The sequence below is a fragment of the Streptomyces sp. NPDC004610 genome (genome assembly GCF_040609715.1).
Taxonomy (GTDB): Bacteria; Actinomycetota; Actinomycetes; order Streptomycetales; family Streptomycetaceae; genus Streptomyces.
This window is the reverse complement of the sequence record NZ_JBEXLA010000001.1, coordinates 1-57,671: the sequence shown is the minus strand read 5'-3', so window position 1 is coordinate 57,671 and position 57,671 is coordinate 1. Positions and strand designations below refer to the sequence as shown.

The following is a 57,671-nucleotide window of genomic DNA, read 5'->3' as shown; positions in this document are numbered from 1 at the left end:
GTCGAGGAAGAACATCCCCGCCGTGGCGCCCGCCCCCACATAGGCCGCGATGCCCAGCAGCCGCTTCTTGCGCCCCGTACGGTCGGCGAGCGACCCCACCAGCGGCATCAGCAGCACCGCCACGATCACCGACAGGGACACCGAGTAGGCGAAGAACGAGCCCGCCCGCACCGGGATGCCCAGCGGATGGACGAACCCGTCGGCGTCCGCCGCCTCCTCCGCCACCGAGGTCAGATACGGCCCCAGGAAGACGGTGAGCACACTGGTCGAGTAGACCGAGCAGGCCCAGTCGTACATGTACCAGCCGCGCTGTTCGCGGCGGCGCTCGGCCTCGTCGGCCGGCTGGTCCCGCACGGCGCCGATCCCCACCCGTGCCCTCGCCTTCCCCGTGTTCCCCGGTGACCCGCTTTCGCGCGCGGACGGGGCCCTCAGGCCCAGACGCCCCGGTCCTCCAGGACCGCGCGCAGCGTGTCGATGTGATCGGTCATGATGCCATCGACTCCCAGGTCCAGGAGCCGGTGCATGGCGGCCGGGTCGTTGATCGTCCAGACATGGACCTGGAGCCCGCGCGCGTGGGCGGCCCGTACGAAGCGGCGGTCCACCACCGGGATGCCCGACCGGGCCTGCGGGACCTGCGCGGCGACCGCCGAGGAACGCACCGGGGCGGGCAGCCCCCAGGACCGCAGCCGCAGCCCGAGCACACCCCGGGTCCCGTACGAGGTGGCCAGCCGGGGGCCCGCGAGGCGCTGGGCGCGGATCACCCGGGCCTCGGAGAAGGAGCCGACGCAGATCCGGTCCCAGGCGCCCGTGCGCGCCGTCAGGTCCAGCAGCGGGCGCAGGGCGGATCCGGTCTTGACGTCGACGTTCCAGCGGGTGTCCGGGAAGGTCTCCAGCAGTTCCTCGAACAGCGGCACCGGCTCCCGGCCGCCCACCCGTGCCCGCCGTACGTCGTCCCAGGGCAGGTCGGCGATGCGCCCGGCGCCGTCGGTGACCCGGTCCAGCGTGTCGTCGTGGAAGGCGACCAGCCTGCCGTCGCGGGTGAGATGGACATCGGTCTCGATGTACCGGTAACCCGCCTCCACCGCGCGCCGGAACTGCGCCACGGTGTTCTCCAGCCCGTCCGCCGCCCCGCCGCGGTGGGCGAACGGGATCGGACCGGGGTGGTCGAGGTAGGGATGGCGGGTCGTGGTGGTCACGAACGCAGTATCGCGCGCGCGGGTGACCCCTCGGCAACGACCGTGCTGCCCGCCGGTGCCCCGGGGACGGCGAACATCCGCAGGAAGAGCTGCGCCAGCGGCCCGATCGACACCGCGTAGAGCAGGGTGCCGACGCCTATGGTGCCGCCGAGCGCGAAGCCGGTGACGACCACGGCGACCTCCACCGCCGTCCGCATCAGCCGGATCGAGCGCCCGGTGCGCCGGTGCAGCCCCGTCATCAGCCCGTCGCGCGGCCCCGGCCCGAACCGGGCGGCGATGTAGAGGCCGGTGGCGGCCCCGTTGAGCACGATCCCGGCCGCCATCAGCGGTACCCGCACCCAGAGCGCGTGCGCGGCCGGCAGCAGGGCGAGCGTGGCGTCCATGGCGAGTCCGACGACCAGGACGTTGGAGACCGTGCCGAGGCCGGGGCGCTGCCGCAGCGGGATCCAGAGCACCAGGACCAGCGCCCCGACGGCGATCGAGACGATCCCGATGGACGCGCCGGTCAGCTCCGCGAGGCCCTGGTGCAGCACGTTCCAGGGTTCGAGCCCGAGGCCCGCCTCGACCAGCAGCGCGGAACTGGCGCCGTAGAGGACGAGACCCGCGTAGAGCTGGACCAGGCGCCGGGGGAGGCGCCGGGGGAGCGGGTCCCGTCGTGGGGACGGTCCGGACGGCGGCTGGGGCGGTGTCGGGGACGGCCGTCCGGACGGCGGTATGGACAACGGGGCTCCTGAGGGGGTGGGTGGGGGTGGTGGATGTGGACTGCCGCATGACACTCTGTGGCGTGACCGGAAGGGTCATCCATGGCCAATTCAAGGAAGGTGGACTGGTCGTCATGGCGCAGTGGACCTCAGCGGTGGGACCGGCGCAGCTGGCCCGGCTGCTCCAGTCGCAGCAGGACCGCCCCGCGGGCCCCGGCAGCCGCCGCCCGCCCGCCTATCGCGCGCTCGCCGACGGCATCCGGCTGCTGGTGCTGGAGGGCCGCGTCCCGGTCGCCGCCCGGCTGCCCGCCGAACGCGAACTGGCCCTCGCCCTCTCGGTGAGCCGTACGACGGTGGCGGCGGCCTATGAGGCGCTGCGCACGGAGGGCTTCCTGGAGTCCCGCCGGGGCGCCGGGAGCTGGACGGCGGTCCCGGCGGGCAACCCCCTCCCGGCCCGCGGTCTGGAACCCCTCCCGCCGGAGGCGCTGGGCTCGATGATCGACCTGGGGTGCGCGGCACTGCCCGCCCCGGAACCCTGGCTGACCCGCGCCGTCCAAGGGGCACTGGAGGACCTCCCGCCCTACGCCCACACCCATGGTGACTACCCCGCCGGGCTGCCCGCGCTGCGCGCGATGATCGCCGAGCGGTACAGCGCCCGGGGCATCCCGACCATGCCCGAGCAGATCATGGTGACGACCGGCGCCATGGGCGCCATCGACGCCATCTGCCATCTCTTCGCCGGACGCGGGGAGCGGATCGCGGTCGAGTCGCCGTCCTACGCCAACATCCTCCAGCTGATGCGGGAGGCGGGCGCGCGGCTGGTGCCGGTGGCGATGGCCGAGGGGCTCACCGGGTGGGACCTCGACCGCTGGCGGCAGGTGCTGCGGGAGGCGGCGCCGCGGCTGGCGTACGTCGTGGCCGACTTCCACAATCCGACGGGCGCGCTGGCGGACGACGACCAGCGGCGGCGGCTGGTGGAGGCGGCCCGGTCGGCCGGGACGGTGCTGGTGGCCGACGAGACGATGACCGAGCTGTGGCTCGACGAGGACGTGGTGATGCCGCGCCCGGTGTGCGGCTTCGACCCGGCGGGCTCGACCGTGATCACGGTGGGTTCGGCGAGCAAGGCGTTCTGGGCGGGGATGCGGATCGGATGGGTGCGGGCGGCGCCGGACATCGTCCGCAGCCTGGTCGCCGCGCGGGCCTACGCGGACCTGGGCACGCCGGTGGTGGAGCAGCTGGCGGTGAACTGGCTGTTCAGCACCGGGGGCTGGGAGCGGGCCGTCGAGGTGCGGCGGGCCCAGGCCCGGGAGAACCGGGACGCCCTGGTGTCGGCGGTACGGCGGGAGCTGCCCGGCTGGCACTTCGAGGTGCCCCAGGGCGGCCTGACCCTCTGGGTGCGCGCGGGCGGCCTCTCCGGGTCCCGTCTCGCGGAGGTGGGCGAACGGGTGGGCGTCCGCGTCCCGTCCGGCCCCCGCTTCGGTGTGGACGGCGCGTTCGAGGGGTATGTGCGGCTGCCGTTCACGGTGAGCGGCGCCGTGGCGGACGAGGCGGCGACGCGCCTGGCGGCTGCGGCGCGGCTGGTGGAGAGCGGGGGAGGGGGGACGGGGGAGGCGCCGCGGACGTTTGTGGCGTGAGGGGGAGTTTTTGTTGGCGAGGGGGGACGTTTCTTGGGGGCCTTGGGGGCCTTGGGAGGCGTGGGACTGCAAGGGCAGTTAGGGGCGCTGGGGGTACCCCCGCTGGGGGAGGAACCGCGCGCCCAGCCCCCATCCACCCGCACCCGACGAACAGCCCCCGGACCCCCGCCCCTACGTCGCCCTCTCCAACGCCCCCAACTCCACCCCCGACTCCACAGCCCCCACCGACGCCGCCGGCAGCAACGCCTCCACGGCGACCCGCCCCGCGTCCGACGTGGCCGCGTCATAGGGATCCGGCGTCGCGGGGACCTGCAACCGCAGCACCGGCCCCGTACCCAGCCGCGCGTACCCCCGCCCCGGCGGCACCTCGGACACCGGCGTCGTGTGCGGCGGAGCCCCGAGCACCGCCTCCAGCACCTGCGGTGTCGCGGGACCGAGCACCACCCGCGCGCGCGTGTGCTGCCGTACCGCGTCGCCGAGGGCGTCCACGCTGTCGAGGTGTTCGGCGACGACCACCGTGACGTTCGCCGCGCGGCCGTGCCGCAGGGGCACCTGGAGCGGGGCGAGCAGATCCCGGTCCCCGTCGGACGACGACACCGCGGCCAGATGACCGAGCGTCGCGGGCCGGTCCAGGAGGATCCACAGGGGGCGCCGGGTGTCGTCCGGCGGCGGGTGCCCCGCCTGTCGCGCCCGGTTGACGGCGATCAGCCGCCGTTCCGTCTCCTGCGCCGCCCATCGCAGCCCGGCCAGCGCCCCGTCGGGCGCGCACTCCACGGCGAGGACGCCGTCGCGCCCCGTCAGACACGCGTACTCGCCGGTGGAGCCGCCCTCGACGATGACCACGTCGCCGTGCTGGAGCGCCTGGAGGGCGATCGAGCGCAGCAGGGTGGAGGTGCCGCTGCCGGGCTGGCCGACGGCCAGCAGATGCGGCTCCGTCGAGCGGATGCCCGTACGCCAGACGACGGGCGGGACGTCGCGCCGCTCGTCCCCGTGGGTGAGGGGGAGCGTGCGCCGGACCTCGGCGGGGTCGGTGAAGCCGAGGACGGTTTCGCCCGGCGCGGTGACGAACCGCTGGGCGGTGATGTCGGTGGGCAGTGGGGCGAGGACGGTGACCGTGAGCCGGTTGCCCTCCTCGTCCCACCCGAAGTGGTACTCACGGCCCCGGCCCGACTTGGCCGTGAGGAGATGCTCGACGCGGGCGCGGTCGGCGGGTTCGCCGTCCGTGAAATAGGCCGGATAGTGGATCACCAGGCGGGTGATCCGGCCCGCGTCGTCGAAGGCGTGCTCGGTGAGCGCCTTCTCCCGGTCGCCGCCATGGGCGTACAGCGGCGCCGGGTCGTCGGCGGCCGAGAAGTACGGGACCAGGGCCTCGTAGAGGGACTGGAGGCGCTGGATCTGGTCGGCGTCCGGGCCTTCGGGCGCCGGTTCGTTCCGTTCCCGTCCCTGCCAGGCCGCCGCCGCCATCAGGGTGATGACGGCGAGCAGCGGGCCGTAGGGGACGAGCGCGACCGCCAGGACGACCGAGGCCACCATGAAGAGCAGTGGTCCGCGTCGGTCCTTGGGGGTGTCGGCCCATCTGCGCCGTCCGGCTGCCGCCAGCCGGCGCATTCCGCGGGTGAGGGTGATCAGCGGATGGAGGACGTCGGTGGCGCTGTCGGCGGCCGTCCGGGCCAGCTCCCGGCTGCGGGCGAGCTGTGCGCTGCCGTTGCTGAGAATCGTGGGGAGGGGGCGCCGCGCCACTGCTGTCTCCTGAAGGTGCGAACGGAAAGTCGTGGGTCGGGTGTGTCGGGTGGGGGACGGGGACGGGGGCGGGTCAGAACTTGATGCCGCCCAGCAGGCTCGCGAGGCTCTCGCCGCCCGCCTTGATGCTGGGGGCGATGGCCGTGCTGGCCAGATAGAAGCCGAACAGGGCCGCCACCAGCGCGTGGGACGCCTTCAGTCCGTCCTTGCGGAAGAAGATGAAGACGACGATGCCGAGCAGGACGACTCCTGAGATGGAGAAGATCATGAGGTCTCCTGGTGTGGAGGGGACAGTCACCATGAGTACTTCCAGGCTCACAGGATGTATCCATACGACAAAAGGTGCAACTGAGTGAAATTCACCCGTTTTCACTCGGCTGGCGGGGCTGGGGCAGCCCCGCTGAGCTGCGCTTTCGTCGCCGCCGGGCCATGAATGATCATTGCCGACCGCCCTGGCGGTCCGGTGCGCGCACAGCCAGTACGCTGGCGATTCACCCGTACGGCTGCACCGCTCGCCGCCGTACGCTTGGTCCGGAGTGCCCCGGCCGCCCACCCAGCGGCCACCCGGGGTGCCCCTTGCTTCCCGGTTCGTCCCCAGTTCGTCCCCAGTTCGTCCCCAGCTTGTCCCCACGCTCGCAGTGAGAGGCGGTCCCGCCGATGAGTGAAGCCCCCGACCCCGAGGTCGTGGAGCTGGCCACCAAGATCTTCGATCTGGCCCGGCAGGGCGGGACCGACGCGCTGGTGGCCTATGTGGACGCCGGTGTTCCGGTGAACCTCACCAATGACCGCGGCGACTCCCTGGTGATGCTCGCCGCCTACCACGGCCATGCCGGCACAGTCCGGGCCCTGCTCGACCGCGGCGGTGAGGCCGACCGGGTGAACGACCGGGGGCAGACCCCGCTCGCCGGAGCCGTCTTCAAGGGCGAGCAGGATGTGATCCGCGTCCTGCTGGAAGCCGGAGCCAACCCTTCCGCCGGTACTCCGTCGGCCGTCGACACGGCCCGGATGTTCGGCCGCGCCGAGCTGCTGGAACTGTTCGGCGCACCCTGATCCCACACCCCTGACCAGGCAGAACAGGCTTCCTGGTCGGGCAGCACCGAGAAAACGGGGGAGGCGGTACCTGGCCGCCGGAAATATCGGTCGCGGCAGCGCAAAGCGCCGGGTCATCATGACGTCGTGATTCACGGACGCGATGGCTGGGCAGGTGTTGCCGCACCGCGCGGGCCGTGATGCGGTCCGCACGGGCCACCAACGAGAGGCAGAGGAAGATGGCTTACAGCAAGCAGGAAACGGCGGGCGCCCCGACGTGTTGTCACGCGGCCAGGTAGAGCACGATCCCCGGTTGCGTCGACGCTTGATGTGAGGCTGTTTCCCATGTTCGATCCGGTCATAGCGCCCAGTGGAACGCTGCTCGGCCTGCTCCAGCGGGGCCGCGGCGACGGAACGCTGCACGCGCTCACCGCCCCGCGCCCCGAGGCGCTCGCGGCACTGAACCACTGCGTGCTCCACGACCCCCGCCACGACTGGCAGGTGGAGAACCGCTCCCTCTACTACGCCCGGCTCTATCTGGACCTGGGCGGCGACCTCGACTCGATCGAGGCCCATCTCTTCGACCCCGAGGACGTCCTCGACCCCGAGGAGTGCCGCACCGGGCTCGCCCTCGCCGTCCTCGGCCACCTCGCCTCCTACGGCCGCCGCGACGCGCTGCTGCTGCTGCGCCGCTACGCGGCCACCGGCGGCAACTGGGCCTGGGCCCTGGACGAGCTGGCGCTGCGCGACGACGACGCCGGGCTGCGCGCCCTCGCCGAACCCGTCCTCGCCCGCTTCCCGGCCGACCCCGAGGGCGACGCCGCGCTCGCCGCCGTCGTCCGCGACGCCTTCGAACCCCGGCCCTGGCGGTTGTGGGCCGAGGACAGCCGCGAGGCCGTCGCCACCCGGGTGCGGGCCGCCCAGGAGACCGGCTGCTTCGACCGCTGGCAACGCCAGATGCGCCCCTCCGGGCCCCGCCCCGGCTGGAGCGTGGCCGCCGTCCTCGAATGGGCCCAGCAGGGCGTGGAGCGGGGCGCCGCGCTCCATGTGCCCGCCGCCCGCTGCCTGACCGCCGTCGCCGGACCCGAGGACCGGCCCGAGATCGTCGCCGCCGCCCTGGACGGCGACGAGGGTGCCCGCTGCACCGCCCTGCGCTACCTCGCCGACGGCAACGATCCCGATGCCCTCGCGCTGATCGAGGGCGCCGTCGCCACCGGCCCGGCTCCGGTCGTGGAGGCCGCCGTCGACGCGTTCGAACGGATGCGCAGCGTCGCCGCCGTCGACCGCGCCCGTGGCTGGGCCCGGCGGCCCGATCCGCTCGGGGCCGCCGCCGGCCGGATGCTCGCCTGCCGGGGCGGCACCCGGGACCGCGACCTGGTGCTCGGCGCCCTGCGCGAGGCCGTGCGCGGCGAGGGCCCCGACGCCCCCACCCTGTGGACCCTGGTGGACGGCACCGGACGGCTGGGAATCGTCTGCGCGGCGCCGGTTCTGCGCCATGTCTACCGGGAGACCGCCTCGTCCCATCTACGGGGCCGCGCCGCCCGCGCCCTCGCCGCCACCGACCCCTCCTTCGCCGCCGGGTTCGCCGTCGAGTGCCTCTGGGACTGCGAGGAGACCACCCGCGAGGTCGCCGCCCGGCACGCCGAGACGGGCGACAACCGGGTCGTCGAGCGGCTGCGCCGGCTCGCCGCCGATCCCGCCGAGGAGGACGAGGTCCAGACCGCCGTACGCAGCCGGATCGGCCCCGACGGGCCTGCCTGAACGCCCTTGCCCCTGCCCTTGCCCCCGTCTCCGCTTCCGCCCCGTTGCACCTGGTGCACGGGGCTTGCGCGGACACCGCCCCATCTGCGGCTTGTGGGCGCTTTCGCGCCGACTCGCCCCCACCGGGTGAACGAGGGGTGACCCGCGGGCCAGGCGCCCATGACCGCCGTCTGGCCCGCTCGGGTGCGCGGCGCAACGCTCATGGGACGTTCCGCATCAGGAAAGATCCACGTTGACGCGGCCACGTCCAGCACGGCGACAACACCCCTATGCGTGTCGTCATCGTGACCGAATCCTTTCCCCCCGATGTGAACGGCGTGGCCCATTGCGCGCTTCAGACCGCCCGACACCTCGTCGACCGCGGTCACGCTCCCCTCGTCGTCGCACCGGCCACCGCCGCCGGAGCGGGACCCGACGCCCAGGCGCCGTGCCCCGTCGTCCGCATCCCGTCCCTTCCGCTCCCCGGCTACCCCCAGGTCCGCGTCGCCCTCCCCAGCCGACGCGTCACCGCCGCGATCACCGCGCACCGCGCGGACATCGTCCACCTGGCCAGCCCCTTCGTCCTCGGGGTGCGCGGCATGTCCGCCGCCGCCCGCCTCGGTCTGCCCGCCGTCGCCGTCTACCAGACGGACCTGGCCGGTTACGCCCGTACCTATGTGCACGCCGGTGAGGGCGCCGCCTGGCGCCGCATCCGCTCCGTGCACACCGCCGCCGACCGCACGCTGGCGCCGTCCAGCGCCGCCCGGCACGACCTGGAGTCGCACGGCGTGCCCCGCGTCCGGCTCTGGGCCCGCGGGGTCGACACCGTCCGCTTCCGCCCCGATCTGCGCGACGAGGCGCTGCGCCGCGAACTCGCCCCGGACGGCGAGCTGATCGTCGGCTATGTCGGCCGGCTCGCGCCCGAGAAGCGGGTCGAGCTGCTGTCCGGGGTGTGTGCCCTGCCGGGCGTGCGGGTGGTGGTCGTGGGCGACGGCCCGAGCCGTCCGCAGCTGGAACAGGCCCTCCCCGGCGCGGTGTTCCTCGGCCGCCGCACCGGCGACGACCTCGCCCGGATCTTCGCCTCGTTCGACGTCTTCGCCCACACCGGCCCCTTCGAGACCTTCTGCCAGACCGTGCAGGAGGCGATGGCCAGCGGGGTGCCCGTGGTCGCGCCCGCGGTCGGCGGCCCGCTCGACCTGGTCGACCACGGCCGCACCGGGTTCCTGGTGCCGCCGTGCGACGCGGACGCCGTCCGGGACGCGGTCCGGGCGCTCGCCGCGGACCCCGCCCTGCGGGTTGCCTTCGGCACGACCGCGCGGGCCACGGTGGAGGGCCGCACCTGGTCGGCCATCGGCGACCAGCTCATCGCCCACTACGAGGAAGTCCTCGCGACCCGGAGGGCGGTGTTGGCGGCGTGAGCGGGGGGTGGGGGGTCAGGGGGGAGAGGGGGCAGAGGGGGGAGAGGGGGCAGAGGGGGGAGAGGGGGCTTGGTGAGGTGACGGGGGCCGGTGGGGTGGGTGGGGCTGGTGGGGTGGATGGGCTCAGCGGGGTGGGTTGGTTCAGCAGGGTGGGTTGGCTCAGTGGGGTCGGTGGGCTCAGTGGGGTGGGGGTGCCTGGGGGTGGAGGGGGGTCTGCTGAGGGGTCGGGTGGGGGTTTTGTGGTGTCGGGTGGGGGTGGAGCGGTGTCGGGTGGGGGGTGTGCGGTGCCGGGTGGGGGTAGTGCGGTGCCGGGTGGGAGTGGAGAGGCGCCGAGTGGAGGTGGAGCGGTGCCGAGTGAGGGGTGTGCGGTGCCTCGCGGGGGTGCCGGGGAGATGGAGGGGTGTGGGGGCGGCGGTGTCTTGGGGGTTTCCGGGGTTGTTGGAGGGGCCGGGGTGGTGGTTTCCGAGGGTTCTGGGGGTTCTGGGGGTTCTGGGGGGCTTGAGGGGATTGGGGGTGCCGGGATGGTCGGGATGGTCAGGGAGGTGCGGGTGGCCGAGAGGTCCGGGGTTGCCGGTGTGTCGGGGGCTTCCGGGGGCGCTGGGGTCGCTGCGGAGTCCGGCGGCGTGGTGGTCGCCGGGTGTTCCGAGATCGCCGGGGGCTCTGGGAGCGTCGGGGTCTCTCGGGATTCCTCGGTCTCCGGGGGGCTCGGGAGTGTTGAGGCTGGCCCGGGTTCTGGGGCCTCTATGCCTTTCACTGCTCCCGGGGATTCCCGGACCATCGGAGACTCCGGCGCTGTCGGGGTCTTCGGGGGCTCCGGGGGTGTCCCGGGCTCTGGGGTATCCGTTGTCCCCGGGTCGGTCGCCGGGGCATCCGCTGTTCATGGGTGTTTCGGGGGCTCCGGGGTCGTCGTCGCTGGCTTGGGGGCTTCCGTGGGCGCCGGGGCGGGGGCCGGTGCCTCCGGCTCGGCTGAGATGTCCGGTGGGACGGCCGGGACCTACCTGGCCACGGCGTCCGGTGAGCCTGCTGGGCCGGGTCGGCTCGGCGGGCTCGACGGCGTCGGTGAGCATGACGACCCTGGTGGGTGCGGCAGCACTGGCGGCTCCGCTGGGCCCGGCGGGACGGGTGGCTCCGTTGGGCGTGACGGCATCGGAGGCTCCGGTGAGTGCGGCAGCACTGACGGCCCAGGTGGGCGCGGCGCGCTTGAAGGCGCTGGCGGGTATGGCGGCCCTGGTGGGCGCGGCGGGACGGGTGGCTCCGCTGGGCGTGTCGGCACCGGCAGCTCCGCCGGGCGCGACGGCACCAGCCGCTCCGCTGGGCATGACGGCACCGCCAGCTCCGCTGTGCGTCGCAGGACTGCCGGGCCCGGTGACTCCGGTGCGAAGGCCGGAGGGCCCAGCAAGCCCGCTGTCGGAGCCGGCGGCTTCGGTGAGGGGCCTCGCCGATTCGCTGCGTTCCGGGGCCCCGGAGGTCCCGGCAGGCAGCCCGAGGGTCGCGAGGGTTCCGGAGGTTCCGGCGGGCCCGGTGGACCCGAGAGCCCCGGCGGACCCGCAGGGTCCGATGGCGCCGGAGCCCCCGGAGGGCCGGGTGCCCCTGCGGCCCGCAGAGCCCCAGAAGGCCCGGGTGCCCCCTGGGGGCCGGGTGCCCCAGGAGCCCCCGGAACCCCAGGAACCCCGGGAACCCCCGGAGGGGCCGGGCCGGCGTTGCGGATCGTCCGGCTCGCCAACTTCGTCGCCCCCGCGTCCGGTGGGCTGCGTACCGCGTTGCGTGAGCTGGGGCGGGGGTTCAAGGCCGCCGGTCATGAGCCGGTGCTGATCGTGCCCGGTGAGCGTCACACCGACCGGGAGACCGAGCAGGGGCGGGTCATCACCCTGCCCGGCCCGGTCCTGCCCGGCACCGGCGGGTACCGGGTCCTCCTCGACCGGCGCCGGGTCGCCCGGCTCCTGGAAGACCTCGCCCCGGACCGGCTGGAGGTGTCCGACCGGACGACCCTGCGCTGGACCGGTACCTGGGCGCGGCGCGCGCGGGTGCCCGCCGTGATGGTCTCCCACGAGACCGCCGACGGAGTCCTGCGCACCTGGGGCCTGTCCGAGGACCTGTCCCGGCGTGTCGCCGACGCCCTCAACGTCCGGACGGCCCACTCCTACGCGCGGGTCGTGTGCACCACCGAGTTCGCCGAGCGCGAGTTCATCCGGATCGGCGCCCGGAACGTCGTACGCGCCCCCCTGGGGGTCGATCTCATGGAGCGGCACCCCGCGCTGCGGGCGCCCGCGTTGCGCGACCGCTACGCGCGCGAGGGCGAGGTGCTGCTCGCCCTGTGCTCCCGGCTGTCGGTCGAGAAGCGGCCCGGTACGGCCCTGGACGCGCTGGAGGCGCTGCGGCGGCGCGGGGTGCGGGCGGTGCTCGTGGTGGCCGGGGACGGCCCGTTGCGGGCCCGGCTCGAACAGCGGGCCGCGGAGCGTTCCCTGCCGGTCACCTTCCTGGGGCATCTCTCCGACCGCCCGCTGCTGGGCGCCCTCCAGGCCACCGCCGATGTCTGTCTGGCGCCCGGACCCGCCGAGACCTTCGGGCTGGCCGCGCTGGAGGCCCTGGCCTGCGGCACGCCGGTCGCGGTGAGCGCGTCCTCGGCGCTGCCGGAGGTCGTCGGCTCCGCCGGGGCCGTGGCCGCCGACACGGGGGAGGCGTTCGCCGACGCCGTCGCGCTGCTCCTGGAGCGCGGTGAGGCGGACCGGAGGGAGGCGGCACGCGCGCGTGCGGAGTGCTTCGGCTGGGGCACGGCGGTGGAGTCCTTCCTCGCCGCGCACGACGCCGCCGTCCGCGCGCCGCGCGGGTCCTGGCTGCCGGGAGGCGTGGCATGAGACCGGTACGGTTCGTGGCGCTCGGCGACTCGCTGACCGAGGGAGTGGGGGACCCCACGGGGAAGGGCTGGCGAGGCTGGGCCGCGCTGCTCGCCGCCGGACTCGTGGAACACCCCGCCGACTTCGCCAACCTCGCCGTCAGCGGCGCGCAGACCCGTGACGTCCTGGAGACCCAGCTGCCCGCCGCGCTGGCCCTGCGGCCGGACGTGGCCTCCGTCGTCGTGGGCGTCAACGACACCCTGCGCGCCGGTTTCGACATCCAGGCCGTCGCCGCCCGACTGGACGCCGTCTACGCGGCGTTCGCCGGGCGCGGCACCCTGGTGCTCACGGTGTGCCTGCCCGACCCCGGCACGATGATGGGCCTCCCCGGCGCGCTGGCCGACCCGCTCGCGCGCCGTCAGCGGGCGGTGAACACCGTCGTCCACGCGCTCTCGGAACGGTACGGGGCGGTCCATCTGCACGCCGCCGACGGCGGCTGGACCACGGACCGCGCGATGTGGAGCGCCGACCGGATGCATCCCAGCGAGCGCGGGCACCGGCAGCTCGCGCTGCGCTCGCACGCGCTGCTGACGGCCGCGGGCGTGCCGCCGGGCGGGCCCGCGCCGTCCGCCGAGCCCGAGTCCCCGGCGCCCACCCGCTCCGCCGCCCTGTGGTGGCTCGCCACGGCGGGGACGGCGTGGGTGGTGCGCCGGTGCGGCGATCTGCTGCCACAGCTGCTTCGCCTCGCCGTGGACGAGGTGCGGCACCGGGCCCGGGGGACCAGCGCACGGCTGGACCTGCGGGCGTCCCAGGCGTGCGCCGCCGCGCTGGCCTCGCTGCCGCGGGTCGGGGACACGGCGGAGGCGGAGGCGGCGTGAGGGCGCTTGGAACCGCGTCTCAGAGGCGCTGGCGCCCCGCCCGTACGAAACGGACCGGCGTCCCCGGGCGGGCCTGGGCCGCCGCCGGGAGGTCGGCCCCGGCGACCACGGCGATCACGGGGTAGCCGCCGGTCGTCGGGTGGTCGGCCAGGAAGACGACCGGGCGGCCGTCCGGGGGGACCTGTACGGCGCCCAGGACCAGGCCCTCGCTGGGGAGCTCACCGGGGACGGCCCGCTCCAGGGAGGGCCCCTCGGTGCGCAGGCCGATGCGGTTGCTCGCGGGGGACACCCGGTACGCGCGCGTGGTGAGGGTGTCCAGGGCGGGGCCCGTGAACCAGTCGTGGCGCGGGCCGGGGGTGATCCGCAGGACCAGTTCGGCCGGGGGCCGCGGTTGCGGGGCCACGTCCACGCGCGCGGGCGGCCCGCTCACCGGACCCAGGGGCAGGACCGTACCGTCCGTGAGGGGCGGTGGGCCGAGGCCGGAGAGCAGATCGGTGGAACGGCTGCCCAGAACCGGCGCCACGGCGACACCGCCGGAGACGGCCACGTAGGCGCGCACCCCCGCGACCGCCGCCCCGACCTCCAGGAGCGCCCCCGAGGGGACGCGCACGGGCGCTCCCCAGGGCGCCGGACGGCCGTCCACCGTGACCGGGCAGGGGGCGCCGCCGACCGCCGCGACCAGCGGCGAACGCGGGCGCAGGGCACAGCCGTTGAGCGTGGTCTCCAGCACCGCCGCGCCGACGGGGTTGCCGACCAGCCGGTTGACCAGGGCGGCGGCGGGAGCGTCGAGGGCCCCCGAGTGCGGCACCCCCAGATGCGCGTGTCCGGGGCGCCCCAGGTCCTGCACGGTGGTGAGCGCTCCGGCACGGACGACGGCGAGCGCACGGTCTGTCATACCGGGTCCTGGGTGCTGGTCGTTGCGGTTTCAATGACCGGTCCCTCGGTGGGTTCCCCGGTTGGTCCCCCAGCCGGGTCCCCCGTCCGCTCCTCCACCGCGACGAACCGCACACGCGCCCCCGGTGACAGCAGGGCGGCCGGCACGCGCGCGGGGTCCCACAGCACGGCGTCCGTCGTCCCGATGAGCTGCCAGCCGCCCGGCGAGGACCGCGGGTACACGCCCGTGTACGGCCCCGCCAGCGCCACCGAGCCCGCCGGGACGGCCGTGCGGGGAGTGGCCCGGCGCGGGACGTCGTAGCGGGCGGGCAGGCCCGTCAGATAGCCGAAGCCGGGTGCGAAACCGCAGAACGCCACCCGGAACTCGGTGCCGGCGTGGATCCGGGCCACCTCGTCCACGTCGACACCCCAGTGCGCGGCGACCTCGGCGAGGTCGGGACCGTCGTAGCGCACCGGCACCTCGACGGTCTCCCCGGTGCGCGGGGGAGTCGGCGGCAGATCGGTGCCGGACAGTTCGGCGGCCAGCCGGGACGGGTCCGCGAGCCCGTCCAGGAGCACCGTCCGCGCGGCGGGCACGATCTCGCGCACGGCCAGCGCGCCCGCCGCACGGCGCCGCACCAGCTCGGCATGCAGCGCCTGCGCCTCCTCGCCGGACCCGACCTCCACGAGCAGCGCGTCCGTGCCGACCGGCAGCGCCCTCATACGAACGCCTCCACCCGCACCCCGGACTCCTCCAGGCGCCGCCGGACCCGCCGGGCCAGGTCCACGGCGCCCGGCGTGTCGCCGTGCAGGCACAGCGAACGCGCCCGCACCTCGACGGTGGCACCGTCCTGCGCGACGACCGTGCCGGAACGCGCCAGGCCCACCGAGCGCTCCACCACCGCGTCCGGGTCGGAGACCACCGCCCCGTCCTGCCCGCGCGGCACGAGCGTGCCCAGGGCCGTGTAGGCGCGGTCCGCGAACGCCTCGGGCACGGTGGCCAGTCCGGCCTTCGCGGCGAGGGCGAGCAGCCGGGAACCCGGCAGGCCCAGGAGGGACAGGGCACGGGCGGACGGCCCGGCGCCGCCGCTCGCGAGGAGCACGCCGTCGACCACCGCGGCGGCCTGCTCCTCGTCGTGCACCACGCGGTTGTAGAGCGCCCCGTGCGGTTTGACGTACGCCACGCGCGCGCCCGCCGCCCGCGCGAACACCTCCAGGGCGCCTATCTGGTACGCCACTTCGGCGGTCAGCTCGGCGGGCGGCACGTCCATGGCACGCCGCCCGAAACCGGCCAGGTCCCGGTAGGAGACCTGGGCGCCGATCGTCACCCCGCGCGCGACGGCCTGCTCGCACACCCGGCGCATGGTCGCCGGGTCCCCGGCGTGGAAGCCGCAGGCCACATTGGCGCTGGTGACGACGGACAGCAACTGCTCGTCCTCGGTCAGTCGCCAGCGGCCGAAGCCCTCACCGAGATCGGCGTTCAGGTCGATTGCGGTCACGGTCATGCTGGGGTCGCGCTCCTTCGGTCCGGCTGCCGCCGGTTCGGTTCTCTCGGCCGACCGGTTCAGGGGGTCGGCGGGGTTCGGTCTGCCGACGGGTTAAGGATCGGATGGTTCCAGTTTGACTGATTTGGTCGGATTGGTTCCGATTCGGCTGATTCTTCGATACGGCCCGATTCTTCGATTCGGCTGGTTCCTCGATTCGGCTGGCTCTTCCGTTCGCCTGGTTCTTCGGTTCGGTTGGTTCTTCCGTTCGGCTGGTCCAGGTCTCACCCCACCCGGTACTGATCGTCCCGCGCGTCGGTCAGGAACATCTGGCCCGGTGCGTGGGTGATGGCGAACGGCGGGCGTGAGGCCATCACCGCCGCCTGCGGGGTCACCCCGCACGCCCAGAACACCGGGATGTCGTCGGGTCCGGCGGTCACCGGGTCGCCGAAGTCGGGCCGGGCGAGGTCCGTGATGCCCAGCACCGAGGGGTCGCCGCAGTGCACGGGACCGCCGTGCACCGCCGGGAGCAGACTGCTCTCCCGGATCGCCGCCGACAGCCGCTCCGGCGGCACCGGGCGCATCGACACCACCAGGGGCCCGCCGAGCCGCCCCGCCGGACGGCACTCCCGCGCGGTGACGAACATCGGCACATTGCGCCCCTGCTCGACATGGCGGATCGGCACCCCGGCCGCCGACAGCGCCCACTCGAAGGTGAAGCTGCACCCGATCAGGAACGTCACCAGGTCGTCCCGCCAGTGCCCGGTGACATCCGTCGGCTCGGCGGCCAACTCGCCGTCCTCCCAGACCCGGTAGCGCGGCAGATCGGTGCGCAGATCCGCGCCCTCGGCCAGCACCGTGGTGAACGACCCGGCGTCCGTCACATCCAGCACCGGACACGGTTTCGGATTGCGCTGGCAGAACAGCAGCGTCTCGTACGCCCAGTCCGCGGGCACCGCGATCAGGTTGGCCTGGGTGTGCCCGGCCGAGACCCCGGCCGTGGACCCCGACACGCCCGAGCGGAAGCGGGAGCGGGCCGTTGCCGGACTCCACGCGCGCGCGTCCGGGTGCACGAGGGCGAGGGGGCGGTCCGGGCGGTCCGTCCGGCGGTCGGCGGGTCGGCGGGAGCGGCGCCCCTTGTGATGCGGGGGGCCGTCCAGGCGTTCGTGCGTCCGGTTCACACCAGCTCCTTCCCGCGGGTCTCCGGCAGCCCCAGCAGGGCCAGTGCCGCGAGACCGTAGCCGATCGCGCCGAAGACCAGCGCGCCACCCACTCCCCAGCTCTCGGCGAGGAAACCGACCGTGGTCGGGAACACGGCCCCCACCGCACGGCCCGTGTTGTACGTGAAGCCCTGCCCGGTGCCGCGCACGGCCGTCGGGTACAGCTCGCTCAGGAAGGACCCGAAGCCGCTGAAGATGGCCGACATGCAGAACCCGAGCGGGAAGCCGAGCACCAGGACCAGGGTGTTGGCGCCGCTCGGGATGTTCGTGTATGCCAGGATGCAGACCGCCGACAGCAGGGCGAACAGCCAGATGTTGCGCCGCCGGCCCAGCCGGTCGGTGAGATAGCCGCCGGTCAGATAGCCGAGGAAGGCGCCGGAGATCAGGAACGTCAGATAGCCCCCGGTGCCCACCACCGACAGCTCCCGCTCGGTCTTGAGATACGTCGGCACCCAGGTCGCCAGCGTGTAGTAGCCGCCCTGGACGCCCGTCGAGAGCAGCACCGCGAAGAGCGTGGTGCGCAGCAGACCCGGCCGGAAGATGGCCGAGAACGACCCCCTGAAGGTCGCGTTCCGGGCGCTCTTCTCCCGTACGGCGGCGGCCTCGGGCGCGTCCTGGACGCTGCGCCGCAGCCAGACCACCAGCAGCGCGGGCAGCGCGCCGGTCCAGAACATCACCCGCCAGGCCAGACCCTCGTCCAGGAACGAGAAGATCACCGTGTAGACGATCACGGCCAGCGCCCAGCCGACCGCCCAGGAACTCTGGATCGCGCCGAGCGTGCGCCCCCGGTGCTTGGCGCTCGCGTACTCCGCGACCAGGATCGCGCCGACCGCCCACTCACCGCCGAAGCCCAGCCCCTGGAGGGCGCGGAACACCAGCAGCGTCTCGTAGTTGGGCGCGAAGCCGCAGGCCACGGTGAAGACGGCGTAGGTGATGACCGTGATCATCAGGGCCTTGACCCGGCCGATCCGGTCCGCCAGGACGCCCGCGAGGGCGCCGCCGATCGCCGAGACCACCAGCGTGACGGTGGTGAACAGCCCGGTCTGCCCGCTGTCCAGGCCGAAGTAGGCGGCCAGCGCCACCATGCTCAGCGGCAGCGTGAAGTAGTCGTACGAATCCAGCGCATAGCCGCCGAACGCGCCGGCGAAGGCACGCCGGCCCCGGGGGCCGAGAGCGCGCAGCCAGCCGAGGGGACCGTCGTCGCCGGTCTTCCCGCCGTGCGCGGGGGCGGTGTCGGTGGCCGGGGCGGGTGGGGACGGAGGGGTCGTGCTCATGGGCACCTCGCAGAGGGAGGACGGAGGGTGCTGGGCGATGAGCAGTGCCGTACGGGAGTGGAGCGGGCGCCGCCCCGGGGACGGGACGGTGCCGTTCATGCCATGTGCAGCAAGGTAGAGGATCGTTGAACGATCCTTCAATACCCATGTTGTTTCGTTCTGGTATCTGCGATTGAATTCCGGGCATGGCAGAGCAGCTGACGGGACTGGCCGACGACCGCGCGCTCCTGGGGCGCACCAGCACCGCCGAACGGGTCTCGGACATCCTCAGAAGCCGCATCGCCGAAGGCTTCTTCCCACCCGGCACCCGGCTGTCCGAGGACGGCATCGGCGGCGCCCTGGGCGTCTCCCGCAACACCCTGCGCGAGGCGTTCCGGCTGCTCACCCATGAGCGTCTGCTGGTCCATGAACTCAACCGGGGGGTCTTCGTCCGGGTCCTCACCGTCGAGGACGTCGAGGACATCTACCGCACCCGCCGCCTCGTCGAGTGCGCCGTCGTCCGCGGCCTGGGCGACCCGCCCTACGACGTCGACGGCCTCGCCGGCGCCGTCACCGAGGGCCGGACCGCCGCGCGGGACGGCGACTGGAAGGGCCTGGGCACCGCCAACATCCACTTCCACCGGGAACTGGTCGCTCTCGCGGCCAGCGAACGCACCGACGAACTCATGCGCAGCGTCTTCGCCGAACTGCGCCTCGCCTTCCACGTGGTCGACGACCCACGCGCCCTGCACGAGCCCTACCTGGCGAGAAACCAGCAGATCCTGGAGACGCTGGAGGCGGGGGACCGCGAGGAGGCGGAACGCCTGCTGGCGATCTACCTGGAGAACTCCCTCGACCGGGTGGTCGAGGTGTACCGCCGCCGGGTGCAGACGTAGGCAGGGCCGGGCGGACAACAGCCCGGCGGGCGCGCGCAACGCGCTGCTGTTCAGGGGGCGGGGAACTGGGCGCTTTTGAGGGGGGCGGGGAGTCGTGGGCTGTTGAGGGGCGCGGAGAGCTGTGCGCTTTTGAGGGGCGCGGGGAACTGCGCGTTCTTGGGTGGCGCGGGGAACCGTGCGCGCTTTTGAGGGGCGCGGGGAGCCGTGGGCTTTTCAGGGACGCGGGGAACTGCGCGTTCTTGAGGGGCGCGGGGAACTGCGCGACCAGCCCCCACCCACCCGCACCCGACCCACCACCTCCACCACCCCCGACCTCACCTCCACCCCGCCCCAACCCACCCTATTCCGCCCCACCCGCCCTCACCGCCGCCCCACTCGACCCCGCCCCACACGACCCCGCACCCAGCGGAGCGGAAAGCCCATTTCGGTCGTTGTCAGACCCAGCCCCTAATCTGTGCATCGTGACTTCACCCGCGACACCGGACACCGTTCCGCCGCAGCTCAGCCCAGGGCCCCGCCCCGCCGTCGGCCCCGCCGCCGACGAGGGCCTGGCCCGTCGGCTGCGCGCCCTCGCCTGCACCGCCCCGCTGCACGACCTGGACGCGCGCAAGGCCAACCTCGCGGGCGAGTACTCGGTGTACGGCATGGCGGAAGTCGCCCTCGCGGCCATCGACCTGGTCACCCTCACCATGGACTTCGACACCGGCGCCGACCACGACCAGGTGGTCGCCCGTCTGATCCCCCGAATCGCCGCCCAGGCCCCGCGCCGCCCGGTCGCCGAGCACGAGCGCGTGGCCCGCTGGGTGCTGGAGAACCTGATCAACGTCGGCAGCGTGGACCGCGGCTTCCGCGCGGTCTACGGCACCTTCGCCCCGGACGGCACGTACGTCCGCCGGGACTACGACTTCAAGCTGATCGAGGAGGTCCCCGGCCCCGGCGGCAGCGTCTACCTGCGGACGACGGACGAGGCGGTCAACGTCCTGGTCGGCGCCCTCGACACGGATGTCACCAGCGCCCAGATCGCCGCCGAGGTCAAGCTGGAGGTGCTGATCAACCGCGGTCGGCTCGCAGATGCCCAGCTCGCCGCCGAACAGGCCCGCTACCGCACCGTGCAGTACTCGGAGTCGCTGCGCCGCGCCCTGGAGGCCACCCGGCGCAATGTCCGCGCGGTGGACTGGCTCGCGGCCGTCCCCGACATGATCGCCGAGGCCCTGGACCATGTGGCGGACCGCTACCGCCATGAGAACGCGATCCTGACCAACATCCGCCGCGCCCGCGACGAATCCGAGGACCCCGAGCAGAAGCGCCGCGCGGCCGAGCTGGTGGACATCGTCAAGGACTGCATCCGCCGTCACACCCAGCTTCAGTCCCGGCTGCTGGAGGCGGGCCCGCTGTTCCGCGCGGAGCAGGACCGCCAGGCGTTCGCCCCACCGGCGCCCACCGCCGGGATCGACCTCTACGGCCAGCTGATCGCCCCGCTGCTCCCGCTGCCCCTCCAGAGCGCGGCCCGGGTCACGGACGCGTTCTTCCGGCGCGGCACGGGGCTGCGCACGCCGGTGTCCGTGCGGGTGGCCGATCTGGTCGACCTGCTGTTCACACCGCCGGTGGAGCGGGAGCACCTGGGCGCCGAGATGCCCGAACCCGACCTGATCGCCACGCCGGACGACAGCCGGTTCAGCGAGGAGCAGCTCGCCGCGGCGAGGGCGTTGCTGGACCTGCCGTCCGACGCCCCGCGCCGCCTCTCCGGGCTGCTCGCCGAGGCCCGCCGGGGCGATCCCGAACTGCCGTACCTGGTGGCCCTGATGGCCGTCCACGCGGCCAGCCCGGCGGTCGGCACGGCCTACCGGCAGGGCGAGGAGAAGCTCCTGTTCGCCGTGGACGACGGGACCGAACTGGACGACCCGGAGTTCGGCGGCGCCGATCTCATCGTCGGCACCGCACTGCTGGACGCCGCCGGGATGGCGGCGGACCGGACGGAGGCGGCGTGACGCCTCCGGCGCCGGACGCGCGCGACACCGGGACGGCCCATCGCGCCCCCGCCCACACGCGACCCCGCGCGGGGGCGGTGCCGCCACCCGCAGCCGACCCGCACCGCGCCACCGTGCAGCGTCGCGCCGCCGACCGGCGGACCAGTGCCGCGGACCCGCACCGCGCCGCAGACGAGTACCGCGCCGCCGACCGGCACTGCAACGCCGCCCGGCCCAGCGCCGCGGACGCGCACCGCGCCGCGGACCCGCACTGCGCCACCGTCCAGCCCTCCGCCACCGTCCAGCCCCCCGCCACCGTCCGGCCCAGCGCCGCGGACCCGCACCGCAAGGAGTCCCGACCGTGAGTGAGTACGCCGACCGGAGCGAACCGGACAGCGGCGGCGGCCCCCAGAGCACCGCCGCCCCCGTCACCCCCGCGGACGCCGCCGACGCCGCCCGGCTGGTGGCGTTCGGGCTCCAGCCCAAGGTGCAGCCCGCCCGCGACCAGGAGTACGCGGAACTGCTGCGCCGCTACCGCGACGACCCGCCTTTCGCCCGGCTCGCGGACGCGGTCGCCACCGGCCTGGGGCTGATCGTGCTGGAGGTGTCCCCGCGCGCGGGCATGGCGGTGACGGCCGCCGAGGACTCGCTGTTCGCGGTCCGGATGGGCGACTACGCGCGCCGGACCTCCGCCGACTCCGGCGACCGCTTCCTGCACGGCCTGGCCCATCTCGCCGTCGCCGCGATGGCGTTCCCGCGCCCCGAGGATCTCGCCGACGACGGCTACATCGGCCGGGTCTCCGTCAACGGCGTCGACACCTTCGTCCGGCAGGCGTGCCGCCGCCTGGAGGAGCGCGCCGAGGAGACCGGCGAGAACACCGACCCGGCGACCGACGCCCCCGACCTGGAGGCCGCCTGGCGGATCTGGGCCAGACGCAGCGCCACCGGAGCCACCAAGGACGCCCGCCGGCTCGCCGGTTCCACCACCGGCATCATCGGCAAGGCGGTCGCCTTCCTCACCGACTCCGGCTTCCTCCAGCGCACCGGCGACGACCACGGCGGCACCTACCGCACCACGGCCCGCTACCAGTTGCAGGTCCGCGACATGGCGGGCGGCGCGGCCATGGCCGAACTCCTCGACCTGGGCGTCGTCCCGGTGACCGACGGCACGCCCACCCTGCTGCCCGCCCGGGACGGCGACGACCTGGACCTGGTCGCCGACGCCGGACTGCCGTTCCACTCCGTGACCTGAAACCCGTACCGCCCCACCCGTACCGCCCCGACCCGATCGACTCCTCCCCTCGCCATCCGACCGCCCAGCACCCGCCCCCGCACCCGACCCCCCCGCACCCGACCGCCCCCCACCTGATCCACTCGTCAGCTCTCTCGAACTGACGCTGACGACGAATCACGAGAGTCCGCCATGTACGAGCTGTCCAGGGTCCGCCTCTACTCCATCGGGCCGGCCGGTGCACGCTATGCCGACACCGTGCTGGACCTGCGCGGAGTGGGTGCCGTCGTGCCCGATCCCGCGCCCACCCAGGCGGAGTTCTTCGAGGAGGAGCCGGTCGGCCCGCCGCGCCGCCCCGCGCCCGCCGGGGTGCTCTTCCTGGAGAACGGCGGCGGCAAGTCCGTCCTGCTGAAGCTGATCTTCTCCGTGATGCTCCCCGGGCACCGCAACACCCTCGGTGGCGCCAGCTCCGGCGTGCTGCGCAAGTTCCTGCTCGCCGACGACTGCGGGCATGTGGCGCTGGAGTGGCAGCATGTGCAGACCGGCGAGTGCGTGGTCGTCGGCAAGGTGAGCGAGTGGCGCGGCCGTCAGGTCTCCACCGACCCGCGTAAGTTCGCCGAGGCCTGGTACTCGCTGCGCCCCGGCCCCGGCCTCACCCTGGACAATCTGCCGGTCGCCGAGGCCACCGCCGTCCGCCCGCCCGCCGAGGGCGCCTCCGGCGCGCAGGGCCGCCGCCGCACCATGAAGGGCTTCCGCGACGCCCTCACCGAGGCCGGGAAGGCGTACCCGCATCTGGAGGTGCACTGGGAGGACATCCACGACCGCTGGATCGAGCACCTCGGCGACCTCGGCCTCGACCCCGAACTCTTCCGCTACCAGCGGGAGATGAACGCCGACGAGGGCGAGGCCGCCGGGCTCTTCGCGGTCAAGAAGGACTCCGACTTCACCGATCTGCTGCTGCGCGCGGTCACCGACACCCGGGACACCGACGGACTCGCCGACCTGGTCAGCGGCTTCGGCAACAAGCTGGGCCGGCGCGCGGAGCTGATCGCCGAACGCGACTTCACCGCCGGGTCCGTCGATCTCCTCGGCCGGATCGTGGAGGCCGCCCGGGACCGCGCCCGCGCGCGGGACATCCACACCGCCGCCGAACGCCGCACCCGCACCCTCGCCCGGCGGCTGTCCGCGCGCGGCGCCCGGGAGCGGGTCCGGGCCGCCGACCTCGCCCGGCAGGTCACCGCCGCCGCCCACGCCGTCACCCACGCCGAGAACGCGCGCGAGCGCAGCGCCCTGATCACCGCCGAACTCGCCTACCGGCACGCCTCCCTGGCGCTGGCCGGCGCCGAGAAGTCCGCCACCGCCCAGAAACGCGAACTGGCCGACGCGCGCACCCTGCACTCCGCCTGGCAGGCCGCCGAGGCCGTACTGCGCCACCGCGCCGCCGCCGACCGGGTCGCCCGTGTCACCAGCGCCATCCAGGAGGCCGAGCGGGACGCCGCCCCCGCCCTCGCCGCCCGCACCCGGGCCGCCGTGGACCTCGTCCGGGCCCTGCACGCGGCGGCCGGGCGCGCCGAGGCGCTCGCCAACGAGGAGGAGGAGCGTTCGGCAGCCCTCCAGGAGACCGGGGAGACCGCCCACCGGGACGCCACGGCCGCCGCGACGGACGCCCAGCGCGCCCGCAGCGAGGCCGGTCATCTGCGCCAGCGCCTCACCGAGGTCGAGCAGGAGACCGCTGAGGCGGTCCGCGCGGGCTGGCTCGACGACAGCGCGCCCGACGCCGACCCGGCCCGCGCCGCGCTCGCCGCCAGCGACGCCGAGAAGTCGGCCGTCGCCGCCTGGGACACCGCGCGCGAGGCGTCCCGCCGGGTCGGCGAGCACGCGCGCGAGACGGCGTCCGCCGAGTCCCGCGCCGAACTGACGGCCGCCCGCGCGGCGGACGCGGCGTCGGCGGCGGAGCGGTCCCACGAGGCCGAGCGGCGGCTCGCCGAGTCCCTGGCGGCCGAGGAACGACTCGCCGACCTGCTGGGACTGCCGGGACCCGCGGACACCGGCGCGGGCGTGGTGCCCGGACCCCGTACGGGGACTCCTGGACCCCGTACGGGGACTCCCGGGCAGTGGACGGCGACCGGAGCGGGCGCCTCCGCCGACGGCGGCCCCGGCGCCGCTGCCGCCGGGGACTCGGCGCCGGACGGGCGCACGGGCGCGGCCCACCCGTACGGCCGGTCCGGCACCGGCTCGCTGCGCCCCACCGCCGACGATTCCCGCCGCTTCGGCGCGCCCGGCGCCGACGATTCCCGCACCTTCGGCGCACCCGGCGCCGACGATTCCCGCACCTTGGGCACACCGGGCGCCGACGACCCCCGCACCTTCGGCACACCCGGCGCCAACGGACTAGGCGGCGCCGCCCCCCTGCGCCCCCGTTCCGAGGACCCCCTCACCGCCGAGGAACTCGACCGCTTCGCCGACGAGTTGCGCACCCTGCTCGACGACGCCGTGTCCTCCGCCGAGCGGCAGCTGTTCGAGCTGCGGACCGCCGCCGCCGACGATTCCCGCATCCTCGGCGCACTCGGCGACGGCGGGCTGCTGCCGCCCGGCCCCGATGTCCTGGCCACCGTCGAGAACCTGGGCGAGCACGGCATCCCCGCCCTGCCCGGCTGGCGCTATCTCGCCCAGGCCGTCGACCCCGCCGACCACGCCCGGGTGCTCGCCGCCCGCCCCGAACTGGTCGACGGCGTGATCATCACCGACCCGGCGTCCCACGCGCGCGCCCGCGAGACCCTCGCCGAGGCGGCCCTGCTGCCCCGCTCCGCCGTCGCCGTCGGCACCGCCGCCGCCCTCCTCGCCCCGACACCCCCTCACAGCGGGGGCGGCCAGGGCGACAGCGGGGTCTTCCTCGTCCCGCCCAACCCCGCCATGCACGACGAGCACGCCGCCGACGAGGAACGGCAGGCCCTGCGCGCCCGCGCCACCGCCCGCGACGAGGACATCCGCACCCTCGCCGCCCGCCTCGGCAAGGACCGCGAACTGGCCGCCCGACTGGCGTCCTGGCGCACCGGCTGCCCCGCCGGACGCCTCACCGAGCTGGCGCGGGCCGCCGTCGACGCCCGCGCGTTCGCCGAGGAGTCCGAGGCGGAGCTGGCCGAGGCGCGCACCGCGCGGGCGGAGGCCGAGGAGGCCGCCACCGAGGCCGCCCTGATCCGCGACGAACGCCAGGAGGCCGCCCAGAAGGCCCGCCGGGCCGCCGACGCCCTCGCCGGACTCGCCTTCCGGCTGCGCGAACGCGCCAGCTGGCAGGTCAAGCTGCGCGAACTCGCCGACGACGCCACCGAGTCCGAGGCCCGCGCCCAGAGCTGCCTGGACCGCGCGCGGGCCGCCGACGAGGACCGCCGCGCCGCCCAGCGCGCCGCCGACGACGCCCGCCGCACCGCCCGCGCCCTGCGCGCCGAGCGCGCCGAGATCGCGGGCGCCCCCGACGACGTACCGGAGTCGCAGACAGGCTCGGGGGAGGGAGCGGACGGCGACCCGCCCAGGGCGGTGCTCCCCGCGCTGCGGGAGGCGTACCGGGCGGCGTCCCAGCTCTACGAGAAAGTCGGGGTCGGCGCCGATCTGCGGGCCGAGCAGGCGCGCGCGGAGAGCGACGAGAGCGGCGCCCGCGCGGAGCTGGACCGGCTCAGCAACAAGGTCCGCACCCGCGCGGAGCAGCTCCTCCAGTCACCCGACGGCTCCGACGGCCCCTCCCGGCAGGCCGCCGCCGCCCGCGCCGAGGAACTGGTGCAGCTCCTGGAGACCCGGATGTCCACCGCCAGCGAGCAGCTCGGCCGGCTGCGCGGCGAGGCCGAGCGCCACGCACCCGAGGACGGCGAGGCCCACACCGACCTGCCCGGCGAACTCCTCCCGCGCGACGCCGAGCACGCCCAGGCGCTGCTGCGCACCGCCACCGCCGAACTCACCGCGCGCACCGAGGCCCGCACCGAGTCCCGCGAGGCCCACGCCGAACTCCTCGACGCCCACCGGGCCGCCGAGGACGGCGCAGGCGGCTTCGACGAGACCGCCGCGCTCCTGCGCGACCTGCTGCGCGAACCGTCCGCCGGTGACGAGGAGCGCGACGAGCCCGAGCCCTACCCCGGCGGCCTGGAGGAGGCCCGGCACTCCGCCGCCGAGGCCCGCCGCTCCCTGCGCGGCTGCGCCGCCGAGCTGTCCGCCGCCGAGACCGGTGTCCGCGAGGCCGCCGACATCCTCGTACGGCATGCCAACTCCACCCGCTACGAGCAGGTGCGCACCCCCGCGCGGCAGCAGATCCGGGAGCTGCCCGCCGCCGCGCTGCCGGAGCACGCGCAGAAGTGGGCCGACGCGTTCGCGCCCCGGCTGCGGGTGCTGACGGACGAGCTGGCGCAGCTCGAACGCAACCGGGACTCGATCGTGGACCGGCTGCGCGGCCTGGTCGAATCCGCGCTGGCCACCCTGCGCTCCGCCCAGCGGCTGTCGCGGCTGCCGGAGGGGCTGGGGGAGTGGTCCGGGCAGGAGTTCCTGCGGATCCGCTTCGAGGAACCCGACCAGGCGACCCTGACCGAGCGCCTCGGCGAGGTCATCGACGAGGCCACCCGCGCGGCCGTGCGGAAGAACTCCGATCTGCGGCGCGACGGCATGTCCCTGCTGCTGCGCGGGGTCGGTGCCGCCCTCCACCCCAAGGGCGTCGCCGTCGAGATCCTCAAACCGGACGCCGTGCTGCGGGCGGAGCGGGTGCCCGTCGGCCAGATGGGCGATGTCTTCTCCGGCGGTCAGCTCCTCACCGCCGCCATCGCCCTCTACTGCACGATGGCCGCGCTGCGCTCCAACGACCGGGGCCGCGACAAGCAGCGGCACGCCGGGACGCTCTTCCTCGACAACCCGATCGGCCGCGCCAACGCCACCTATCTGCTGGAGCTCCAGCGGGCGGTGTCCGACGCGCTGGGCGTCCAGCTCCTCTACACCACGGGCCTCTTCGACACCACGGCCCTCGCGGAGTTCCCCCTGGTCATCCGGCTGCGCAACGACGCCGATCTGAGAGCGGGCCTGAAGTACATCAGCGTGGAGGAGCATCTGCGGCCGGGCCTGCCGCAGCAGCCGCCGGAGGGGGAGACGGTCCGCAGCGAGATCACCGCGACGCGGATGTACAAACGCCCGGCGGCGCCGACCCCGTCTTCGTCCCCGTCCCTGTCCCCGTCGCCGTCCCTGTCCCCGGCGGGCCCGGAAACCGGATGACGACATTCCTCGACGGGCCGTCCCACCCGAGAGGCGTCCTCCGCCGTTCTCCACCTGCCTCTCTCACCCGGGTGGGGTCCTCAGCCATGCGTTCTCCACCTGCCCCACTCACCCGGCAAGCGTCCTCGGGGCGTCCTCCCGCAGCAGATCCGCGCACTTCTCCCCGATCGCCATCGTCGTGATGCACGGATTCACCGTCACCAGCTCCGGCATCACCGACCCGTCCGCCACCCGCAGCCCGGTCACGCCCTTGACCCGCAAGCGGGCGTCGAGCGGGGCGAGGGCGTCCGTGTCGGCGCCCATCCGCACGGTGCAGGAGGGGTGGTAGACGGTGTTGTGGGTCTTGCGGAGGTAGTCGACCAGCTCGTCGTCCGACCGGACATCCGGGCCCGGCGCCAGCTCCGCGCCCGCCCAGCCGCTCAGCGCGGGCTGCCCGGCGATCCGCCGCGCCAGCCGCAGCCCGTACGTCATCACCCGTACGTCGTGCTCATCGGTGAAGTACCGGGGATCGACGCGGGGCTTGTCCCGGTAGTCGCGGGTGCGCAGCCGGACCGTGCCGCGCGACCGGGCGCGGGTGACATTGGGGGTGAGACAGAACGCGTTCTCGGAGGTCGGATAGCCCCAGCGGGCCGTGTTTATGTCGAACGGCACACTGCCGTAGTGGAACATCAGATCCGGCCGGTCCAGGCCGGGTTCGGTGTCGTAGAAGATGCCCGCCTCCCACCACTGGCTGGATGAGGTGGGCATCGGCTGCCGGGCCGCCCACATGATCACGCCCTCGGGATGATCCTGGAGGTTGGCGCCGACGCCCGGCGCGTCCACGACCGGCTCGACGCCGACCTCCCGCAGCTGCGCCGCCGGGCCGATGCCGGAGAGCATCAGCAGTTTCGGTGAGTCGATCGCCCCGCACGAGACGATCACCTCCCGCCGGGCCCGGACCGTCCGGGTGCGGATCAGATCGGGGTCGAGGTACTCGGCGCCGACGCAGCGCCGCCCCTCCAGCACCAGCCGCTTGGCGCGGACGCCGGTACGGACCTCAAGATTGGGCCGCCTGCCCAGGACGGGGTGGAGATACGCCACCGACGACGACTGCCGGACATTGTGTTCATCGGCGTTGATCTGGAACCAGCCCGCGCCCCGCACCACCGTGGTCCCGGTGTTGAACCCCACGGTCGGTATCCCGGCCTGCGCGCACGCCTCCAGCAGGGCACTCCCGCAAGGGTCCGCGCCCTTGAGGGTGCGCAGCTTCACGGGGCCGGTGCGGCCGTGGTGGTCGCCGGGGGCGTCATTGGACTCCAGCCGCCGGTACAGCGGGAAGACATCCGCCGCGCCCCACCCCGTACAGCCGTCGGCGGCCCAGGCGTCGAGATCCTCCGCCGGGGCCCAGAACGCGATGCAGGAGTTGTGCGAGGAGCATCCGCCCAGCACCTTCGCCCGCGCGTGCCGCAGGAAACTGTTCCCGGCGGGCTGCGGTTCGACCGGATAGTCCCAGTCGTAACCGGACTCCAGCAGCCCCATCCAGCGGTCGAGCTTCAGTACGTCGTCGTCGCCCAGGTCGCTCGGCCCGGCCTCCAGCACGCACACCGTGACGGACGGATCCTCGGAGAGCCGGGCGGCGACGACATTCCCGGCGGTGCCGCCGCCGACGACGACATAGTCGAACTCGGCGGCGGGCAGCTGATCGAACGTGCCTTCGGGCATGGGGGGTTGGCCTCCTTGAACTGTCGTTCGAGCGGTCGTTCGAGCGGCGTCTGCCCGGTGGAGGGCGGGGCATGCGGGTGGGTGGGGCGATGGGGGCGCCTGCGGTGCGATGGACCGCGTCAGAGTGTCCCTGTCGGGCCGGTCGACTTCGTCACGCCGGTCGCGCCGCCCGCGCCGCCAGTGCCGTTCGCGTCCTTCGCCTCCTTCGCGTCGACCGTGCCGCCCGTGCCGCCCGTGCCCGTCGGGCCCGCCGATACCACCGCCGTCCCATCGGCGCTCTCCAGCCGGTGTTCGGCCAGCACCCCCGTCCGATGGCGCTGCACGAACCAGTAGTAGGCGAAGCCGCCGCCCGCGATCACCGCGACGAACAGCACCGCGCCCCAGCGCAGATACCAGTGGAACGGCGCGCTCGCGTTGTAGATGGCGGCCCGGGGCCACATCAGATTGACCGTCATGGCCAGCCCCCACACCACCGCGACCGCGTTGACCGGCAGTCCCCAGCGCCCCAGCGAGAACCGCCCGTCACCGGCCGGCTGCCAGCGCCCGCGCAGCCGCGCCACCAGCATCGGCACGGTCACGCCCAGATACGCCAGGTAGACCATGATGATGCCGATGCTGGTCACCACGGTGATGATCTGCGGCTGGCGGATGTTGACCACCAGGATCGCCAGCGCCAGCACCCCGATCACCACGGCCGGGAGCACCGGCGTCTGGAAGCGCGGGCTGACCCGGGCCAGCAGCTTGGCGGCGGGCAGGTTGTTGTCCCGGGCCATGGCGAACGCCAGCCGGATCGCCGCCGTGTGCACGGCCAGCGCGCACACCGTGACCGCGATCAGCACACACCACAGCATCGCCTTCCCGGCCGTCGACCCGAGCACATCGAGCACGATGTACTGGAGCCCGCCGACGGACAGTTGCTCCCCGCTCAGCGAGGACACGCTCATCAGCGCGAGCAGCAGCACCAGCCCGCCCAGCAGGAACGAGGCGACGATCGCCCGGATGATCGCCCGAGGCGCGTTCCGGGACGGATCGAGGCACTCCTCCCCGAGCGAGGACGCCGTGTCGAAGCCGTACATGACATACGCCGACGCCAGCGACGCCACCAGGAACGCCCCGAGGTAACCGCCCGTCTGACCGGCACCGGCGCCCTGGGTGTCCAGCACGACCTGCGGCCCCCGCGTGATGTGCACCGCGAGCAGCACGATCAGTACGACGGTGGCGATCAGCTCGATGAACACTCCGGCGGTGTTGATTCGCGCCATCAGTTTGACGCCGAAGGCGTTCACCAGCGTGGTGAACAGGATCAGCACCGCCGCCAGGACGACCGCGTTGGTCGCCACGTCGTATCTCCCGGTGCCGTCCCCGATGATCTGGAACGCGTCGGATATCTGCGGCAGCGTCAGCTGATAGGCGAGCGCCACCGCCGCGATGGAGACGATGGACGCGACCAGCATCAGCCACCCGGCCAGCCAGCCCAGATGCGGATTGCCCACCCGCTTCGACCAGTTGTAGACCGACCCCGCGATGGGATGGCGGGCCGCCAGCTCGGCGAAGCACAGGGCGACCATGAACTGCCCGGCGAACACCATCGGCCACGACCACCAGTAGGCGGGACCGCCGCTGCCATAGCCGAAGTAGAACAGCTGGAAGGTGCCGGTGAGGATGGAGATGTAGCTGATACCGGCGGCGAAGGTATGGAAGTTTCCCAGGGTGCGCTTCAGTTCGGGCTTGTAGCCGAACTCGGCGAGTTCGGCGTTGTCGTGATGTACGGCGGGCGGTGTCAAGAGCGGACTCCTCGGCGGCGGTGGGGGAGGGGGAGGGGGAGAGGGGAGGGAGGGGGGAGGGAGGGGGAGCAAGGGAGGCTGCGGTGAGGGGATACGAGGTGGGGCGGGGTGGGTCGAGGTGGGGGTGTACGAGGTGGGGCAGCGCGGCGCGGGGTTCAGCTCAGGAGAGACGAGGCAGATGAGACGAGGTAGGTGAAGCGAGGTAGGTGAGATGAGGTAGGTGAAGCGGGACGAGGGCGGGCGTTGCTCGAAGCGCGTTGCGCCGCCGCGCGCGAGGCCGGGCCGGGGCCGGGGCTGACGCCGGGCTCGGCGGCGCAACCCGCGTCAGGAGAACCAACCCTGCGGCGAAGGTGCCGTGTTGCGCCAGATGTGTTTCGGCTCCCGGTACTCCGCGAGCCCCGCGGGCCCGAGTTCCCGGCCGACCCCCGACTGCTTGACACCGCCCCACTCCGCCTGCGGTACGTAGGGGTGGTAGTCGTTGATCCACACCGTGCCCAGCCGCAGCGCCCCCGCGACCCGGGCGGCCCGCGCCTCGTCACGGGTCCACACCGCCCCGGCGAGCCCGTAGACCGTGCCGTTGGCGAGCCGCACCGCCTCGTCCTCGCCGCCGAACCGCTCCACCGTCAGCACCGGCCCGAAGGACTCCTCCTGGACCACCGACATCCCGGCCGCGCATGAGTCGAGGACCGTCGGCAGATAGTAGAAGCCCTGGTCGAGCGCCGGATCATCGGGCCGGGCGCCACCGCACCGCAGCACCGCGCCCTCCGCCACGCCCCGCGCCACATACGCCTCCACCTTGGCCCGATGCGCCGCGGAGATCAGCGGCCCGGTCTGCGCCCGCTCGTCGAACGGCCCGCCCAGCCGGATGCCCCGCGCCCGGCGCACCACCTCCGCCACGAAGCGCTCGTGCAGCGAGTCCGCCACCAGCAGCCGGGCGCCCGCCGAGCAGACCTGCCCGGAGTGCAGAAAGACCGCGGTCAGCGCCATGTCGACGGCCGCCTCGAAGTCGGCGTCGGCGAACACGATGTTGGGGTTCTTGCCGCCGAGTTCAAGGGCGACCTTCTTCACGGTGCCCGCGGCGGCGGCCATCAGCAGGCGCCCGGTGTGCAGTCCACCGGTGAAGGAGAGCAGGTCGACGTCCGGGTGCTCGGCGAGCGGGGCACCCGCCTGAGGACCGGCGCCGAGCACCAGATTGCCGGTGCCCGGCGGCAACCCCGCCTCCTGGAGCAGCCGCATCAGATGGATCGCCGTGTGCGGGGTCAACTCACTCGGCTTCAGCACGAACGCGTTGCCCGCCGCCAGCGCCGGGGCGACCTTCCAAGCGGTCTGCAACAAGGGGTAGTTCCACGGCGTGATCAGCGCACACACCCCGACCGGTTCATACACCACCCTGCTGTCCACCTCCGCCCGCCCGGTGTCCACCACCCGCCCCTCATCCAGAGCGGCCAGCCTTGCGAAGTACCGAAAGCAGCCCGCCACGTCATCGATGTCGTACGCGCTCTCCACCAGCCGCTTTCCGGTGTCGAGGGACTCGGCGCGGGCGAGCGCGTCCTTGTCGCGGACCAGTAGATCGGCGACCTTCAGCAGCAGCTCACCGCGCTCTGCGGCGCTCGTCCGGGGCCAGGGCCCGGAATCGAACGCCCGCCGGGCGGCATCGATCGCGAGCCCCGTGTCCTTGCCGTCGGCCTCGTCGACCACGGAGACGCGGGAACCATCGGCCGGACACCGGATCTCCCGGGTGAGACCACCGACCGCGTCCCGCCACTCGCCATCGATGAACAGATCAGGCATGGCAGTCTCCTGGCTCGCGCATGGGGGATGGGGCTGCTGGGCTGCTTCCCCGTTTCGAACCGGCTGAACAGCCGACGCCGACCCGACACACAATGCCGCGGTCCCACCGCCCCGCGCGGGCGCGGCGGGAGATCCCCGGCGTCGGCCGACAGACCTACGGCCCCCCGCCCCCACCTCATCCCACGGCGTCCCCAAAAGCCCCCCTAAGCCCCCGAACTGTCTCCCACGCCCCCGAGCTGTCTCCCCACGTCCCCGACCCGTCCCGCCGTATCCCTAACCGGCCCCGCCATGCCCCCGACCCGTCCCGCCGTATCCCCAACCGGCCCCGCCACGTCCCCGACCTGTCCCGCCATATTCCCGACCGGTGCCGCCGCGCCCCCGACCCGTCCCGCCGCGTCCCCGAACCGCGCCGGATCGAACAACCCGATCGGATGCCGAGTCGCCCCGTCGAGCGCGAGATCGGCGAGGATCTCGCCCACCACCGGCACGAACTTGAACCCATGCCCCGAGAACCCGCAGGCCACGGTCACCGACTCCGGATGCGCGGGATGCCGTGCGATCACAAAGTGCTCATCCGGACTCGTGGCGTACATACACGTCGCGGCCTGAAGGAACCGCCCGGCCAGATCCGGTATCCGATCAGCCATGTACGCGGCCATCGCCTGGATCTCCCCTTCGTGAACCGTCCGGTCGACGGTCTCCGGCGTCACAGCGCCCTCACCCACCTCACCCACATCCCCCGACCCCCGCGCAGTGGCACCCCCGGCACCCCCAGCCCCCTTGCGGAAGAAGGCCACCTTGGCCCCCTGCTCGGGCCCGTCGATCGCCGGGAAACCGTAGACCTGAACTCCCTCCCGGTCCTCCCAGACATAGATCGGCTGATGCTCCGGACGGAACGGCTCGACCCCGTGCCGCGGCTGGAACCAGTACATGACCTGCCGTTCGACCTTGATCGGCACCCCGAGATCGGCGAGCAGCCCCGGCGCCCAGGCCCCCGGACAGATCACCAACCGATCCGCCGTGTACATGTTCCCGGCGGTCTGCACCCGCACCCCGTTCCGGTACGGCTCCCAGCGCGTCACCGGCTCCTCGAAGCGCAGGTCGGCGCCCTGCCGGCCGGCCAGCTGGAGATGCGCGGCGACCGTGTTCTCGGGCCGGAGCAGCCCGGCTCTGCGCTCGTACAGCGCCACCTCGTCAGCGCCCGGCGTCAGCGTCGGGAACCGGCGGCGGATCTCCTTCGCGTCCAGCATCTCGTGAGGCAGCCCCCACTCCCGCGCCGACCGCAGCGAACCCGCGACCGTACGGCTCTCCGGCCGCCCGATCATCAGGCCCCCGCCGAGAATCGCGATCTCCCGCCCGCTCGACCGCTCCAGATCCTCGTACAACTCGTACGCCCGCAGCAGCAGCGGCACATACGCCGGATCCTCGAAGTACGACTGCCGGGTGATCCGCGAGCCCCCGTGACTCGACCCGTGCCGATGCACCGGCCCGAACTTCTCCAGCCCCAGCACCCGGGCCCCACGCGCCGACAGCTGATGCGCGGCGGCACTGCCCATCCCACCGAGCCCGACGACGATGACGTCGTACGTCCCCCCGGAGACCAACGTGTCCCCCCTCATCCCTCCTCACCCTCACTTCTCGCTGTACCCGCGTGCCGCTTCCGGAACGGCGCCTCGCTCACGGGAACCGGCGACCGACCCAAACGGTCAGAACCCGGCGAAGAGTTCACATGATCGGCCGAAATTGAACCCTGGTCAGTCGCCGCGACCCGGCCCCGACCCCTGCACCGCGCCCTACCAAGACCCTTGACGAACCACTCCACCGGGCACCGCACAGACTCCGCCCGTCCCACTCGACCTCGCCTGCGCCCCTGACACCCGCTTTAGGAGAGCGGTGCTCAGAAGCGAGCACCGTCACCCGTAAGTCATCCTCGCCGTACGGCCAACCCCTCCCTCTCACCCTCCTCCGCGCGTCGCCCCTTGCCCCTCCCTTGTGGCCCGCCCGCTCACGGGTGCGAAAGCCGCCCGGCATTCCCGGGCCGGCGTATCCGTTCCTGTGAACGCGCCGCCGCCCGCGCCTGGCGCCGGGCCCGCCGCCGCTCGCGGCGCAGGCTGCGCGCGGTGCTGCTGGGCGCGGAGACCACGCCGTTGCGCTGGTACCAGACCTGGCGGGTCACCCAGACGTCCAGCACGCTCCAGGTCGCCACGACCGTGCTGACCACGCTGCTGATCAACATCGGGAACGCCAGCCACGACCCGGCCAGCGTGCTCAGGACCGTCACCATCGCCTGTATGAGCGTCACCGAGATGATCAGTACCGCCCGCACGGCCGAGGTCCGCACCGGGTCGGGGAGCCTGCGGCGCTTCGCGGGCTCCTCCACCCACAGCGGTCGGTAGCCGACCTGCGTCTCGGTCCTGGGCTGCGCGGAAGTCCGCTGCTCACCCGCACTCACGCCCGTGGTCCCATACGCCCTCGCGCCGCTGGCTCCGGCCGTCGAGACCGTCTCTCCCCGCCCGCCCGAGATCACGTCCGCCCCCGTCCTCACCGGAACCTCGTGATCCGGCGCCCGCACTTCATCGCGCGACTCCTTGACCTCGGCCCCCGAGCCGTCCGGGGGCGCTTCCTGCCGCTGCGCCGTGCCCATCATCGTGTCACTCCCCACCGCCTCGCCGACCGGCTGCCCCGGCCCGAAGACCCGACCCCACAGTGGCTGCCCGGCTTGCGCTGATTTACGCCGCCAGGGGGCGGCATGCGGCTCGTGTGGCCGATTCCGTCCCCATTTCCCATAGAGAAGGACGAACGAGACGCCCCGAAGATTCCCCCGTATCGATAACTTCCGGCCAACACCGGATGTCACAGAGTCGTCCCGATCCGCCCGATGGAGACCGTGGTGACGGACACAATCTCCCGCAATGACCGGACAACTCCCCCTGTCTTGTCCCGGCTTGTCGCAGCGGCGGAGGTTCGGCCTCCGGACGGCCCTTCGAGTTACGGGTGTGTCGGTAGTAGGCTCGCGCCGTTTGTTGACGCACTTGTGCACCCCCTGCCGGTGGGGGTTGTCGCTGGGGGAGGCCATGCGCTTTCGCGGGAAGTCCATCCGCAGGAAGATCGTGGCGCTGCTGCTCGTGCCCTTGGTCTCGATGAGCGCCCTGTGGGCCTTCGGCATGGTGCTCACGGGCCAGGAGGCCAGCGGGCTGTTCACCGCGTCGTCGGTCGTCGAGGACGTCGGCTATCCGACCGAGGACACCGTGCGCGTGCTCCAGCAGGAGCGCCGCCAGACCCTCGTCCACCTCGCCGACCCTCGCGACTCCGACGGCCTCGCCGCGCTCCGCCGCACCCGCGCCGCCACCGACGAGGCCGTGGCCGAACTCCGCAAGAACGCGGGCGACCCCGGCATCCGTGACGCCATGGGCGGTGCCACCGGCGAACGGCTGACCGCCGTCCTCGAAGCCTTCGACGGCATCTGGTCCCTGCGCCGCAGCGTCGAGGACGGCACCGTCAACCGCAGCCAGGCGCTCGACCTCTACAACCGGCTGATCGACCCCTGCTACACCCTGCTCACCAACCTGCACGCCGTCGAGGACGTCGAACTCGACAAGCAGTACCGCGCGCTCGTCGGTCTCTCCCGCGCCCGTGAACTCCTCGCCCGCGAGGACGCGCTGCTCGGCTCCGCCCTCGTCGTCGGCAGCCTCTCCGCCACCGAGGTCCGCGACATCACCGACCTCGTCGCCCAGCGCAGCCTGACCTACGACGTCAACCTCCCGCTGCTGCCCACCGCCGAACGCGACCGCTACGACCGGTTCTGGAAGAACGCCGAGACCGCCCCGCTGCGGGTCGCCGAGGAATCCGCCCTCGCCTCCGGCTCCGGCACGCCCCGCCATGTCGACGCAGGCGACTGGGACGACGCCGCCGGCAAGGTCCTCGACCAACTCGGCACCCTCAACGACGAAGCCTCCGACCGCTACCAGGACCGCGTCCGCCCCATCGCCACCGGCGTCATCGTCCGGGTCGCCTTCGCCGCAGCCCTCGGTCTGGCCGCGCTGCTCCTCTCCCTCCTCGTGTCCGTCCGGATCGGCCGCGCCCTCATCCGCGATCTGCGCCAGCTGCGCCTCGACGCCCACGAGGCGTCCGGCGTCCGCCTGCCCAGCGTGATGCGCCGCCTCTCCGCGGGCGAGCAGGTCGACGTGGAGACCGAGGTCCCGCGCCTGGAGTACGACCGCAACGAGATCGGCGAGGTCGGCCAGGCCCTCAACACCCTCCAGCGCGCCGCCGTCGAGGCCGCCGTCAAGCAGGCCGAACTCCGCTCCGGTGTCTCCGAGGTCTTCGTCAACCTCGCCCGCCGCAGCCAGGTCCTGCTCCACAAGCAGCTCACCCTCCTCGACACCATGGAACGCCGCACCGAGGACACCGAGGAACTCGCCGACCTCTTCCGCCTCGACCACCTCACCACCCGCATGCGCCGCCACGCCGAGGGCCTGGTGATCCTCTCCGGCGCCGCCCCCTCCCGGCAGTGGCGCAAGCCCATCCAGCTCATGGACGTGGTCCGCGCGGCCGTCGCCGAGGTCGAGGACTACGAGCGCATCGAGGTCCGCCGACTGCCCCGCACCGCCGTCACCGGACCGGCCGTCGCCGACCTCACCCACCTCGTCGCCGAACTCCTGGAGAACGCGACCGTGTTCTCCCCGCCCCACACCGCCGTCCAGGTCATCGGCGAGCGCGTCGCCAACGGCTTCACCCTGGAGATTCACGACCGCGGACTCGGCATGGCGGCCGAAGCACTCCTCGACGCCAACCTGCGGCTCGCCGAGACCCCCGAGTTCGAACTCTCCGACACCGACCGTCTCGGCCTCTTCGTCGTCAGCCGTCTGGCCCAGCGCCAGAACGTACGCGTCTCCCTGCAACCCTCCCCCTACGGCGGCACCACCGCCATCGTCTTCATCCCCGACTCCCTGCTCACCGACGAGGTCCCCGACACCAACGGCACCGGTTTCCGGCTCGACCGGCCCCGCCCGGCCAAGGACGGCCATCACACCGACCTCGCCCAGCGCCCGGTCCAGCTCCCCGGTCTGCCCGCCTCCCTCCTCGACGGCCCCGTCGAACTGGAGGCCCCCGTCGACCTCGATGCCATCCAGGACTTCCCCGGCGTCCTCGGCGACGAGGACAGCGAACGCGGCGGCATCTTCCGCCCCCGCACCTTCCTCGACGCCGACCCCGCCGCCAACCCCATCTCCCGGACGCCCGGTGGCGTTCCGGGCCCGCGCGGCGCCACCGATCCGGATGGCGCCGACGACACCGGCGCCCCGCTCCCGCTGCCCCGCCGCCACACCCCCAAGCTGGTCAGCTCCCACGGCCGTCCCGTCACCGACCAGCGCAGCCGCCGCCAGAGCACCCCGGAGGGCACCGCCCCGGCCACCGCACGCCCCGGCCCCGACGACCCCGCCGCACCGCTCCCGGCCCGCCGCCGCGACACGGGACCCGTACGCCGTACGCCGACCGGCCCGACGGGAGCCACGGGCCCCGGCAGCGGCCCCGAGCGACCGGAAACCACCGCCTTCGGCCCGCGCACCGACCCACCCGCCGGACCGCCCTCCCTGCCCCGCCGCGCCCGAGACACCACCGACCCCGTCGAGGGAACGACCGGCCCCGGCGAACTGCGAGGCATGAACCGCACCAGAAGCACCGGCGACCCCCACGACGACAACAGCTCCCGCCCCGAGGCCACCCGCGACACCGGAACCCCCCACCTCGCCGCCCCCCTCCACGCCCCCGGCGACAGCCGCCGCGCGGACGGACTCCGGGGCATCGGCGACAGCCGCCCGACGGACCCGCCCCGCACTCCCGGCACCACCGGCCACCGCCCCGCCGCCCTGCGCGGCCCCGGACGGCCCGGACCAACCGACGTACCCGGTGACGGCACGGCCGAGGGCCCCGCCCCCGACAACACGGGCACCCTGCCCCGCCGGGTCCGCCAGGCCAACCTGGCCCCACAACTGCGCAGCACCCCCGAACGGCGTACCGAGACCCCCGCCGCACCTGATGAGCGGGACGCCGACGAGGTCCGCAGCCGTATGGCCTCGCTCCAGCGCGGCTGGCAGCGCGGCCGTGAGGAGAACGCCGCGGGCGACGACACCCACAGCGGCACAGCACCACAAGGAACGACAAAGGGGGACGGTCGATGACCGCACCGAAGCCGACCGGCCACTCCGCGAGCAACAAGTCGGGCGAGCTGAACTGGCTCCTCGACGAACTGGTGGACCGCGTCGCAAGCATCCGCAAGGCCGTCGTGCTTTCCGGAGACGGCCTGGCCACCGGAGTGTCCAAGGACCTGACCCGGGAGGACGGCGAGCACCTCGCGGCCGTGGCCTCCGGCTTCCACAGCCTCGCCAAGGGCGTCGGCCGCCACTTCGACGCCGGGAGCGTACGCCAGACGGTGGTCGAGCTGGACGACGCCTTCCTGTTCGTCACCGCGGCCGGCGACGGCAGTTGCCTCGCCGTGTTCTCCGACGCGGACTCGGACGTGGGCCAGGTCGCGTACGAGATGACCCTGCTGGTCAAGCGGGTCGGCGTACATCTCGCCGCCGCTCCGCGCACCGATCTGTCCGCGGGCGGGTAGTGGGATGACATGAGCGCTGACGGTGAGGCAAGAAGCCACTGGTTCGACGATGAAGCCGGACCGGTCGTCCGCCCGTACGCGATGACCCGTGGCCGTACCCGGCACGCCGCCCAGCACCGCCTGGACCTGATCGCGGTGGTCGTCGCGGAGCCGCGCGCGGACGACGCCGACACCGACACCGACGGCTCGCTGTCCCCCGAGCATGTGGACATCGTCGCCCTGTGCCGCGAGGCTCCGCAGTCGGTCGCGGAACTCGCCGCCGAACTCAACCTGCCCATCGGCGTGGTACGGGTCCTGGTCGGCGACCTCGTGGACAGCGACCTCGTCCATGTGAACCGCCCCGTACCGCCCGCCGAACTCCCCGACGAGAGCGTGCTCCGCGATGTGATCAACGGCCTCCGGGCGCTCTGACCGAGCCCCCGGAGGCGCGAGCCGCCGCTCCGGCCGAGCCCCCGGCCGCCCAGACCGAGCGCCCGGAGACGCCGGCCGTCCCGACGAAGCATCCGGACCCCCTGGCCGTTCTGACCGAGCCCCCGGAGCCCCCGGCCGCCCCGCCCCAGTACCCGGAGCCCCCACCAGCCCCGCAGCACCCCCACGGACCCTGAACAGCCCCTCACGCGACCGCCTCGCACCGCCATCCCCACCTGGCCACCCCGCACCGACCCCCTCACCCGGCCACCCAGCGCCAGCACCCTCACCCCACGGCCCCCCAGCGATCCCGTCATCGCCCACCGCCCCCGGAACGCCACCAGTCCTCGACACGCCCCCTGCCCCCGGACCGACGCCCGCCCCCACCACGCCCCCCGCCCCCACCACGACCGGCCCCCACCCACCCCGCCCGATACGATCCAACCGATCGTCCACACCCCTCCACGGCCCCGCGCCCGGCTGCCCACAGCGGCGGTGCCGAGCAGCGCGATCCAGGAGACCCAGGTGACGAGGGGCTGGCAGTTCTGGGTAGACCGGGGCGGTACCTTCACGGACATCGTCGCCCGCCGCCCCGGCGGAACCCTCCTCACCCACAAGCTGCTCTCCGACCACCCCGCGCGCCACACCGACGCCGCCGTAGCCGGTGTGCAGGCCCTGCTGGATGGCTCCGGCGAGTCCGTGGAATCCGTCCGTATGGGCACCACCGTCGCCACCAACGCCCTGCTGGAACGCAAGGGCGAACGTACCCTGCTGATCATCACCCCCGGCTTCCGCGACGCCCTGCGCATCGCCTACCAGAACCGCCCCCGGATCTTCGCCCGCCGTATCGACCTGCCCGAGCTGCTCCACCAACGGGTCGTAGAGGTGGACGAGCGCATCACCGCCGACGGCACCGCCCTGCGACCGCCCGACCTGGAGGCCCTCGAAGGACCCCTGCGCCAGGCCCACGAGGACGGCATCCGCGCGGTCGCCCTGGTCTGTCTCCACAGCCACCTCCACCCCGCCCACGAGCAGGCCTTCGGCGAACTGGCCGCCCGGATCGGATTCCCGCAGATCTCGCTGTCCAGCGAGGTCGGCCCGCTGATGAAACGCGTCGCGCGGGGACACCACCGTGGTCGACGCCTCCCTCTCGCCCGTACTGCGCCGCTACGTCCGGCAGATCGCCGAGCAACTGCACGGCGTACGGCTGATGTTCATGCACTCCAACGGCGGGCTCACCGAGGCCGGCCGGTTCTGCGGCAAGGACGTCGTCCTGTCCGGGCCCGCCGGAGGCATCGTCGGCATGGCGCGCATGTCGCGACTCGCCGCATTCGACCGGGTGATCGGATTCGACATGGGCGGCATCTCCACCGATGTCTCCCACTTCGCGGGCGAGCACGAACGCGTCTTCACCACCCGCATCGCGGGCGTCCGGCTGCGCTCGCCCATGCTCGACATCCACACCGTGGCCGCGGACGGCGGCTGGGTCCTGCGCTTCGACGGCTCCCGCTACTACCGCGTAGGGCCGGACTCGGCGGGCGCGGACCCGGGCCCCGCCTGCTACCGGGGCGGCGGCCCGCTCACCGTCACCGACGCCAATGTCATGCTCGGCCGGATCCGGCCCGCCCACTTCCCGCGCGTGTTCGGCGCCGACGGCGACCAGCCCCTCGACGACACCGTGGTCCGCGAGCGCTTCACCGCCCTCGCCCGCGAGATCCGCGAGAGCACCGGCAACGACCGCACCCCCGAACAGGTCGCCGAGGGCTACCTCCGGATCACCGTCGCCAACATCGCCAACGCCGTGAAACGGATCTCCGTCCAGCAGGGCCACGACGTCACCCGCTACGCGCTCACCACCTTCGGCGGCGCTGGCGGCCAGCACGCGTGCAGGGTCGCCGAGCCGCTCGGCATCCCTACCGTCCTGGTCCCGCCCATGGCGGGCCTGCTCTCCGCACTGGGCATCGGCCTCGCCAGCACCACCGCCATGCGCGAGCGGTCCGTCGAGGCCCGACTGGAACCCGCCGCCATGCCCGGCATCCACACCACCGCCGACGAACTCGAACAAGCGGCCCGCGCCGAACTCCGCGCGGAGGACATCCCCGAGGACCGCATCGAGACCGTCAGCCGCGCCCAGCTCCGCTACGACGGCACCGACACCACCCTCACCGTCCGCCTCGCCCCACCGGACGCGATGCGGCAGGCATTCGAAGAACGTCATCGCGCCACGTACTCCTTCACGCTCGACCGCCCGATCGTCGTCGAAACAATCTCTGTCAAAGCCACCGGAATCACCCAACCCCCCGATCTCTCGGCCCTCGCCCCGTACGAAGGCCGCCCCGCCCCGCCCGACACCGTGCGCCTGCACACCGGCGGCGCCTGGCGCGACGTACCCCTCCACCGGCGCACGGCAATGCCACCCGGCGAGCGAGTCACCGGCCCGGCGATCATCACCGAGGCCGACGCCACCACCGTCGTGGACGACGGCCGGCGGGCCACCGCGAGCCACGACGGGCATCTGGTCATGGAACGCGCGGCGATTACACAGAGTTCCGATGAGAGTGCCGATCTCGACACAGAAATCGATCCGGTCCTGCTGGAGGTCTTCGACAACCTCTTCATGTCGATCGCCGAGCAGATGGGCGCCCGCCCGGAGTCGACCGCCCAGTCCGTCACCATCAAGGAGCGCCTCGACTTCTCCCGCGCACTCTTCGACCCCGACGGAAACCTGGTGGCCAACGCCCCGCACGTCCCCGTCCACCTGGGCTCGATGGGCACCATCGTCAAGGAGGTCGTCCGCCGCCGCAGCTCCGCGCCGCGCCCCGGCGACACCTACGCCGTCAACGACCCGTACCACGGCGGCACCCACCTCCCCGACGTCACCGTGATCACCCCCGTCTTCGGCATCGACCCGGCAGACACCACACAGCGTGACCGGATTCTCTTCTACGTCGCCTCCTGCGGCCACCACGCCGAGATCGGCGGCATCGCCCCCGGCTCCATGCCGGCCGGCAGCCGCACCATCGCCGAGGAAGGCATCCTCTTCGACAACTGCTGCCCGCCGAGAACGGCCGCTTCCGCGGGGAGGAAACCCTCCGCCTGCTCACCGGGAGCCCTCACCCGTCCCGCAACCCCGCGCCCAACCTCGCCGAGCTGCGCGCCCAACTCCCCACCACCGTCAACGCCCCCTCCGCCGTCGTCAACGCGGCCGTCCTGTACGTCTTCCGCACCCTCGTCGTCGACGACATCCCGCTCAACGACGGCTGACTGCGCCCCGGCATATCGTCGTACCGCCGAGCTCGACGCCCTCTCCCGAGCCGCCCGCCGCCGTCGTCGCGGGCAACGTCGAGACCTCCCAGGCGATCACCGGGGCCCTCTATGCTGCCCTCGGCGTCCAGGCGGAGGGCTCCGGCACCATGAACAACGTCACCTTCGGCAACGCGCGCCACCAGCACTACGAGACCGTCGCCTCCGGATCCGGAGCGGGCGACGGCTTCCCCGGCGCCGATGTCGTACAGACCCAAATGACCAACTCACGCCTCACCGACCCGGAGGTCCTGGAGTGGTGGCTGCCCGTGCTCCTGGACGAGTTCGCCGTGCGCCGGGGGAGCGGCGGCGCCGACCGCTGGCGTGGCGGGGACGGCGCCGTACGCCGGATCCGCTTCCGCGAGTCCATGACCGTCTCCACGCCGTCCCAGCACCGCAGGGTGCCCCCGTACGGCATGAACGGCGGTGAACCCAGGGCGCTCGGCGCCAACCGCGTGGAGCGCGCGGACGGTACGGTCACCGCACTGGGCGGCAGTGACGCCACGGACGTCGGACCCGACGACGTGCTCGTCATCGAGACGCCCGGCGGCGGAGGCTACGGGCCCCCGCCGGCCGATTCCCATCGAGCAGGAGAAGAGACCGATGAAGTTCGGGCGATCTGAGCGCGGCACGTCCCCGGTCGAGCCCGTCACGCTCAAGATCCTCGTGGCCGGCGGCTTCGGCGTGGGCAAGACCACCCTGGTCGGTACGGTCAGCGAGATCAGGCCGCTGCGCACCGAGGAACTGCTCACCGAGGCGGGCCGCCCGGTCGACGACACCAGCGGTGTGGAGGGCAAGCACACCACGACCGTCGCCATGGACTTCGGCCGCATCACCCTGCGCGAGGACCTCGTCCTGTACCTCTTCGGCACACCCGGCCAGGAGCGGTTCTGGTTCATGTGGGACGAACTGTCCGAAGGCGCCCTGGGCGCGGTCGTCCTCGCCGACACCCGGCGCCTGGAGGACTGCTTCGCCGCCGTGGACTACTTCGAACGCCGCTCCATCCCCTTCGTCGTCGGCGTCAACTGCTTCGAGGGAGCGACCCGTTACCCGGCCCAAGCGGTCCGCCAGGCCCTCGACCTGGACGACGTCGTTCCGGTCGTCCTGTGCGACGCGCGCGACCGCGAGTCCGTGAAGGAGGTACTCATCGGCGTCGTCGAGCACGCGATGGCCATCGCCGCGGAACGCCGCCAGAAGGTGACGACCTGAACCGAGCCCCCTTGCCAGAGGGGCACCACGGGCGCGGCCCCCCGGGACGCCTCCCACACCCCGAACACCACGAGGCCCTTGAAGCCCGCCCACACCACCTGAAGCGGCTTCTGGCGCCCGGAAAAGGACCACAGAGAGACCCCCGACGCCTCTCAAGCCAACACAGGCCACCTCAGCACCCCAGCGCGCCAATATCCGCGACGGCAACCACCCACCCCCTCCACCCACAATCCCCTCCCTGATCCTTGACCCAACCCCCCAATCCCCGACCCCCCAACCCCTCACCCCCGCCCCGGCTCCGCCACCGCATACCCTGCACGCCCCGGCGACGGCCCCGCACCCCGCCGCACCTCATGCCCCGGCGACCCAGCCCGCCCCAGAACCCAACTCGCCCCGCCGAGCGCCTTGGCAGCCTTCTTCAGCGGCGCGAGACACGCCGCCGCCTCCCGATGATCGGCCACACTCCCCGGCACACAGACCACCGTGGCCAGCGACAACGTCACCGGCTGCCCTCCCGCCGACCACGGCACGTCCAGCACCGACGCGGCCATCGGATCGAGCCCCTCCGGATCGGCCAGGACCAGAAAGTCGTCCCCGCCGATGTGACCCACCCGCATGCTCCCGATAGCCACCCGTTGCAGCATCCGCCCCACTGACCGGATCAACTCGTCCCCGGCCGCGAACCCCGACCCATCGTTCACCTCCTTGAAGCGATCCACATCGAGCCAGCTCAGTGTGAACGTCCATCCGTCGGCGATCCGCCGGTCCACCTCACCCGTGATCGCGTCGGACCCCGGCAGTCGCGTCAGCGGATTGAGCCCGGCCGCCTCCTCCACCCGCGTCTCGGACAGCGCCCGCACCAGATCGGCCAGCCGTACCACCCCCACGCACCGCCCATGGTCGTCGACCACGGCGACATCGTCGGACGTACGGGCCCGGTCCCCGTCGGCCACGACGTCCAGCACCTCCCACGCCGTGGCGTGGACGCCGACCGTGCGCGGACGGTCGCCCAGCTTGGCGGCGGGCCGGTCCGCGTACAGGGCGTGCCCGTAGCGCCCCGACATCGACAGCAGGAACCGCGACCGGTGCACCGACCGCACCGGCACCCCGTCCCGGTCCACCAGCAGCACCCCGGAAACATCCGGTGACCCGGTCAGCAGCGCCCGCACCTGCCCCGCCGACGCCGTGTCCGGCAACAGCGCCGCAGGCCGTACGAACTCCCGTACCGACGGCCCCGGCCGACGTTCCGCCTCCGGAGCGGGGGACCCCGGCGGCACATACACCTCCGTCACCGGCAACCGGGCCGGCGGTGCGAACAACTGCCCCTGCGCCAACTGCGCCCCCGCCGACCGGGCCGCCGCGCACTGCAGTTCCGTCTCCACACCCTCGACGGCGAGCAGCGCGCCCAACTCCTCGCACAGTGTTCGCATCGACCTCACCGCCGCGCGCCGCGCCAGCAGCGACGCGTCGAGCTTCACCAGATCCGGCGCCAGATCCGTCAGCAGCCGCAGCGGCACATCCCCGTCACCCACCCCGTCCGCGCTGATCCGGAAGCCCTGCTCCCGAAGAGCGCCCACCGCCTCCAGCAACGCCTGCTGCGGTACGTGTGTGTACGGCGGCCCGATGTCCACCGTGACCTCCCATGGCAGCCGCCCGGCCTGCCGCACCGCGTCGTGCAGCGGGGTGAGCCCACCGAGATCGGCGAGCGTGCCCGCGAACACATTGACGTGCAGCGGCAGCATCGTCTCCGTGCGCACCGCCGCGCGGAGCGCCAACACCGCGAGCGTGCCGTCGAGTTCGGGATCCCGCCGCGCCTCGGCCAGGACATTCCCGGCCTCCGGGCGGGCCAGGATCTCCAGTGCGGCGATGCCCCCGGTGGTCAGATTGACCACGGGCTGGAACGCGAAGCGGAGAGAATCCGTCCAGGTACGCACGGGAGCATGATGACTCTCAGGGCGTACCCCGAGGGGCAATTCATAAGACGTTCACGCAGGATTCCGAGCTGATCACATAGCGTGCGATTCCCTCTCCGCCCCTGGTGATACGACCACCAAGCCCCTGGCCCGACCACCGAGCCCGCCCCCCTACGGCCACCACTCATCCGACCCTCCACTCCCCACTCCCCAAAGCCCACCCCACTCCCACTCCCCGTCACCGCACCGCGATCACCGCCGACCCATACCCGAACAACCCCTGATTCGCAGTGATCCCCACCCGCGCCCCGCCACCTGCCGCTCTCCCGCCTCCCCTCTCAACTGCCACGTCACCTCCCAGACCTGCGCGATGGCTTGCGTCGGCATCGCCTCCCCGAACGACGCCAACCCACCACTCGGTCGGGTAGCGCGGCGTCACCATCGAAACCGCCCTGATCCGTACCGGCGCCGCCCCGCGTGCCGCCGCGAACTCCATGCTGGACAGCATCAGGGCCGCACCGCCGTCGGACGCGGCGCAGATGTCGAGCAGCCGCAGCGAATCGACGACCAGCGGCGAGGCCGCCACCTCCTCGGCCGTGCCCCGTCTGCGGTAGCCCGCGTACGGATTCAGCTCCCCCATGGCCGCGTTGTTCACCTTGACCTTGCGCGAAGTCCTCCACGATGTCCCTCTGTACCGCCATCCGTCTGCGCGCGTAGAGCCCGAAGTACGCCGGAGGTCGTGGCCCCGAGCAGCCGGAACCGCAGCCAGTCCGGATCATCCGGCCGATCTCCGTCGACTGGCCGAAAGAACCCCTTGGCAGCGGCGTCCACCCCGACCACGAGCACCACATCGCCTAGCCCAGTCAGAATCTGCGCCCGCGCGCCCCCACCGCCTGCGCCCCCGACGCGCAGGCCGCGTACACACTCGTCACCTGATCCCCCTGCCACCCGAGCGCCTCCGCGAACGAGGCACCGGCCACATACCCCGGATATCCACCACGCACCGTGTCCCCGCCCACGATCGATTCGACGTCCCGCCACACCACTCCGGCGTCCGCGAGCGCCGCCCGAGCCGCCACCACCCCGTACTCCACGAAGCCACGCCCCCTTTCACCCCACGGATGCATCCCAACACCGCGCACCGCCACATCGCCCGTCATGCCATCACCCCCATCACCGCCATAGGCCGCCAATACCAGATCAGCCACCTTGTCTCCGTGTCCTCGTGCAGCACGCCGGACACGGCCTCCACCTCCATGCCCACCGCCAGATCGGCGCCGGGAACACCCGGCGAAGCCTGACCCAGAATCACGATCCGGTCCTCCGCCAGTTCTGAAGCGATCAACGCGCACGGCTCCCACAGAAGTTCCGGATTCGTCACATAGGGTGACGGATGCCGATACTGGCTGTCGGTGTACGACCAAATCCGCCCCCGGCGCGACAGCGGCACCTCAACCAGTTCCTCGCCCCCGCACTCCGGATTGCGGCACCGCACATCCTCACGGAGAAGGAAGAGCGCGGCGCACGCCGAGCACCGCGTACCCAGCAGCCGGAAATCGTCCCCGCCCCCCGTGAACCAACCAGCGACCACCGGAGCCCGCGTACGTGACACAACCCCTACGTGACACAGCCCCTCCCTCACCCCCGAAACTGACGACCGTCAGAATCCGCGTCTGCCACGACTCACCGCACACGACCCACCGCACACAGACAGAGGCCGACACTCGGAACCGTCCCCGCCTCCCCACCCCAACCCCACCCCCCAACCGACCACTTCCGGACACCCCCCCACCGCCCTCCGCCCCGAAACGCTCCCGCCCCCCCACAACCGCCTGATAGACGCAGACCCCATGACACGACTCCCCACCAAACCCCCCACCCTCACCACCGCCTTCACCACCCTGCTGCTCCTCACCACCACCCCGGCGTCAGCCCACCCCGCCAGCGAACCCACCGCACCCGACGACTTCGTGGCCCTGCGCACCGTCGACCGGACGATCATCGAGGAGATCCGCTACGCCACCCCGCACAACTTCGTCGGCGAGCCCATCGACGGCTACCGCCGGCCCCTGTGCATCCTCACCCGCGCCACCGCCCAAGCCCTCCACAAGGCCCAGCGCGCCCTGCTCCGCCGGGGCCACTCGCTCAAGGTGTACGACTGCTACCGCCCCCAGCGGGCGGTGGACCACTTCGTCCGCTGGGCCGAGGACCTCGACGACGACTCCATGAAGCGCGAGTTCTACCCGGACGTCGACAAGTCCCGCCTCTTCGCGGACGGCTACATCGCGCAGAAATCCGGCCACAGCCGCGGCTCGACCGTCGACCTCACCCTCGTCGCCATCCCCGGCATCCCGACCCGCCCCACCAGTCCCACCCGCCCTACCAGGCCCTACCACCCCGGTGAGCCCCTGGTGCCCTGCCACGCACCACAGTCCCAGCGCTTCCCCGACAACTCGGTCGACATGGCCACCGGCTACGACTGCTTCAGCACCCTCTCCCACACCCTCGCCCCACGCGTCCAAGGCCCCCAACGCGCCAACCGCCTCCTGCTCAAGGACACCCTCGAAGACCTCGGATTCGTGAACCTCGCCGAGGAGTGGTGGCACTTCACCTACCGACCCGAGCCCTACCCCGACACCTACTTCGACTTCCCCGTGGCACCGAAATCCCTCACCAAAGGCACATGACAAGGACGAACGGCACCGCGCGGAGACACGCCCTCCACGCCATCGGATACAGTCCGCGACGTGTCCGAGAACCCACAACCCACCCCCAACTCCGCGCCCGACTCCCACTGTTCGAGCTGCGGGGCGCCCTATGGAGAGGGCCTCACCGGCTGGCCCCGCACCTGCACGTCGTGCGGCACCGTGGCCTACCGCAACCCGCTGCCGGTCGCTGTGGCCCTCCAGCCCGTGTACGACACCCAGGGCACCGCCCTGGTCGTCATCACACGCACCATCGCCCCCGCGCTGGGCGGCATCGCGCTCCCCGGCGGCTTCATCGACGACCGCGAGGACTGGCGCCACGCCATCGTCCGGGAGCTGAAGGAAGAGACCGGCATCGACGCCGCCGGCCGCGACGTCCGGCTCGCCGACGCCATGAGCGCCCCGGACGGCCATCTGCTGCTCTTCGGCCTCCTGCCGGAACGCCCCGTCGACGGACTGCCCCCGTCGGCGGCCACGGACGAGACCGAGGGCTGGCACCTGCTGCGCCGACCCGAGGAACTGGCCTTCCCGCTGCACACCGTGGCCGCCAGGGCCTGGTTCGAGGGCCGCTACTGAGCCAGGCCCCCCGGAAGCCCGCGGACGCGGACCGGGTGGGGCGGCTCCGCCGGGCCGTCCTCCCGCTCCCGCTCAACGACCACCTGGGAGCCCTCCCAGCGGGTGAAGTACCGCTCGACCTCCGGCTCGTCCCACCCGTCACCGCTGTCCGCCACCACCAGCCCGCTCCCCGTCCGCCCCCGCGCGGGCGCCCACACCTCCAACTCCAGCCCGCCGTCCTTCCCCCGCACCGGAAGGACGGCACCCGCCCGCGCCAGCACCGGAATCCGCGCCAGGGGCGCGTCCACCAATACCTGCCCAGGACCCTCGTAAGCCCGCTCCGTCGTCGTGTCGTACCAGCGACCGCGCGGCAGCTGCACCGCCCGCCGGTCCGCACCCGGGTCCAGCACCGGCGCCACCAGCAGCGCGTCACCCAGCAGGAACGCGTCCTCGCAGTCCCGCAGGGCACGGTCCTCCGGCGCCCCCCACCACAACGGCCGCACATAAGGGGCGCCCGTCCGCCGCGCCAGATGCGCCAGCGTCACGAAGTACGGCAGAAGCCGCCTGCGCTCGATCAGCGCCCCGCGCGCGTGCCCCAGTACATCGGGCCCGAACTCCCACGGCTCACGCCGCCCCGCCCGCATGCTCGCGTGTGTACGGAACAGCGGCAGATAGGCCCCCAACTGGAACCACCGCAGATACAGCTCCGGAGACGGAAACCCGTCGAACCCGCCCACGTCCGGCCCCGAGTACGGCACCCCGCACAGCCCGAGCCCCATGACCAGCGACAGGGACGCCCGCAGCCCCGGCCAGCCGGTCGCCACATCCCCCGACCATGTACCCCCGTAGCGCTGCATCCCGGCCCAGCCCGCCCGGGAGAACACGAACGGCCGCTCCTCCGGACACAGCTCCCGCAACCCCTCGTACGCCGCCCTGGCCATGCCCAGGGCGTACACGTTGTGCGCCTCCCTGTGGTCGCCCCCACGCCCCTCCACGGCGTGTCGCGCTGACCTCGGCAGCGTGGACTCACCGAACGCGGCGAACGACGTCGGCTCGTTCATGTCATGCCAGAACCCCGCGAACCCCTGCGCCAGCCGCTCCTCGTACTGCCGGGCCCACCACGCGCGCACCCGCGCGTCCGTGAAATCGGGGAAGACCGACTCCCCGGGCCACACCACCCCCCGCACGACCTGCCCCGAGGCATCCCGTACGAACGCGTCCTCGGCCGTCCCGCTGTCGTACAGCGCGCCCCCCGGCTCCGCCTTCACCGCCGGATCGATGATCGACACCAGCCGGATCCCGTCCCGCCGCAGATCCTCGGCGAGTCCCGGCAGCTTGGGAAAGCGCTCATGGTCGACCGTGAACACCCGATGCCCGTCGAAGTGGTCGATGTCCAGATGCACGGCGTCGAGCGGCAGCCCGTGCTCCTGATAACCGGCCACGATCCGGCGCACCCCCTGCTCGCCGCCGAACCCCCAACGCGCGTGATGGTGCCCCAGCGCCCACACCGGCGGCAGCGTCGGCGCGCCCGTGAGAGAGGCCCAGCACAGCAGCACGCGCGCGGGCGTCCCCACCATCACCCAGCAGCGCAGCGGACCACCGTCCATGCGCAGCTCACTCGTCCCCGCCCGGTCGTGCCCCGACCCGGCCCCCTCCTCGCCCTCCGCCAGGCTCACCGACCCGTCCCAGGAGGTGTCGTAGAAGATCAGATGCGTCGCGGCGTCGGCCACCACCAACTGCACCGGCATGGTCACGTACAGCGGATCCTCGTCCGGCCCGAACGGCCGCCCCGGGTCGGTGTTCCACAGCCGGTACGTCCCGTCCCGCAGCCGCGGCCCCGAAGCGCGTCCGCCGAGCCCGAAGAACCGGGCGTCGGCCGCCACCTCCGAACGTTGCATCCAGCGCGCCACGCCCCCCTGGACCGGCTCCCACCAGCGCGGCGGCTGCTCCCGGCGCAGAGCGACCCCACCCGGCGTGAGCACCTCGACCGCCCCGTGCCGCGAGATCACCAGCGTCACCCGCTCGGCCACCACCCGCCAGCCGCCGTCCTTGTCGGGCTCCAGCACGGCCCGCGGATCCGGCTCCGGACAGACCCCCGCCAGCGCGTACGACGGCTCCGGAGCCGCCCCGTCCCAGCCCCAGAACACCGTCCCGTTCACCGCGACCATGATCCGCAGCTCCGAGCGCGCGAACCGGATCAGCCCCCCACCAGGGCCCGGCTCCACCTCCGTGACAGGACCCGGCACCCGCGCGCGTTCCGCCCCCCGCTCCGGCAGCCCGACCGCGTCCGCCCGCCTTCTGCGCCACGCGGCGCGTACGGTACGCAACCTGTGGGCTGCACCCGCAGCACCGACCGACTTCACCGAACGCACCAGGTCACGACCATCCATGCTGTTCAGCCTGCCACTGACACGCCCATACAGGTGGATCGTTCAACTCCCGTTCACCTGTGCTGGGACCACATCTTCAGGACCAGGACTATGTGGGGCAGACCCTGGTGTACCCGTCGATCACATGGCATCGTCCCCATGAGCCGTGTCGCGCGCCCACCACAGCCCGTGAGCGACCGACGCAACGACGCGCAGAGTCCCGGGAGCCACCACATGTCGACCGCCACCCCTCAGCCACTCTGGCAGCCGGATCCGCAGCGCATCGCCGAGGCGCGGATCACCGAGTTCCAGGCATGGGCGGCCCAGCACCACGGAGCCCCCGCCGAGGGCGGCTACCCGGCCCTGCACCAGTGGTCCGTCACGGCCCTGGAGGACTTCTGGAAGGCCGTCACCGAGTGGTTCGACGTACGGTTCACCACCCCCTACGCGCGCGTGCTGGGCAGCCGCGACATGCCCGGCGCCCAGTGGTTCCCCGGAGCGACCCTCAACTACGCCGAGCACGCCCTGCGCGCCGCCGACGACCGCCCCGCCGAAACAGCGCTCCTCTGCGTCGACGAGACTCATGAACCGCAACCCGTGACCTGGGGCGAGCTGCGCAGCCAGGTCGGCTCCCTCGCCGCCGAACTACGCGCCCTCGGCGTGCGCCCCGGCGACCGCGTCTGCGCCTACGTCCCGAACATCCCGCAGGCCGTGGTCGCCCTCCTCGCCACGGCCGCCGTCGGAGGCGTATGGACGTCCTGTGCCCCCGATTTCGGCGCCCGCAGCGTCCTCGACCGCTTCCAGCAGGTCGAACCCGTCGTCCTGTTCACCGTCGACGGATACCGCTACGGCGGCAAGCAGCACGACCGCCGCGACACCGTCGCCGAACTCCGCCGCGACCTGCCCACCCTCCGCGCGGTCGTCCACATCCCCCTGCTCGGCACCGAGGCCCCCGAGGGCGCCCTGGACTGGCAGGCCCTGACCGCCGCCGACACGGCCCCCGTCTACGAGCAGGTCCCCTTCGACCACCCCCTGTGGGTGCTCTACTCCTCCGGCACCACCGGTCTGCCCAAGGCCATCGTCCAGTCCCAGGGCGGCATCCTCGTCGAACACCTCAAGCAGCTCGGCCTGCACTGCGACCTCGGCCCCGGGGACCGCCTCTACTGGTACACGTCGACCGGCTGGATGATGTGGAACTTCCTCGTCTCCGGCCTCCTCACCGGCACCACGGTCGTCCTCCACGACGGCAGCCCCGGTTACCCCGACACCGGCGCCCAGTGGCGCGTCGCCGAACGCACCCGGGCCACCCTCTACGGCACCTCCGCCGCCTACGTCATGGCCTGCCGCAAGGCCGACGTCCACCCCGCGCGCGACCACGACCTCTCCTCGGTGCGCTGCGTCGCCACCACCGGCTCCCCCCTGCCCCCCGACGGCTTCCGCTGGCTCCACGACGAGGTCCGCGACGACCTCTGGATCGCCTCCGTCAGCGGCGGCACCGACGTCTGCTCCTGCTTCGCCGGCGCCGTCCCCACCCTCCCCGTCCACATCGGCGAACTCCAGGCCCCCTGCCTCGGCACCGATCTCCAGTCCTGGGACCCCGACGGCAACCCCCTCATCGACGAGGTCGGCGAACTCGTCGTCACCAACCCCATGCCGTCCATGCCGATCCGCTTCTGGAACGACCCCGACGGCAGCCGCTACCACGACAGCTACTTCGACACCTACCCCGGCGTCTGGCGCCACGGCGACTGGATCACCGTCACCTCGCACGGCTCCGTGATCATCCACGGCCGCTCCGACTCCACCCTCAACCGCCAGGGCGTCCGCATGGGCTCGGCCGACATCTACGAAGTCGTCGAACGCCTCCCCGAGATCAAGGAATCCCTGGTCATTGGCGTCGAACAACCCGACGGCGGCTACTGGATGCCCCTCTTCGTCCATCTGGCCCCCGGAGCCGAACTCGACGAGAACCTCCTGGCCCGCATCAAACAGACCATCCGCGCACAGCTCTCACCCCGCCACGTCCCCGACGAGGTCATCGAAGTCCCCGGCATCCCCCACACCCTCACTGGCAAACGCATCGAGGTCCCGGTCAAACGCCTCCTCCAGGGCACCCCACTGGAAAAAGCGGTGAACCCCGGCTCGATCGACAACCTCGACCTCCTCCACTTCTACGAGGAACTGGCCCGCAAACGCGCCTGAACCACCGGAAGCCGACGCCGTGCGACCCCGGACGACCCGGGGCCGCACCCGCTCCCACCCACTCTGACCTGGCAAAACAATCCCCCGCCCGGTCATCGCCGACCTCGCCCCACCCCCATTGTCAGTGCCGACGGTTACTGTGAGTGAGCATTGATCGACTGCACACAGGGGGAAACCATGGCCCAGACCGACCAGTTGACCATGCGACGCGTCCTGCGCCGCGAAGTCGCCGGCACCATCGGCCTGCTCACCGACGAACACGACTTCCGCAGCATGCGCCGCTACAGCACCTTCGTCTTCGACGACCACCGGACCTATCTGCAACAGGTCGAAGCACTCCTCAAGACCCGCGCCTCCCAAGGCAGCCACACCACCGTCGCCCTCTTCGACCCACAGGAATACGCCGAGTTCTGTCTGAGCGCCGGACTGGACCCTGACATCCCCGCCAGCCGCGCCCGCTACACCGCGGAACTCGCCACCACCGGCCCGACCCTCCCCTACGAGGGCCAGCCACTGGACGACCTGGTCCCCGCCCTCGTCGACGAAGCCGTCCGCCAGGCGACCTGGGACTACGCCTCCACCCTCCTCGCCCGCCTGGGCGCCTGCGCCACCTGCGGCGAGGACATCGGCCGCGCAGCCTTCGCCCGCGCCTCCGCCCTCCTGGTCCGCATCCTCGACACCGCACCACCCGGCGACCGGCACCTCGTCTGCACGGTCTCCGGCACCCCCGAGATGCTCGCCGCCGTCCTCCACGCCGACCAGAACCCCGCTGGCGCGACCCAACTCGACGAGACCGAAGCCCTGGAGTTCACCACGGTCCTGGCGGTCGGCCTCGCCACCCACAACCCCGGCGGACTGGTCATGCGCACCAGCGCCCCCGGCACCACCGACCGCGTCTACGGATGGCGCCTGCGCGGCCAAGACCTCGCTCCCCTGACCGCGGGCGAGGTCTTCGACGCCTACTGCACCGATGTCGACTCCGGCGACCTCATCTCACCCGAATCCGGCGTCGACTACTGCGTCCCGCCCGACCTGGACATGGACGGAGACGACACCACACCCGGCCACCACCACTGACACCACGAGGGGCTCCCCACCACGTGGTGGGGAGCCCCTCGCCAACAGAACGACCCTGGACAGCCGGAGCGATCAGCCGTCCGACGACTACTCGCCGGACAGCACCGCCTGCGCCGCGGCCCGCGCCTCATCGGCACTGTCCGAGGCCCGCGCGGCAGCCGCGGCCCGCTCGCACTGCGCCAGCGTGTACTTCGCCAGCGTGGCCCGGACATACGGAATCGACGCCGCACCCATGGAGAGGGAGGTGACCCCCAGACCGGTCAGCACACAGGCCAGCAACGGATCCGACGCGGCCTCACCACAGACACCACAGCTCTTGCCCTCGGCCTTCGCCGCCTCGGCGGACAGCGCCACGAGGTCGAGTAGCGCGGGCTGCCACGGATCCTGCAACCGGGACACGGCACCGACCTGACGGTCGGCGGCGAAGGTGTACTGCGCGAGGTCATTGGTCCCCAGCGACAGGAACTCCACCTCCTGGAGCACCGACCGGGCCCGCAGAGCGGCCGACGGGATCTCCACCATGGCCCCGAACTTCGCATTCAGCCCCGCCGCCCGACAGGCGTCGGCGAACGCCTTGGCATCGGCCCGGTCGGCCACCATGGGAGCCATGACCTCAAGGTAGACCGGCAGCCCCTCCGCAGCCTTGGCGAGCGCGGTCAACTGGGTGCGCAGCACATCGGGATGGTCGAGCAACGAGCGCAGCCCCCGCACACCCAGCGCCGGGTTCGGCTCATCGGCAGGCGTCAGGAAGTCGAGCGGTTTGTCGGCACCCGCGTCGAGCACCCGCACCACGACCCGGCTCTCCGGAAACGCCTCCAGAACCTTCCGGTACGACTCGACCTGCTTCTCCTCGGACGGCGCGTTCTTGCTGTCGTCCAGGAACAGGAACTCCGTACGGAAGAGACCGACACCCTCGGCACCCGCCTCGACGGCCGCAGCCACGTCGCCCGGACCGCCGACGTTCGCCAGCAGCGGCACCTTGTGCCCGTCGGAGGTCGCCCCGGGACCGGTCGACGCGGCCAGTGCCGCCCTGCGCTCGGCCACGGCGGCCTCCAGCTGCCGCTTCTTCTCCTCGGTCGGGTCCACGAAGATCTCACCGCTGGAACCGTCGACCGCGATCATCGTGCCCTCGGCCAGCTCACCCGCACCGGGCAGCGCCACCACGGCCGGCACCCCGAGCGCCCGCGCCAGAATCGCGCTGTGACTGGTCGGACCGCCCTCCTCGGTGACGAACCCGAGCACAAGAGTCGGGTCCAGCAGGGCCGTGTCCGCCGGCGCCAGATCACGGGCGACCAGTACATACGGCTCGTCACTGTCCGGCACACCAGGCATCGGCACCCCGAGCAGACGCGCGACGATACGGTTCCGCACATCATCGAGGTCCGCCACCCGCCCGGCCAGATACTCGCCAGCACCCGCCAGCAGCTCCCGATACGCGGCAAACGCGTCGTACACGGCGCGCTCAGCCGTGCTCCCACCCGTCACCCGCCGATCCACGTCGGCCATCAGCTCGGGGTCCTGTGCCATCAGCGCCTGCGCCTCCAGCACGGCCTGCGCTTCGCCCCCCGCCAGATTGCCGCGCGCGGTCAGGTCGGCCGCCACCGCCTCGACCGCCTGGCGGGCGCGCCCCTGCTCACGCTCCGCCTCGTCCGCCGCGATCTGCTTGGCGGGCGGTTCGAGCACCGCCGTTCCCATGTGCCGCACCTCGCCGATCGCCACACCGTGGCTCACGCCGACGCCTCGCAGCGTTGTCTCCATCTCACCCGTCTCCGACTAGTGCGGCAGGTCCCGCCGCCGCGATGGTTGCCCTCCCGGCCGTCACTGGGACGGCACTGACGTCACTGCCAGACGAAGAGACTGTCGCCCGCCTTGACGTCGCCGTCCTCACGCAACTCGGATAGAGCCTCGGCCGATGCCTCCAGCGCCACGATCGGGCACACGGGCGACTTGCCCGCCTCCTCGACCGCGGCCGGGTTCCAGCGCACGATGGCCTGGCCGCGCGCCACGGTGTCCCCCTTGTTCACCAGCAGCTCGAATCCCTCGCCGTTCAGCTGCACGGTGTCGATACCGAGGTGAGCGAGCACCCCGTGCCCCTCGCTGTCCACAACGACGAAGGCGTGCGGGTGCAGCGAGACAATGACGCCGTCGACGGGCGAAACGGCCTCGCCTGGCTCACGGACAGGGTCGATGGCCGTACCCGGGCCGACCATGGCCCCGGAGAAAACCGGATCCGGCACCGCGGCCAGTCCGATGGCGCGTCCAGCGATCGGGGACGACACGGTGGTCATGGGAAGCCTCCCAGGGCGGAGATTCATAGGGGCCGGCCGTCACTGCTTGTCCCGGACGGCGCACTGTTGAGCAGGGTATGTCATATGAAGTCCCGGTTCCCTATGAGAGGACCGGGTTCGTGACTCCAGGAGCGACCACAAATCGGTTTGCCCCCGCTCCAGAGCCACCTGTACAGTCGTACTCCTGCTTGAGGTCGAGCAACGCACCAGGCGACTCTGCCCAGCAGCACCCAACTTGTCAGATCCTATCCCGGGGTCGCCTTCTGCATGCCTGCAGGAGAGTGGTCAGGGGGGCGGAAAAACACTGATAGAGTTTGGGACACCGAAGGGAAGCGCCTGGAGGAAAGCCCGAGAGGGTGAGTACAAAGGAAGCGTCCGTTCCTTGAGAACTCAACAGCGTGCCAAAAATCAACGCCAG

The 57,671-nt window shown here is 72.9% G+C and carries 39 protein-coding genes and 2 pseudogenes (1 of these 41 running past the window's edge); 20 read left to right on the top strand and 21 right to left on the bottom strand.

All coding sequences use genetic code 11. The features are described 5' to 3' along the window. The 3 genes from ABZX40_RS00205 to ABZX40_RS00195 all read right to left on the bottom strand — a co-directional run. Positions 1-297 carry the 5' end (the start) of an MFS transporter gene (locus ABZX40_RS00205; protein WP_355733367.1) on the bottom strand. Its footprint begins 978 nt before the window's first position, so the window shows 297 of its 1,275 coding nt (coding positions 1-297); its start codon is at positions 295-297; its stop codon lies beyond the left edge, outside the window. Between the two features lie 131 nt (positions 298-428). Continuing rightward, positions 429-1,196: a glycerophosphodiester phosphodiesterase gene (locus ABZX40_RS00200; protein WP_355733239.1), complete on the bottom strand. Its 768-nt coding sequence runs from the start codon at positions 1,194-1,196 to the stop codon at positions 429-431. Next, the gene (locus tag ABZX40_RS00195; protein ID WP_355733370.1) at positions 1,193-1,816 is read right to left on the bottom strand and encodes a hypothetical protein; all 624 of its coding nucleotides are present in this window, start codon (positions 1,814-1,816) and stop codon (positions 1,193-1,195) included. The genes ABZX40_RS00200 and ABZX40_RS00195 overlap by 4 nt, the downstream gene beginning before the upstream one ends. 215 nt (positions 1,817-2,031) lie before the next feature. Between ABZX40_RS00195 and ABZX40_RS00190 the strand changes: the two genes are divergently transcribed. After that, a complete protein-coding gene (locus tag ABZX40_RS00190) occupies positions 2,032-3,531 on the top strand; it encodes a PLP-dependent aminotransferase family protein (protein ID WP_355733241.1) in 1,500 nt (499 codons plus the stop codon). A gap of 171 nt (positions 3,532-3,702) precedes the next feature. Here the strand turns inward: ABZX40_RS00190 and ABZX40_RS00185 are convergent, their stop codons facing one another. Both ABZX40_RS00185 and ABZX40_RS00180 read right to left on the bottom strand, forming a co-directional pair. Then, on the bottom strand, positions 3,703-5,271 hold the full coding sequence (locus ABZX40_RS00185; RefSeq protein WP_355733244.1) for an ATP-binding protein: 1,569 nt from the start codon (positions 5,269-5,271) through the stop codon (positions 3,703-3,705). A gap of 73 nt (positions 5,272-5,344) precedes the next feature. Beyond that, positions 5,345-5,539: a hypothetical protein gene (locus ABZX40_RS00180; RefSeq protein WP_046262076.1), complete on the bottom strand. Its 195-nt coding sequence runs from the start codon at positions 5,537-5,539 to the stop codon at positions 5,345-5,347. A 389-nt stretch (positions 5,540-5,928) separates the two neighbouring features. Between ABZX40_RS00180 and ABZX40_RS00175 the strand changes: the two genes are divergently transcribed. The 5 genes from ABZX40_RS00175 to ABZX40_RS00155 all read left to right on the top strand — a co-directional run bounded on the left by ABZX40_RS00175 (position 5,929) and on the right by ABZX40_RS00155 (position 13,170). Beyond that, the gene (locus ABZX40_RS00175) at positions 5,929-6,321 is read left to right on the top strand and encodes an ankyrin repeat domain-containing protein (RefSeq protein ID WP_355733247.1); all 393 of its coding nucleotides are present in this window, start codon (positions 5,929-5,931) and stop codon (positions 6,319-6,321) included. 324 nt (positions 6,322-6,645) lie between these two features. Further along, positions 6,646-8,061 carry a HEAT repeat domain-containing protein gene (locus tag ABZX40_RS00170; protein WP_355733250.1) on the top strand — a complete coding sequence of 472 codons (1,416 nt, stop codon included), beginning with the start codon at positions 6,646-6,648 and terminating at the stop codon, positions 8,059-8,061. Positions 8,062-8,330: 269 nt separating this feature from the next. Then, complete coding sequence (locus tag ABZX40_RS00165; RefSeq protein ID WP_355733252.1) at positions 8,331-9,458, top strand: glycosyltransferase family 1 protein; 1,128 nt, start codon at positions 8,331-8,333, stop codon at positions 9,456-9,458. A 1,700-nt stretch (positions 9,459-11,158) separates the two neighbouring features. Continuing rightward, on the top strand, positions 11,159-12,313 hold the full coding sequence (locus tag ABZX40_RS00160; protein WP_355733254.1) for a glycosyltransferase: 1,155 nt from the start codon (positions 11,159-11,161) through the stop codon (positions 12,311-12,313). Then, a complete protein-coding gene (locus tag ABZX40_RS00155) occupies positions 12,310-13,170 on the top strand; it encodes an SGNH/GDSL hydrolase family protein (RefSeq protein ID WP_355733257.1) in 861 nt (286 codons plus the stop codon). Before ABZX40_RS00160 ends, ABZX40_RS00155 begins: the two co-directional genes overlap by 4 nt. Before the next feature lie 19 nt (positions 13,171-13,189). On the opposite strand, the gene ABZX40_RS00150 is transcribed toward ABZX40_RS00155, so the two are convergent. The 5 genes from ABZX40_RS00150 to ABZX40_RS00130 form a co-directional block, all read right to left on the bottom strand. After that, positions 13,190-14,065 (bottom strand): biotin-dependent carboxyltransferase family protein, encoded by an 876-nt coding sequence (locus ABZX40_RS00150; protein ID WP_355733260.1) that lies wholly within the window; start codon positions 14,063-14,065, stop codon positions 13,190-13,192. Then, positions 14,062-14,766, bottom strand: a complete 705-nt coding sequence (locus ABZX40_RS00145) for an allophanate hydrolase subunit 1 (protein WP_355733263.1) — start codon at positions 14,764-14,766, stop codon at positions 14,062-14,064. The genes ABZX40_RS00150 and ABZX40_RS00145 overlap by 4 nt, the downstream gene beginning before the upstream one ends. Continuing rightward, a complete protein-coding gene (locus tag ABZX40_RS00140; RefSeq protein WP_355733372.1) occupies positions 14,763-15,542 on the bottom strand; it encodes a 5-oxoprolinase subunit PxpA in 780 nt (259 codons plus the stop codon). The genes ABZX40_RS00145 and ABZX40_RS00140 overlap by 4 nt, the downstream gene beginning before the upstream one ends. Before the next feature lie 269 nt (positions 15,543-15,811). Continuing rightward, positions 15,812-16,600 carry a putative hydro-lyase gene (locus ABZX40_RS00135; protein ID WP_355733375.1) on the bottom strand — a complete coding sequence of 263 codons (789 nt, stop codon included), beginning with the start codon at positions 16,598-16,600 and terminating at the stop codon, positions 15,812-15,814. 104 nt (positions 16,601-16,704) lie between these two features. Further along, entirely contained in the window at positions 16,705-18,021 is a 1,317-nt protein-coding gene (locus tag ABZX40_RS00130) for an MFS transporter (protein ID WP_355733377.1), read from the bottom strand. A 185-nt stretch (positions 18,022-18,206) separates the two neighbouring features. On the opposite strand from ABZX40_RS00130, the gene ABZX40_RS00125 reads away from it, so the two are divergent. The 5 genes from ABZX40_RS00125 to ABZX40_RS00105 all read left to right on the top strand — a co-directional run bounded on the left by ABZX40_RS00125 (position 18,207) and on the right by ABZX40_RS00105 (position 27,335). Then, on the top strand, positions 18,207-18,896 hold the full coding sequence (locus tag ABZX40_RS00125; protein WP_355733265.1) for a GntR family transcriptional regulator: 690 nt from the start codon (positions 18,207-18,209) through the stop codon (positions 18,894-18,896). A 461-nt stretch (positions 18,897-19,357) separates the two neighbouring features. Next, positions 19,358-20,884: a hypothetical protein gene (locus ABZX40_RS00120; RefSeq protein ID WP_355733267.1), complete on the top strand. Its 1,527-nt coding sequence runs from the start codon at positions 19,358-19,360 to the stop codon at positions 20,882-20,884. After that, positions 20,881-21,228, top strand: a complete 348-nt coding sequence (locus ABZX40_RS00115) for a hypothetical protein (RefSeq protein ID WP_356162388.1) — start codon at positions 20,881-20,883, stop codon at positions 21,226-21,228. Before ABZX40_RS00120 ends, ABZX40_RS00115 begins: the two co-directional genes overlap by 4 nt. Continuing rightward, a complete protein-coding gene (locus ABZX40_RS00110) occupies positions 21,225-22,115 on the top strand; it encodes a hypothetical protein (RefSeq protein ID WP_355733272.1) in 891 nt (296 codons plus the stop codon). Before ABZX40_RS00115 ends, ABZX40_RS00110 begins: the two co-directional genes overlap by 4 nt. Before the next feature lie 171 nt (positions 22,116-22,286). Then, positions 22,287-27,335 (top strand): hypothetical protein, encoded by a 5,049-nt coding sequence (locus tag ABZX40_RS00105; protein ID WP_355733275.1) that lies wholly within the window; start codon positions 22,287-22,289, stop codon positions 27,333-27,335. A gap of 108 nt (positions 27,336-27,443) precedes the next feature. On the opposite strand, the gene ABZX40_RS00100 is transcribed toward ABZX40_RS00105, so the two are convergent. The 5 genes from ABZX40_RS00100 to ABZX40_RS00080 form a co-directional block, all read right to left on the bottom strand. Further along, the gene (locus ABZX40_RS00100; protein WP_355733278.1) at positions 27,444-29,036 is read right to left on the bottom strand and encodes a GMC family oxidoreductase N-terminal domain-containing protein; all 1,593 of its coding nucleotides are present in this window, start codon (positions 29,034-29,036) and stop codon (positions 27,444-27,446) included. Between the two features lie 119 nt (positions 29,037-29,155). Then, positions 29,156-30,820: an amino acid permease gene (locus tag ABZX40_RS00095; protein ID WP_355733281.1), complete on the bottom strand. Its 1,665-nt coding sequence runs from the start codon at positions 30,818-30,820 to the stop codon at positions 29,156-29,158. Positions 30,821-31,144: 324 nt separating this feature from the next. After that, entirely contained in the window at positions 31,145-32,611 is a 1,467-nt protein-coding gene (locus tag ABZX40_RS00090; protein ID WP_355733284.1) for an aldehyde dehydrogenase family protein, read from the bottom strand. A gap of 203 nt (positions 32,612-32,814) precedes the next feature. Further along, the gene (gene solA, locus ABZX40_RS00085) at positions 32,815-34,230 is read right to left on the bottom strand and encodes an N-methyl-L-tryptophan oxidase (protein WP_355733286.1); all 1,416 of its coding nucleotides are present in this window, start codon (positions 34,228-34,230) and stop codon (positions 32,815-32,817) included. A gap of 386 nt (positions 34,231-34,616) precedes the next feature. After that, positions 34,617-35,255, bottom strand: a complete 639-nt coding sequence (locus ABZX40_RS00080; RefSeq protein ID WP_355733379.1) for a hypothetical protein — start codon at positions 35,253-35,255, stop codon at positions 34,617-34,619. Positions 35,256-35,685: 430 nt separating this feature from the next. Between ABZX40_RS00080 and ABZX40_RS00075 the strand changes: the two genes are divergently transcribed. The 5 genes and pseudogenes from ABZX40_RS00075 to ABZX40_RS00055 all read left to right on the top strand — a co-directional run bounded on the left by ABZX40_RS00075 (position 35,686) and on the right by ABZX40_RS00055 (position 44,144). Next, complete coding sequence (locus ABZX40_RS00075) at positions 35,686-38,790, top strand: nitrate- and nitrite sensing domain-containing protein (protein WP_355733289.1); 3,105 nt, start codon at positions 35,686-35,688, stop codon at positions 38,788-38,790. Further along, positions 38,787-39,224, top strand: coding sequence for a roadblock/LC7 domain-containing protein (locus tag ABZX40_RS00070; protein WP_355733291.1), 438 nt, complete (start codon positions 38,787-38,789; stop codon positions 39,222-39,224). Before ABZX40_RS00075 ends, ABZX40_RS00070 begins: the two co-directional genes overlap by 4 nt. A 9-nt stretch (positions 39,225-39,233) precedes the next feature. Further along, positions 39,234-39,635, top strand: coding sequence for a DUF742 domain-containing protein (locus ABZX40_RS00065; RefSeq protein WP_355733294.1), 402 nt, complete (start codon positions 39,234-39,236; stop codon positions 39,633-39,635). Positions 39,636-40,157: 522 nt separating this feature from the next. After that, positions 40,158-43,558 (top strand): annotated as a pseudogene (locus tag ABZX40_RS00060) (hydantoinase B/oxoprolinase family protein). Continuing rightward, entirely contained in the window at positions 43,539-44,144 is a 606-nt protein-coding gene (locus tag ABZX40_RS00055) for an ATP/GTP-binding protein (RefSeq protein ID WP_355733297.1), read from the top strand. The pseudogene ABZX40_RS00060 and the gene ABZX40_RS00055 overlap by 20 nt, the downstream one beginning before the upstream one ends. Before the next feature lie 281 nt (positions 44,145-44,425). On the opposite strand, the gene ABZX40_RS00050 is transcribed toward ABZX40_RS00055, so the two are convergent. The 3 genes and pseudogenes from ABZX40_RS00050 to ABZX40_RS00040 form a co-directional block, all read right to left on the bottom strand. Then, positions 44,426-46,078 carry a GGDEF domain-containing protein gene (locus ABZX40_RS00050; RefSeq protein WP_355733300.1) on the bottom strand — a complete coding sequence of 551 codons (1,653 nt, stop codon included), beginning with the start codon at positions 46,076-46,078 and terminating at the stop codon, positions 44,426-44,428. 217 nt (positions 46,079-46,295) lie between these two features. Continuing rightward, positions 46,296-47,217, bottom strand: a pseudogene (locus ABZX40_RS00045) (hypothetical protein). Next, the gene (locus ABZX40_RS00040; RefSeq protein WP_355733302.1) at positions 47,214-47,648 is read right to left on the bottom strand and encodes a zinc ribbon domain-containing protein; all 435 of its coding nucleotides are present in this window, start codon (positions 47,646-47,648) and stop codon (positions 47,214-47,216) included. Before ABZX40_RS00040 ends, ABZX40_RS00045 begins: the two are co-directional and overlap by 4 nt. A gap of 259 nt (positions 47,649-47,907) precedes the next feature. Here ABZX40_RS00040 and ABZX40_RS00035 point away from each other — a divergent pair, with 259 nt between their 5' ends. Together ABZX40_RS00035 and ABZX40_RS00030 are read left to right on the top strand one after the other, a co-directional pair. After that, positions 47,908-48,744 (top strand): M15 family metallopeptidase, encoded by an 837-nt coding sequence (locus tag ABZX40_RS00035; protein ID WP_355733304.1) that lies wholly within the window; start codon positions 47,908-47,910, stop codon positions 48,742-48,744. A 60-nt stretch (positions 48,745-48,804) separates the two neighbouring features. Further along, complete coding sequence (locus tag ABZX40_RS00030) at positions 48,805-49,338, top strand: NUDIX domain-containing protein (RefSeq protein ID WP_355733307.1); 534 nt, start codon at positions 48,805-48,807, stop codon at positions 49,336-49,338. On the opposite strand, the gene ABZX40_RS00025 is transcribed toward ABZX40_RS00030, so the two are convergent. Then, on the bottom strand, positions 49,332-51,707 hold the full coding sequence (locus ABZX40_RS00025; protein WP_355733310.1) for a TIM-barrel domain-containing protein: 2,376 nt from the start codon (positions 51,705-51,707) through the stop codon (positions 49,332-49,334). The two genes, ABZX40_RS00030 and ABZX40_RS00025, sit on opposite strands and share 7 nt — an antisense overlap. Before the next feature lie 213 nt (positions 51,708-51,920). On the opposite strand from ABZX40_RS00025, the gene ABZX40_RS00020 reads away from it, so the two are divergent. Then, positions 51,921-53,888, top strand: a complete 1,968-nt coding sequence (locus ABZX40_RS00020; RefSeq protein ID WP_355733313.1) for an acetoacetate--CoA ligase — start codon at positions 51,921-51,923, stop codon at positions 53,886-53,888. A 177-nt stretch (positions 53,889-54,065) separates the two neighbouring features. Then, positions 54,066-54,965, top strand: coding sequence for a hypothetical protein (locus ABZX40_RS00015; protein WP_355733316.1), 900 nt, complete (start codon positions 54,066-54,068; stop codon positions 54,963-54,965). Positions 54,966-55,052: 87 nt separating this feature from the next. Here ABZX40_RS00015 and ptsP read toward each other — a convergent pair whose 3' ends face one another. Then, on the bottom strand, positions 55,053-56,723 hold the full coding sequence (ptsP, locus tag ABZX40_RS00010; RefSeq protein ID WP_355733318.1) for a phosphoenolpyruvate--protein phosphotransferase: 1,671 nt from the start codon (positions 56,721-56,723) through the stop codon (positions 55,053-55,055). A gap of 80 nt (positions 56,724-56,803) precedes the next feature. Further along, positions 56,804-57,253: a PTS glucose transporter subunit IIA gene (locus ABZX40_RS00005; protein WP_355733321.1), complete on the bottom strand. Its 450-nt coding sequence runs from the start codon at positions 57,251-57,253 to the stop codon at positions 56,804-56,806. Positions 57,254-57,671 lie beyond the last annotated feature (418 nt).

What these genes read in the sequence shown, in the direction of transcription:
- ABZX40_RS00190 (WP_355733241.1), top strand. Translation starts at nt 2,032, where the DNA reads ATGGCGCAGTGGACCTCAGCGGTGGGACCGGCGCAGCTGGCCCGGCTG.
- ABZX40_RS00180 (WP_046262076.1), bottom strand. Translation starts at nt 5,539, where the DNA reads ATGATCTTCTCCATCTCAGGAGTCGTCCTGCTCGGCATCGTCGTCTTC.
- ABZX40_RS00175 (WP_355733247.1), top strand. Translation starts at nt 5,929, where the DNA reads ATGAGTGAAGCCCCCGACCCCGAGGTCGTGGAGCTGGCCACCAAGATC.
- ABZX40_RS00170 (WP_355733250.1), top strand. Translation starts at nt 6,646, where the DNA reads ATGTTCGATCCGGTCATAGCGCCCAGTGGAACGCTGCTCGGCCTGCTC.
- ABZX40_RS00165 (WP_355733252.1), top strand. Translation starts at nt 8,331, where the DNA reads ATGCGTGTCGTCATCGTGACCGAATCCTTTCCCCCCGATGTGAACGGC.
- ABZX40_RS00155 (WP_355733257.1), top strand. Translation starts at nt 12,310, where the DNA reads ATGAGACCGGTACGGTTCGTGGCGCTCGGCGACTCGCTGACCGAGGGA.
- ABZX40_RS00150 (WP_355733260.1), bottom strand. Translation starts at nt 14,065, where the DNA reads ATGACAGACCGTGCGCTCGCCGTCGTCCGTGCCGGAGCGCTCACCACC.
- ABZX40_RS00145 (WP_355733263.1), bottom strand. Translation starts at nt 14,766, where the DNA reads ATGAGGGCGCTGCCGGTCGGCACGGACGCGCTGCTCGTGGAGGTCGGG.
- ABZX40_RS00130 (WP_355733377.1), bottom strand. Translation starts at nt 18,021, where the DNA reads ATGAGCACGACCCCTCCGTCCCCACCCGCCCCGGCCACCGACACCGCC.
- ABZX40_RS00125 (WP_355733265.1), top strand. Translation starts at nt 18,207, where the DNA reads ATGGCAGAGCAGCTGACGGGACTGGCCGACGACCGCGCGCTCCTGGGG.
- ABZX40_RS00105 (WP_355733275.1), top strand. Translation starts at nt 22,287, where the DNA reads ATGTACGAGCTGTCCAGGGTCCGCCTCTACTCCATCGGGCCGGCCGGT.
- ABZX40_RS00100 (WP_355733278.1), bottom strand. Translation starts at nt 29,036, where the DNA reads ATGCCCGAAGGCACGTTCGATCAGCTGCCCGCCGCCGAGTTCGACTAT.
- ABZX40_RS00090 (WP_355733284.1), bottom strand. Translation starts at nt 32,611, where the DNA reads ATGCCTGATCTGTTCATCGATGGCGAGTGGCGGGACGCGGTCGGTGGT.
- solA (WP_355733286.1), bottom strand. Translation starts at nt 34,230, where the DNA reads ATGAGGGGGGACACGTTGGTCTCCGGGGGGACGTACGACGTCATCGTC.
- ABZX40_RS00080 (WP_355733379.1), bottom strand. Translation starts at nt 35,255, where the DNA reads ATGGGCACGGCGCAGCGGCAGGAAGCGCCCCCGGACGGCTCGGGGGCC.
- ABZX40_RS00075 (WP_355733289.1), top strand. Translation starts at nt 35,686, where the DNA reads ATGCGCTTTCGCGGGAAGTCCATCCGCAGGAAGATCGTGGCGCTGCTG.
- ABZX40_RS00070 (WP_355733291.1), top strand. Translation starts at nt 38,787, where the DNA reads ATGACCGCACCGAAGCCGACCGGCCACTCCGCGAGCAACAAGTCGGGC.
- ABZX40_RS00065 (WP_355733294.1), top strand. Translation starts at nt 39,234, where the DNA reads ATGAGCGCTGACGGTGAGGCAAGAAGCCACTGGTTCGACGATGAAGCC.
- ABZX40_RS00055 (WP_355733297.1), top strand. Translation starts at nt 43,539, where the DNA reads ATGAAGTTCGGGCGATCTGAGCGCGGCACGTCCCCGGTCGAGCCCGTC.
- ABZX40_RS00035 (WP_355733304.1), top strand. Translation starts at nt 47,908, where the DNA reads ATGACACGACTCCCCACCAAACCCCCCACCCTCACCACCGCCTTCACC.
- ABZX40_RS00025 (WP_355733310.1), bottom strand. Translation starts at nt 51,707, where the DNA reads ATGGATGGTCGTGACCTGGTGCGTTCGGTGAAGTCGGTCGGTGCTGCG.
- ABZX40_RS00020 (WP_355733313.1), top strand. Translation starts at nt 51,921, where the DNA reads ATGTCGACCGCCACCCCTCAGCCACTCTGGCAGCCGGATCCGCAGCGC.
- ABZX40_RS00015 (WP_355733316.1), top strand. Translation starts at nt 54,066, where the DNA reads ATGGCCCAGACCGACCAGTTGACCATGCGACGCGTCCTGCGCCGCGAA.
- ptsP (WP_355733318.1), bottom strand. Translation starts at nt 56,723, where the DNA reads ATGGAGACAACGCTGCGAGGCGTCGGCGTGAGCCACGGTGTGGCGATC.
- ABZX40_RS00005 (WP_355733321.1), bottom strand. Translation starts at nt 57,253, where the DNA reads ATGACCACCGTGTCGTCCCCGATCGCTGGACGCGCCATCGGACTGGCC.